The organism is Paenibacillus sp. YIM B09110 (assembly GCF_037167145.1).
Classification (GTDB): Bacteria; Bacillota; Bacilli; order Paenibacillales; family Paenibacillaceae; genus Pristimantibacillus.
Genome location: NZ_JBANSP010000001.1, coordinates 1 through 57,671, shown reverse-complemented (window position 1 = coordinate 57,671; position 57,671 = coordinate 1). Strand labels below are relative to the sequence as shown.

Genomic DNA, 57,671 nt, shown 5'->3' with positions numbered 1-57,671 from the left:
TTGTATGATTATCAATGTAAGTAATAATCACATGACAAGACAGGTGAACTATCATGGTAGATCCGATTATTCATACGGCCTATAGCCGCACGTCACATCATTATAAAGCGGGCGAAGTATTTCCGTTTATTGACGCTTTCGTAGCGAAGAAGGAACAGGAAATTACGGAAATCGAACAAATGGTCGAGCGTTACGAGAAGCGCCGCTTACTGGAGGATCGCGCCTACCAATCCATGTCTACGCTCAAGAGGCTGCTTTCCGGCAAGAAACCGGATCATCACTTGGCTGTCGAATACATTCATTTCGTGAAGAAGCCGATGGAGAAGGTACGTGCCCTAAGGCTGGAGATTGAGAATGCAAGATCGATTCAGAGCCGCGCTTCAGCGAATGACATTGTATCGGTATCGGATGAGCTTGCAGTTGAGATGATCGATTAATTCACATCATATAGAAAAAGAACCGTCGGATCGTATATGCGATCCGACGGTTCTTTTTTTCAATTGTTGCTTTTCAGTTTATCAAGATCAAGGAAATCATGCTCTTGGCTGTAAGCAGGAACGCCGTGAATGCCGACATCGAGTCCGACCAATTCTTCGTCCTTCGATACACGAACGGGAATGATTTTGCGAATAAGCCATAACACACCCCATGTGATAACGAAGCCCCACACTGAAACGATTATAAGTCCAAGCACCTGTACGCCTAGCAGACTCCAGCCGCCGCCATAGAACAGGCCGTAATAGCCTTTGCCTATTCCCTCAGTCAGCTCCGGCATTGCGAACAAGCCGACGGCGATTGTGCCAAGACTTCCGCTAATGCCATGAACCGCGAACGCGCCGACGGGATCATCGATTTGTTTCTTCTCCAGCCATTCCGTTACGAGCACCATTGCGATGCCGCATACAGCGCCAATGCCGATTGCCGCGCCATCGGATACGAATGCGCAGCCGGCTGTAATGCCGACGAGCCCTGCAAGAGAACCGTTAATGACCATCGGCGGATCAGCCTTCTTATAGCGGAACATCGTGAACAGGATGCAAGTAGCCCCGCCTGCGGCAGCCGACAGCATCGTCGTTACGGCGATATGCCCGATTGCAGTATTGGTTGCGCTAAGCGTACTGCCTGCATTGAAGCCGAACCAGCCGAACCAAAGAATGAACGCTCCAACCGAGGCGAGCGGCAGATTGGAAGGCGGTACGATATTGACTTTACCGTCAGCCATGAACTTGCCGATACGCGGGCCGATGAAGAGCGCCGCGGCAAGCGCCGAGAAGCCTCCGAGTGCGTGAATAACGGCAGAGCCTGCGAAGTCGATCATGCCTAGTTTGCCGATAAATCCGTTGCCTGACCAGACCCAATGCCCCGCAAGCGGGTAGATAAGGCCAGTCATCGCGATTGTCAGCAAAATATAAGCTCTAAAGTTGATTCTCTCTGCGACTGCGCCGGATACGATGGAAATAACTGCGATTACAAAGGCGCACTGGAACAACCAGTACGTTTCATTGGAAATGTTCAATTGGATGTGCGATAGATCGCCATTCATTAGAAAGCCTGTCGTACCGATAAGGCCGCCGGCGTCCTTGCCATACATAAATGCAAAGCCGATAAAGTAAAAGACGAGTGCGCCGAATGCAATATCCACGAATACTTTCATAATAATACTGACAGCGTTCTTCTGCCTTACGAAGCCTGCTTCCAGTAGAGCGAAGCCGCCCTCCATAAGTAAAATCATCGCCGCCGTCAAAACGACCCATATCGTATCCAGTCCCTTTGACAGTTCTATAATGTCCATTGTTGTCATCCCCGATCGTCATGTCATGTATAGTTCGCGAATATGCAGCTATTGCCGGCCAGGATGGCATTCACCGATAACGCTTATCTCTTTCTCCTAATCCGTTCATCATTATAAATAGTAGGAGTTAGCTATGTCAACGTCCATACGTTATGTTTTGTAACGCATGTTAGCTATTTTTGGCGTGATAGGTAGAAAAAAGCCGTTTTTACTCGACAAGTCGTAAGTAATCTCAGTCTCTAGACCGATTCACATTTCAATCGGCCGTCCCTTTTTATAATGCCATGTCGTCCGTTATACTAGAGCTATCACATTCAAAGGCGCAGTCTTGAAGGAGTTGGATAGGGATGAACGGAAATTTTTTCGGGCGATTGTTAACCGGGGTCGTCATCATAGCGATAGGCATCATGTTTTTGTTGCGACAGATGGGACATGTAAGCTTTGATTTCGGTGAAGTGTTCTCAACGTATTGGCCGGTTATCATTATTTATACTGGCTTACACGGATTAATCAGAGGGTCTGGCTGGTGGAACGGCATTGTGCTCATCGTCGGATTCGTCTTCTTGGGACGCAACCTCGAATGGTTCGACTGGTCGCTTGGAGATATTATTCCTTATTTATGGCCGATTATTATTATCGTAGTAGGCTTTAAGATGCTTTGGAGGCCGAGACGCAATTATGATCCGCCTTCAGACGATTGGGAGCAATATCCTTTCTTAAGTGATGAAGACGTGCCGCCGGCGCCGCCACTTCATCCGGACCCATTAAAAGGTCCGAACTTAAAGAAGGAAGCTACTCCGGAGCAAGTGAAGCATGACGATCGTTCAGAAAGCTGGACGTTCTCTCAGGGCGCAGAATACGGGGGAGAGGATCCGCCAGTCAAAAAGCATAGTAAGCACTGGACTCACCATCAGCACCATCGTGCCCACAAAGAATGGAAACATCACATGAAGCATGGCCACCATATGGAGCATGTGGAATGGTGGAATCATGGCGATAAAGGCGTGCAGAGCAGATCCGGTTTTATCGGCGATATTCATATTGGGCAAGACTATTGGGAGCTTAAGCCGCTTAACGTGTCGCACTTCATCGGAGATACAATTCTCGATCTGACGAAGGCGCAAGTGGCGGTCGGAGAAACGAGAATCCATATTTCCTCGTTCATCGGAGATGTGAAGGTGTTCGTGCCGAACGACTACGAGATTGGCGTACAGGTTCTGACAAGCTCGTTCATCGGTGACGTAAAGATATTGGATCGGAAAGAGGGCGGCATGTTCAAGCACATTAACATTCAATCCCCTTCTTACAACGATTCGGACAAAAAAATCAAGCTGATCGTCAGCACCTTTATCGGCGATGTGCGTGTTACGAAGGTGGGGTAAGCGGGCATGATGGTACGTTTCCTTCGAAGCGGCAAGTGGGAGCTGATCGCGATGTTCGTGGCAGCTTCCGTCGTTTCGTTCGTACTCGCCGCTGTTACATGGAGCGGATTGAAGAATGAGACACCAATGACGGAAGTTCGCCTCGGGGCGGCCTCCGTCTTCCTGCTTGTCAGCGTCGTCTTCGGTTACTGGGCGGCACAGCGAATTCAGAGGCGGATCGATACGCTTCATCTGTCGTTCAAGCAGGCGGCTAACGGCAATTACAGTGTTCGAATTACGGAGTTCGGCCACGTCTCTTTCAATGAGCTGTATCGCGAATTCAATGCGCTTGCGGAACAGATGGAAGAGAAGATGAAATGGATTCAGATGGTAGGCGAAGAGCAGATCATGGAGGGGGCGCTTTCGAATGAGGCCGCTGTTCTCGAAGAGCGGAAGCGGCTTGCGAGAGACTTGCATGATACGGTTAGCCAACAGCTGTTCGCTATTCATATGTGCGCCTCGTCGCTGCCTAAGCTGCAGCAGGTTGACCGTGAGCGTGCTGATTCGGTTATGGAGCAGCTTGTCCAGATGTCGAACACGGCACAGAAGCAGATGCGCAACTTCATTGCCCAGCTAAGGCCGATGGAGCTGGAAGGCCAAACACTGCATGAGGCGCTTAACAAATGGTTTCCCGATTATTGCAGGCAAAACAATTTGCAAGGTGTGCTGGAATGGCGGTTGATGGGCGAGCTGTCCGAAGCAAAGGAGCATCAGCTATTCCTTATTATTCAGGAAGCGATTGCGAATGTTGTGAAGCATGCGAGAGCAAGTCAATGTACGCTAACGCTTGCGGATACGGAACGGCAAGTCGTCATGAGCTTGCAGGATGACGGGGAAGGCTTCAAGGTTAGCGAAGTAAAACGCGGTTCCTACGGCCTAACGACGATGCAGGAGCGGGCGCAGAAGCTTGGCGGCAAGACGGAAATACTGAGTAAGCCTGGCAGCGGCACGAGAGTGAAAGTGACAATACCAACGATATGGCGGGGAGAGAACAGGAAATGAGCGCAACGGATACGATTAAGATGATGATCGTTGACGATCACGATATGGTTAGGACAGGGCTGCGGACTTATCTGATGCTTGAGCCGAAGTTTGAAGTTATCGCCGAAGCGGGAAGCGGACAAGAAGCGCTGAATGTGCTTGGCAACAGAACGCAGGAGACGTTGCCTGACATGATCCTGATGGATTTAATGATGCCTGGAATGGACGGGATCGAGACGACGAGAGCTGTATTGGCTAAGTATCCGAATATTAAGATCGTTATGCTCACGAGTTTCCTGGAGGATGACAAAGTCTATGGGGCAATCGAGGCGGGAGCGACCAGCTATGTGTTGAAGACGGTATCGTCCGAAGAGCTGATCTATGCGCTCGGCGCCGCATTCAAAGGAATGCCGGTCATGACGGCGGACGTCTCGCAGGCGCTGACGAGAGGCTTGCGTCAACGGACGGCGCAATCTGGCGATGAAGGTCTTACGGAGCGTGAGAAAGAAGTGCTGCTGCTCATTTCAGACGGTCAATCCAATAAGGAGATAGCCGAGGAGCTTCATATTAGCATCAAAACGGTCAAGACGCATGTCAGCAATCTATTGATGAAATGCGAGCTAGAGGATCGTACGCAGCTTGCTGTGCTTGCGCATCGCAAAGGCTGGGCGAAGCGCACATAATATGGGACGAGGCGGTTATACTACCTTTTAACGTACGTTCAGTAAGCAGTAAATGCGAATACGGGCGTAAGCGCAAGCGAAAAGGAGTAGACTGCCATGAAATTTATTTCATCATCGCTAGAGTCCGTCGAACAGAACTTCAATGAAGCCAGAGCCGTGCTTGAGCAGCATCAATTTACTTTGGGAGGCAACTGGGAGTATAGCAACGGCTCCTTCGACCGAGCGCTGGATGAATCCCATAAAGTATGGCTTCGTATTCCGTTCGATGTCGTAACCGGCTATATCGATAGCGAGACAACGGAGAACGATGCAACGATCAGGCTGGGCAAGCCTTACGTGCTTAAGCATATTTATCAAGAGGGTAATGATCCCGAAGCATCAATAAGAACTTTCGGCGCGATGTTCGATCAATTCCAATCGCCTTCCGACCCTGATGCACCGGTTGAGGACCGCTGGATTACACGCGCCAAGCAGGCGATAACCGAGGTTGAGGGTTTATTTTAAATGTTAACATGAGATGAACCTAATAACTGGAATTTCTCCTGTTAATTTGGCTCGCCCTTTCTGCTTTTACGGATTAGATGGAATTTCTCCCGTTAATATCTCAGCTTATCCGTCGGGTGTTAGAAATCGGCAGGATTTAACAGGAGGAATTCCAGTTATATCGAACAGAGATGATTTATTTGTTTTGAAGAGACCTTAGTCTCGAAATAACTCCGATGGGAGTTTTTTTTATTTCTGTTTAAATTCCTTTTAAGATTGTTTTAAGGTAGAATGTGCATGATAGAACTAATAAAACGAGCTCGCCTCTTATGGAATACGAGAGTAGAGGCATGAACGATATCCTTCAAGGAGGCTTAACACGATGGACGATCAAAACAACAAAAAAGGCTATGATGAGTTTTTTCGAGATCATAATGATGAACAGCAAGACGCAAGCGGAACAAATGAGCAGGAGCAGTATGAAGCGGAGCCGATAACTTCGGACCTTCCTGAACAGACAGCCAAGCCTTCCTACTATTATTCATATGGGCCATTCAAAGCCGGCGCTCAATCCGATTCCTCGCAGCCGAATCGTTATCAATCGGCGGGATCACAGCCGCAGCCGGAACAGTTACAGGCAAATTCAGCGCAGAATGCTAGTGCTAGTGATACGTCTTACGTAACTTCCGATGCAGACGATAATGTTAATGTACAGCAGCCCGTTCAGCAACAAATTCGTCCATTCACGCCGGTTAGCCCAGGGGGCAAAGGCCCTTGGACGGTCAGAGAGCCGAAGCGCACTTCTTTCAAAGCGATGTTCGCCTCGTTCCTTGCTGGTGTCGTTCTCGTAGGCGGACTGATGTGGACGGCAGACACGCGCAACTGGTTCACGGCGGATCAAGTGCAAGCAACTGTGAAAGAATCGACGGGCAGCGGCACGCAAGCCGGAGCGGGCAGCACTGCAGGCGGTTCAGCTTCAACGGCAGTTGCACGGACGGATGATATTGCCGGGCTGTTCGAAACGGCAAGTCCAGCTGTCGTGAAGATCGAGACGTTCACGAACGTATCGACCGGCAACGGCGGCAGCATGCTGGATGATTCCTTCTTCCGACAGTTCTTCGGCAATGACTTCCCTGACTCGCAGCAGCAGCAGGAGCAGGGCAACGAGGATCAAATGCAGCAGACGGGCATCGGAACAGGCTTCTTCTTCGACAAGTCCGGCTACATTCTTACGAATCAGCATGTCGTCGGCGAATCCGACAAAATCGAAGTTATCGTGCAAGGCTACGACAAGCCGTTCACGGCCGAGCTGCTAGGATCAAGCTATGATCTTGACCTTGCCGTGCTTAAAGTGAAGGGCGACAAAGAGTTCCCGACATTGCCGCTCGGAAGTTCGGATACGATCAATATCGGCGACACCGTCGTTGCGATCGGCAATCCGTACGGCTTCGATCATACGGTTACCGTAGGCGTTCTAAGCGCGAAGGAGCGTCCGATCGACATTCAAGATACGCAAGGCGAACGCAATTACGAGCATTTGCTGCAGACTGACGCTTCGATTAATCCCGGCAACTCCGGCGGTCCGCTGCTCAATCTGAACGGCGAAGTCGTAGGCATTAATACGGCTGTCAGCTCTCAAGCTCAAGGCATCGGTTTTGCGATCCCGACAAGCACGATCCAAGAGGTGCTGGAAAGCCTTAAGACCAATGTTGCAATTCCGAAGGACGCTGTCCCGTTCATCGGGGCTGAACTTTCCGACGTGACAGAGGATATTGCCAAGCAGCTTGGACTCAGTAAGGCAGAAGGTTCTATCGTACGCAACGTATACTACAAATCGCCTGCGCATCTGGGCGGAATTCAACAGTATGACGTTATCGTGGGAATTGATGGCAAGAAGTACAGCAACACACAATCGTTAATCGATGCGATTAAAAAGCATAAAGTTGATGACAAGGTGGAACTGAACATTATCCGCCAAGGCAAAGAGCAAAATGTCGAGGTCGTCATCGGCGACAAAAATAAATTCGTGACAGAGTAAGCAAGCATCGCAAATAAGAGCGCAGAGCCATACACACTCTGCGCTTTTTGCTGCAATGAGAAAAAGGAGAATACGTATGAGACAACATATTGTAGTCGTAGATGATGATGACAAAATCATTTCGTTATTGCGCAGAAGCTTAGCATTCGAGGGATACGAGGTCACTACCGCATCCAATGGGGCGGAAGGGTTGAAGGCTCTGCTGGCAGCAGACCCCGATCTGCTTATATTGGATGTCATGATGCCGCAAATCGACGGCTGGGAAGTGTGCAGGAGGGTGCGCGAGGGCGGCAGCACCGTGCCGATTCTCATGCTGACGGCGAAGGACGATATTAATGATCGCGTAAGAGGGCTGGATCTTGGCGCAGACGATTATTTAGTTAAGCCGTTCGCTCTGGAGGAGCTGCTCGCCCGAGTCCGTGCGTTGCTGCGCCGCAAGTCGGACAAGCTAGAGGAACAAACCAGTCAGCTAATCTATGAGGATCTTGCGCTTGATATGGACGCTAGAGAGGCCATTCGTGCTAGCCGCCGAATCGAGCTGACGAGCAAGGAATACGATCTGTTGCTGTTCTTCATGCAGAATCCGCGCCGAGTGCTGACGCGTGACTCCATCATGGAAAAAATATGGGGCTATGATTTCAGCGGTGAATCGAATGTGCTTGAGGTATATATTGCGATGCTCCGCCAGAAAGTTGAAGAGGGCGGAGGAAGCAGACTTATACAGACGGTGCGCGGCACCGGCTATGTGTTGCGAGGAGAGGCGGGTTAAGCGCTATGTCAATTCGTCTTCGACTTACTCTCTGGTATTCATGCTTGCTTGCCGGTACGTTAATTGCAGTAGGGATAGTCGTTTATTTATTCGTAAACTGGAATACGTATGCCGAGGCCAAGGAACAGCTTAAGGCGCAAAACAGTACGATATTCGTACAGCCCACGGTAAACTTTCTGGATGAAAATGAATGGAACTTCCAAATCGCCCGTATTGGCAGAGGACCAGAACAAAAAAATATTTATATGCAGATTGTGAGTTATAAAGACGGTGTTGTAAGACAAGAGGATCAGTTAAGACAATTCGGCACGATTATTCCATATCCAGAGGCTGATAAAAAACCAGAGGAAGGGTTCCGCAAAGTAAAGGTTACCATCAATAACGAGAAATTTGATATGTTAACCTACCAACGTCCACTCCCGCTGGAGGATGGAACCTTAATCGGTATTATGCAGATCGCCGTATTCTCCAATAACGAGGAGAAATTTCTTGCTGGACTCCGTACGATCCTGATCGTATCTTCCCTGTTCGTTGTTCTGATTGCCTTCACGGTTGGCTTGTTTATCGCGCGTCAGGCGCTGCGGCCGATCGAACGCGTCATACGGGCGACGGAGCAAATCGAGAAAGGCTCGGAGCTCAATATGCGAATACCGGCGGCCGATTCCAATGACGAGATTGGAAAGCTCGTTCATACCCTTAATATGATGCTGTCCCGAATCGAGTTTGCCTACAATGAGCTCGACGAATCGTATAAGGCGCAGCGCAGGTTCGTATCGGATGCTTCGCATGAGCTTCGTACGCCGCTCACGACCATTCGCGGCAATATCGATCTGCTGGAGCGAATGTGGACCCGCATTAAAGATATGAACCCGGACAAGGGAAGCGGAGATTGGCTGCCATTCGATATGGAGCATTGGGAGATGTCGCGCGAAGCGATGAGCGATATATCGGCTGAAGCGAAGCGAATGAGCACGTTGGTCAACGATTTGCTTGCGCTTGCGAGAGCGGATGCCGGTTATGTCATGGAAAAGGAGCACCTGGCACTGCTCCCTATCGCGGAAGAAGTTGCTCGCAGAGCTCAGCTGCTTCCTCGGAAAGCGGAGTGGACAATTGGCGATCTATCCGCTTTGAACGGCGTTTATGTCAAGGGCAATCACGATTATTTGCAGCAGCTGTTGTTCATATTTATCGAGAATGCCTTTAAGTATACGGAGCGCGGTCATATCGAGCTTGGAGCATTGCGAGGCAATGGTCAAATCGGCATTACGGTTGAGGATACGGGCATTGGCATGAATCCTGACGAGATACCGCATATTTTCGATCGATTCTATCGCGCTGACGAATCACGCGGCGTGACGGTGGGAACGGGCCTTGGCTTATCGATTGCTAAGTGGATTATCGACGAGCACCAGGGCTCGGTGGAAGTGACGACGCGCGAGGGCGAAGGGACGAAGTTTACGATATGGCTGCCAGTAGTCTTTTCCGGGAACGCTCCTTCGACTATAATAGAGGGAACGGATCATTTAATCGAGTAGTCATAATAGGGCGTATCCGGTAAGAAAGCAGGTGCAATAAATGGAAATTGTCAAAATATCGCCGCGCGGTTACTGCTACGGTGTTGTCGATGCGATGGTGCTTGCCTTGCAAACGGCGAAGAATCTTGAATTACCGCGGCCAATCTATATTCTTGGTATGATTGTTCATAACGCTCATGTAACGGAAGCGTTCGAACAGGAGGGCGTTATTACGCTTGACGGGGCGAATCGTTTGGAAATATTGGATCAGATCGAAGAGGGAACTGTTATTTTCACAGCTCATGGCGTATCTCCTGAGGTGCGCAAGCGTGCCCGCGATAAGGGGTTGTCCGTCGTTGATGCGACCTGTCCCGATGTAACGAAGACGCATGACCTGATCCGCGAGAAGACGGCTGAAGGGTATCATATTATCTATATCGGGAAGAAAGGCCATCCCGAGCCGGAAGGCGCTATAGGCGTTGCGCCAGATATGGTGCATCTGATCGAGAAGGAAGAAGAGATCGAGTTTCTTCAAGTGCCTGAAGAGCGTCTGATCATTACGAATCAAACGACGATGTCCCAGTGGGATATTCGTCATATTATTCAGAAGCTGTCGGAGAAGTTTCCAACCGCTGAGGTTCATAACGAGATTTGCCTTGCTACTCAAGTGCGGCAAGAAGCGGTTGCAGGTCAAGCGGGCACTGCTCAGCTCTGCATCGTCGTTGGCGACCCTCGAAGCAACAATTCGAACCGTCTAGCCCAGGTGTCTGAGGAAATTGCGGGTGTGAAAGCGTACCGGGTAGCTGATGTGTCAGAGATAGAGCGGGAGTGGTTGATCGGTATTGAACGGGTAGCCGTCACTTCCGGCGCTTCTACGCCGACGCCGCTAACGAAAGAGGTTATTGCTTACTTGGAGCAGTACGACGATAACAATTCCGACACTTGGGAGATTAAGCGTACCGTTAACATGAAAAAGCTGCTTCCGAACATTAAGATTAAGAGCGCAAGTACAACCGAGTAATCGGTTCTCTAACGAAGAGGGGAATAGGTCGATGCCGCAGGCTTCAGATTTGAAGCAAAGCGGTGTCGGCCTATTTCTGCTGGAGTCCGCTCTTTGTTAATAGACAGTGTAGAAAAATCCAGCAGCAGAAAAAACGGGTTGACGGATACGGTTATTTCTTGTATATTTACTTTAGTGATTAAAAGCGTAGAAGCTTCACAGCGTATAAGCTTAAAAGCGTATAAGCGTTGCAGTGCGAATGATGAAGATGTGACCAAGGAAAAATCATATAAAATAATAGGAGTGATTCAGGATGATCGTCATTACTAATCCGCAAATTTCAGAAGAACGTATTAACGAAATCGTAGCCCATATTGAGAAAGCCGGCGTACAAGCGCATGTGTCGATAGGAACGGACCGTACAGTAATTGGAATTATCGGCAAGGCGGAGCCGACGCTCGCTGAGCATCTGCGCCAAATGAAAGGTGTAGAGAATGTTATCAAAATTTCAAAGTCGTATAAGCTGGCTAGCCGTGATTTCCATCCGGACGATACGGTCATCGATATTAAAGGCGTAAAGATCGGCGGCAGCAACCTTGTTATTATGGGCGGTCCGTGCGCTGTGGAATCACCAGAGCAGATCGACGAGATTGCTCGCCTCGTTAAAGCGGCAGGAGGCCAAGTGCTTCGCGGTGGGGCGTTCAAGCCGCGTACAGGGCCTTACAGCTTCCAGGGCGTAGGCGTAGAAGGTTTGGTTATGATGGCTGAGGCAGGCAAGAAACACGGCCTGCTGACGATTACAGAGGTAATGACGCCGGAGTACGTCGATGTATGCGCGGAGTACGCCGACATTCTCCAAGTCGGCACAAGGAATATGCAGAACTTCGACCTGCTTCGCAAGCTTGGCACAATCCAGACTCCGGTGCTGCTGAAGAGAGGCTTCAGTTCTACTTATGACGAGTTCCTGAATGCAGCAGAATACATTTTAGCCGGCGGCAATCCGAATGTTATGCTGTGCGAACGAGGAATCCGAACGTTCGAAACTTACACGCGGAACACGCTTGACCTATCTGCCATTCCGGTGCTGCAATCTCTCAGCCACTTGCCTGTTATATCAGATCCAAGTCACGGAACGGGCCGTCGCGAATTGGTAGAGCCGATGTCGAAGGCATCAGTAGCTGCCGGGGCCAATGGACTTATCGTAGAGATGCATACGGATCCTGATAATTCGATGACTGGCGACGGCGTACAATCCTTATTCCCGGATCAATTCGCCAACTTGCTGAGGCAATTGGAACAGCTCGCTCCTCTAGTAGGCAAACAGTTCGATACGCCGAAAGCGCCTGCTGAAGCATTCACGGAATGGAAAATTTAACATAGTCTAAATAACCGCGCCACCCTTGCTACAGTAAGGGTGGCGCGGTTTTTGCCATGGTGGGTTAAGGAGGAATTGTGAACATCTGTTCAAACTTGTAAGTATACCTAACATCGCAATAAAAAATACCTTACATAGCTATTGACGGAGGTGAAACCGTAGTTTTATAATAACGTCATGGTTTGGAGCAATTATTGAACAATACTTGTTCAACACAACGCTAATGTTCGGAAATGGAGGAAATTATTCATGTCAGTTCAAAATGTTTTGGACAATATTAAAGAAAACAGCATTCAGTTTGTCGATTTCCGCTTCGCAGATCTTCTGGGTCGCGCTCACCACATCACTCTTCCTGCAACTGAGGTAGACGCTGATACTTTCGTTAACGGTGTAGCATTTGACGGTTCTTCGATCCACGGTTTCCGCGGTATTGAAAATTCCGATATGGTAATGATGCCAGATACGGAATCCGTATTTATCGATCCTTTCACAGATCACCCTACATTAAACGTTATGTGTAACATCTATACGCCAGAGGGCGAGCGCTATGACCGCGATCCGCGCAGCATCGCTCAAAAGGCTGAAGAATATCTTCAAACGACTGGTATTGGTACGACTGCATTCTTCGCGCCAGAACCTGAATTTTTCATTTTTGACGAAGTTCGCTATGAAAGCACAATGAATTCGTCTTCGTATATGGTTGAATCCGAGGAAGCTGGCTGGAATACGAACCGCAAAGAAGACGGCGGCAACCTTGGCTCGAAAATTCCAGTAAAAGGCGGCTATGTTCCAGTAGCTCCAGTTGACTCCCAACAAGACATCCGTAGCGAAATGGTCCGTTTGTTGCAAGAATCCGGCCTTCGCGTTGAGCGTCATCACCATGAAGTTGCTACAGCTGGTCAAGCGGAAATCAACTTCCGTTTCGACACACTTACAAAAACAGCTGACAACCTGATGAAATTCAAATACATCATTCACAACACAGCTCGCCAATACGGCAAAACGGTTACTTTCATGCCGAAGCCATTGTTCGGCGACAACGGTAGCGGTATGCACGTTCATACGTCGATCTTCAACGGTGATTCCCCGTTGTTCTACGACAAAGGCGCTTACGCTAACCTGAGTGAGCTTGCTATGCACTACATCGGCGGCGTACTTTACCACGCTCCGGCTCTTATCGCAATCACGAACCCAAGCACGAACTCGTTCAAACGTCTTGTGCCTGGTTACGAAGCACCGGTTAACCTTGTATTCTCGAAAGGCAACCGTTCCGCAGCGATCCGTATTCCTATCGCAGCTGTAACGCCTAAAGGTTGTCGCATCGAGTTCCGTACACCGGATAACACAGCTAACCCTTACCTTGCATTCGCTGCTATGCTGCTTGCTGGTCTGGACGGCATTAAGCGTAAGCTTGATCCTGTTGCTCTTGGCTACGGTCCATTCGACAAAAACATCTATGAATTGCCAGAAGAAGAGAAGAAAGAAATCCGCAGTGTTCCTGGAACGCTTGACGAAGCGCTTAACGCACTTGAAGCGGATTCCGCATTCTTGACTGAAAGCGGCGTATTCACGCAAGAATTCATCGATAACTACGTTGCAATCAAGCGCGCTGAAGCGAAAGCTGTTGCAATCCGTATTCACCCGCACGAATTCAGCCTTTACTACGATTGCTAATTCCTTAGCATCACCATACGAACGAGTCCCGCAAGGGACTCGTTTTTATATTGTCCAACTGTGGCAATATAAACAAGGGCTCGTCGTAATTCGTATTTAGCATAAAACGCAAAATCCGAATGTTTTCGACAATTTAATGTCAATACGTTCGACTTTTGTAGTGCAAATACGCGGAAAGCACTTGATGCGAACGTTCAAAATTGCTATCATGTCCTTATGATGATAAAGAATCAAAGGTGGGCTATCGGAAATGACAAGAGCATTTAATTTTAACGCAGGACCAGCCGCTATACCTCTTGAAGTGCTTCAACAAGCACAAGAGCAGTTCGTCGATTATCAAGGAGCGGGTATGTCCATTATGGAGATGTCGCACCGAAGCGCGCTTTATGAGCAAGTGAACAACGAGGCGCAATCGCTTCTTCGCGAGCTGTACGGCGTTCCTGACAACTACCGTATTTTATTCGTACAAGGCGGAGCAAGCACGCAGTTCGCTATGATCCCGCTTAATCTCGTTCGTCCTGGACGTCCTGGCGCATATGTGAAGACTGGCGCATGGGCTGACAAAGCGATCAAGGAAGCGAAGCTTGTCGGTGAGACGGTTATCGCCGCATCGACAGAAGCTGATAAATATATGCGTGTGCCGACGGCAGATGAAATTATTGTTCCGGACAATGCGGCGTATCTTCATGTAACGTCGAATGAAACAATCGGCGGAACGCAGTTCTTCGATTTCCCGTCGACAGGCAATGTGCCTCTTATCGCCGATATGTCCAGTGATATTCTAAGTCGTCCGGTGGACGTCAGCAAGTTCGGTCTTATTTATGCCGGTGCTCAGAAAAACCTTGGTCCTTCAGGCGTGACAGTCGTTATTGCGCGCGATGATTTGATTGCAGAAAGCCCTGCTACTATCCCGACGATGTTCCGATACAGCACGCATGCATCGAACAACTCGCTATACAATACACCGCCATCATTTGCCGTATACATGGTAAGCCTCGTGCTTAACTGGATCAAAGGCAAAGGCGGCATCGCGCAGATGGATCAGTTCAACCGCGACAAAACAAAGCTGATTTACGATAAGATCGACCAAAGCGGCGGCTTCTACATCGGCTGTGCGCAGCCGCAAAGCCGTTCGCTTATGAATATTACGTTCCGTATTCATAGTGAAGAGCTGGAGAAGCAATTCATCAAGGAATCGGAGAAGGAAGGCTTCGTTGGTCTCAAGGGACATCGCGACGTTGGCGGTCTACGCGCATCGACGTACAACGCCGTTCCGCTTGAGAGCTGCCAAGCGCTTGCTCAGTTCATGGCTGATTTCCAACAGCGCAACGGTTAAGCTTTTGTTAGCCAAGCAGTAAATAACGAAAGCGCCATCCCTTCCCAAACAGGAGGAGATGGCGCTTCTTCTTTGCTATGACGAAGGCTAAGGCTTAAGCGAACGACGATTCGGGTACTGCGGGCTCTAGCAGCTTGTAGCCGACATTGCGAACGGTCATAATGTATTCCGGCGTTCGGGCATTCTTCTCGATCTTATCACGCAGATGGCTAATGTGAACATCAACGATACGCGTATCGCCGAGAAAGTGATAGTCCCAGACTCCGTGCAGCAGCTGCTGACGGCTAAGCACCTTGCCTTTGTGCTTGCAAAGGAAGAGCAAAAGCTCAAATTCCTTCGGTGTGAGTTCAATAAGTTTGCCTTCAAAGTAAACCTCGCGTTGCTCTGCGCGGACGTTCAACCTGCCTATATCATAGCTCGTATTATCAGAGGTGCCAGGATTCGATTGGATCCGGCGAAATACGGCTTGGATTCGGGAGACGAGCTCTTGCGGGCTGAACGGCTTCGTCATATAATCATCTGCACCGTTATCGAGACCCGCTATTTTATCTGTAACATCTTGCAGCGCGGTCAACATAATGACAGGCACAGCATTGTTCTGCTTGCGAAGCTCTCTGCACACTTGGATGCCGTCCATCTTAGGCAGCATCAAATCAAGGACAATCAGGTCTGGACGGAATGGCCGGAGCATGTCGAATACGGCTTCGCCATCGCTTACGCAACGGACATCGTAGCCCGAGAGCTTTAGATTAAATTCGATTAACATGGCGATAGAAGGTTCGTCATCGACGACCAATATTTTTTTTCGCATCGTTACATTTCTCCTTTGCCTCCTAATAATAAGTTAATTATAACGGCGGAAATTTCGCGGAAGATTACCTGTACGTAAAATGGATGTAAAAATGGAAAGAAATTTGGTGTATAATAAGCGTTTAGAGAGGTGGGATTTACAGAAATGCCGTTTCATATCGTATTGGTAGAGCCGGAGATTCCGGCAAACACAGGCAATATTTCGCGCACTTGCGCGGCCACGGGTACGCATTTGCATCTTGTCAGGCCGCTTGGCTTCGATACGGATGACCGTACGCTGAAGCGGGCAGGGCTCGACTATTGGCATTCGGTCCATATCGAATATCATGATTCGTTCGATGAAGTGCTATCCCTTTATCCAGAGGGACGGTTCTTCTATGCCAGCACGCGAGCGTCGAAGCCTTATTCGGATTTCGAATATCGGGATGGAGATTTCTTCGTGTTCGGCAAAGAAACGAAAGGGCTGCCGCAGCAGCTTATCGATGCGAATCTCGACACCTGCATACGAATGCCGATGACGGATAAGGTTCGTTCGCTTAATTTGTCCAATTCTGCCGCTATTGTCGTATACGAAGCGCTTAGGCAGACAGGCTTCGAAGGACTGAATTAAGCTGCTGAATGAAAGAAAAAACGCACATTGAAGCGGCTCCTTGCTATATTTGTTGCAGAATATTAAGAAATAATGAATATAGGAAGGAAATGCTGAATCACCATCGAAACACTATAATGCATAGGTTTCTCAGGTTAGGACTTGCGAATAAAGACACAGAAGAGGTGAAATGATGAAACCAGCAGGAGTGGTAAGGAAAGTGGATCAGCTTGGCCGTATTGTGCTTCCAAAATCGTTACGTAAACGTTATCTGATGAACGAGGGCGATCCTGTAGAGATTTTTGTACAAGGTGACCATATCATATTGGAACGTTATAGGCCAAAATGCGTATTTTGCGGCTCAATGAATGAGGTTAGAGATTTCAAGGATCGTTATTTATGCGGAGCATGCATAGAGGAAATGGCACAGCTTCGTCGTTAATTGACAGCTGCCCAATGAAGACGATAACAAAAAAAGCTTCTCGTGTGAGCATTGCTCATCGAGAAGCTTTTTTGCTTTGGCCGCCATAGGACGGCATTAGCTTACAGGCCTTTGGTTTTGTCGTCATTGTAGGAGCTTGTCAGCATCGCCGTAATGAACAACGCAAACACGGTCATAACAATAAGAAAGTTCATGTGCATTGCACCTCCAATTGGCTTCTCTTATTATAACCAACGATCGGCAAAAAGAAAACTTTAAAAGTTGTGAACACATTGTTAACATAAGAATAGATCATGCGAAAAAAGCTATATCGACAGGGAGAGGGGCTATTGAAATGGAATATCGTTTCTCGTCACAGGTATCACGGCTTAAATCTTCAGCGGTTCGAGATATATTGAAGCTTACGCAAGGGACGGACATGATTTCATTTGCCGGGGGGCTTCCGGCTGAAGAACTGTTTCCGGTAGAAGCTGTTAGTGAAGCGGCTCAGCGAGTATTTCGTTCAGGCGCAGGCGCGCTCCAATACGGCTTGACGGAAGGATATTTGCCGCTTCGCGAGCAGCTATGCCGCAGAATGGCCGATAAAAAGATGTTCGTGAATCCTGATCAAATGTTAGTCACGACGGGATCGCAGCAAGCGATTGACCTGCTAGTCGAAGTGTTGACAGAACCTGGCGATACCGTATTGGTAGAGAAGCCAACCTATCTTGCGTGTCTGCAAGTATTCTCGTTGCATGGACTAAAGGTGGTGTCCGTCGATAGCGATGAGCAGGGCATGATTCCGGAATCGGCAGAGCGGCTTATCAAATTGCATCGTCCGAAGCTGCTGTATGCTGTGCCGACTTTCGGCAATCCGACGGGCAATGTATGGAGTGTGGAGCGCAGGAAGAAGCTGCTCGCCCTCTGTCAATCGAATAACATTCCAATCCTTGAAGACGATCCTTATGGTGATATCGCATTCGACAGCAAAGAGCCGATTCCGACGTTGTTCGCCTTAGAAGGCAAAGCCCAGAAAGGAACGGTCATATATACGAGCACGTTCTCGAAGACGGTCGCTCCGGCGTTACGAACGGGATGGGCAATAGGGGACGGCAAGGTTATTCGGATGATGGCGGTTGCGAAGCAAGCGGCGGACATTCAGTCTAGCTCGCTTGATCAGCAAATCTTGAGCCAACTACTCGGCTTCTTCGATCTTGATGCGCATATTAAGCTTATTTCCGATTCATACGGAGAGCGGATGTTGGAAATGAATCGGCTGCTGGAACGTGCGGCAATTCCTGGTGTGACATGGGTGAAGCCAAAAGGCGGCATGTTCTTATGGATGAAGCTGCCCGAAGGACTTGATGCGGAAGCGCTGCTCAAAGCTGCTGTCCGCAAAGGGGTTGCGTTCGTGCCGGGCAGCTCGTTCTATGCGGACAATCCGCAGCGCAATACGGCCCGGCTTAACTTCACGCATAATAAAGGGGCGCGCACTGAGCAAGGCGTGGCACGTTTAGTGGAAGCGATCGGTGAGTTCACGGCACGCAGCTAGCTAACGCTTAGAGCTTGCGGCCGTCTGACGAAGCGGCTTCGGCTGCCGCATTGGACCATTCCGCGATAACCTCGCGGTATTGCTCCAATGCGGCGACGCCTACTGGGCGAAGCTTATATTTGCCGCGTCCGACTCGCTCGAACCAGCCATAATAGTTATGCCGCAGCGTGTCGCCGCTGCGGCTATTGCCCGTGATCGCCGCAACCTCGCGCGGCGCCAGCTCTCCCGCCTCGCGCAGCGCCCATGCGCAGCGAAGCGCCTTCTCGCGGTAGGCGGTGACGAGCTTGCGGCCGGTGCTGCCGCCAACGTTGTAGTCGCCGCTGCGCTCGCGGAATTCTTGCAGCAGCTTCGCCTGCTTCCGGCGGCGCATGCCTCGCTGGGGAGGCTCTCCGGGCTCGCATAACAGCTCTATAACGGCCGGCTTCGTCTTATAGAAGGTGACTGTCATTAGCCCGAGGCCCAGCATTCGGCATAGCTCGGTCAAGTCGCCGTAACGCTGGTTATGGGCGCCGCTCTTCTTCCGGTTGCGTTCGACTGCCAGGACAACCTGTCCATTCAATCGCAAACGTTCAACGCCTTGCAGCAACAGCGCGAGGTTGAACGTTTTTTTCATTTCTACAATAATAGGCTCCTCATGCTCGGGGTGGATAGCCACGAGATCGCAATGAAGCACCTCGCTTTTCACCTCATACCCGAGGCGTTCGTAGTATTGTTTAATAGGCTTGTACAGATCTTCCTCCCGTTTAACGGCCATGAAGCTTGTTCCCCTTCCATAATTCCGCACTAATCTTCCTCTCTAGTCCCATTATAACAAAGGATTACTTGAGCTTGTCGTTTTTTGCTGGATGGAGGACGAAAATAGTGGTCAATTTCCTACACAGATAAGCATAGAAATGTAATACTTCAATTTACAAGTTATCCACGAGGAAAGAGCGTCTAGCAACTAATCCCTGGCGGAGAAGGAATAGTGGAATGCGGAAGCGATGGGAGGAGGCATGGAATGGACATTTTCAAACGAATTGCGGAATATCAGGCTGAGAGTGAGAAGCTGGCATGGATGGGACAATTCAAGGACTACATTGAACTGCTGAAGAGCGATAAGTCCCCGGCCATGACCGCACATTCACGCGTTTATGAAATGATCGAATCATACGGGGTCGAAGAGGTGAATGGGCGCAAGAAGTATAAGTTTTTTGAGCAGGAAATATTCGGCCTAGACCGTTCCGTGGAGAAGCTGGTTGAAGAATATTTTCACTCGTCCGCCCGCAGGCTGGACGTTCGCAAACGGATATTGCTGCTCATGGGACCGGTCAGCGGCGGCAAGTCGACGATCGTGACCATGCTGAAGAAAGGGCTCGAGAAGTTTTCGCGCACCGACAAGGGAGCGGTCTACGCAATCAAAGGCTGCCCGATGCATGAGGATCCGCTGCATCTCATTCCACATGAGCTAAGGCCGGAGATCGAGAAAGAGCTTGGCGTTCGTATTGAAGGGAATCTATGCCCTTCTTGCCAGATGAGACTGCAGACTGAGTATGGGGGCAATATCGAAAGCGTGCTTGTCGAGCGTGTATTCATCTCCGAGGATAATCGCGTAGGTATCGGAACTTTCAGTCCCTCCGATCCGAAGTCGCAGGATATTGCCGACTTGACCGGCAGTATCGACTTCTCGACGATAACCGAATTCGGCTCCGAATCGGATCCTCGCGCCTACCGGTTCGACGGTGAGCTCAATAAAGCGAACCGCGGGCTGATGGAGTTCCAGGAAATGCTCAAATGCGACGAGAAGTTTCTGTGGAACCTGCTCTCGCTGACGCAAGAGGGTAATTTCAAGGCTGGCAGGTTCGCGCTAATCAGCGCCGATGAGCTCATTATTGCCCATACGAATGAATCCGAGTATAAGTCGTTTATCAGTAATAAGAAAAACGAGGCGCTGCAGTCAAGGATGATCGTCATGCCGATCCCCTATAACCTCAGGGTGTCGGATGAAGAGAAAATATATACGAAGCTGATCGCGCAAAGCGATATGAGACATATTCATATTGCTCCACATGCGCTGCGTGCGGCGGCGATTTTCTCCATACTTACAAGATTGAAGGAAACGAAGAAGCAGGGCATGGACCTCGTCAAGAAAATGCGCATGTACGACGGCGAGGAGGTAGAAGGCTTCAAGGAAGCGGATTTGAAGGAAATGCAAAGCGAGTATGTCGAAGAGGGCATGACGGGCATTGATCCTCGTTATGTCATCAACCGCATCTCCAGCGCCCTCATTAAGCAGGATATGCAGTGCATTAATGCGCTTGATGTGCTGCGGGCTCTCAAGGACGGACTCGACCAGCATCCTTCGATTACGAAGGATGAGCGCGAGCGCTACCTCAACTTCATATCCGTGGCGCGCAAGGAGTATGATCTGCTGGCTAAGAAGGAGATCCAGAAGGCGTTCGTCTACTCGTTCGAGGAGTCGGCGCGCACTTTATTCGAGAACTACTTGGATAATATCGAATCGTATTGCAACTGGGCGAAAATCAAGGATCCGCTGACCGGCGAGGAGATGGATCCGGATGAAAGGCTCATGCGTTCGATCGAGGAGCAGATCGGCGTATCGGAAAATGCGAAAAAAGCGTTCCGCGAAGAAATTCTGATTCGTATTTCCTCTTATTCGCGCAAAGGGAAAAAGTTCGACTTCACAAGCCACGAGCGGCTGCGCGAAGCGGTTGAGAAGAAGCTGTTCGCCGACCTGAAGGATATCGTGAAGATTACGACCTCGACGAAGACGCCGGACGAACTGCAGCTAAAGCGTATCAATGAAGTAACGAAGCGTCTCATGGACGAACACGGCTATTGCCCGGTATGCTCGAACGAGTTGCTTCGTTATGTAGGAAGCCTGCTTAACCGCTAGATCTGCCGCTTAAATGGAATGCGGATTGCGTGCATGGACTGGAGAAGCTGACGGATTTATGGCCCGTCGGCTTCTTTGCTCGGTTAGGAGAGAAGCTAGCCTGTCAACGTCCGCAAAACCCTCAATAAAAAAAGCTGAAATTTTATAATATAGCGTATCTTTTCCGATATAATAGGAGATAGTGAAAGACTATACGCCGAAGGGGTCTTGCCAAGTGATTAAAGTATCAGCAGAGCGTAAGCAGCAACTGGACTACACCGGTATATCGGAACAAGATTTACAGCTATTAGCAGAATATCGGCCCATCTTTGCCCAAGTTGTGGACGAGGTGGTCGATCGTTTCTACGACAGCGTCGGCAGCCAGCCGGACCTCGTCGAGCTCATTTCCAGAGTAAGCAATATTGAACGGTTGAAGGAAACGCAGCGGGGTTATTGGATGTCTCTCGCCGATGGCGTCATCGACCAGCCGTTTATTGATAATAGAATACGGATTGGAGCGGTTCATTCCCGAATCGGACTTACGACGGATTGGTATTTGGGGACGTATATGACGTATCTGGACATCGCGACGCTTGTATTTAAGCGCGTTCTTCCCGAGCAGTGGCAGCATGTCGTCTATTCGCTTACGAAGATGTTTAATCTGGATTCGCAATTCGTGCTTGAAGCGTATCATGGCTTTGAGCAGCAGAAAGTACAGGAGCTTGCCGACTCGCGTGCTACGATGCTGAGCACCGTTACGGGAGCTGTGCAGGAACTGGCTTCGCTTATGGTCGAATTGGACGAGGGTGCGCAATCAATTGCCGCTACGGCCGTTTCGACTTCGCAATCTCAGGATAAGACGCATACACTGTTAGGAGAACTGCGCGAAGAGCTCGATGGCATTGGCGAGATGGGCACGCTCATCCGAGGCTTGTCGGATCAGACGCATCTGCTCGGGCTGAATGCAGCCATCGAAGCAGCTAGAGCCGGCGAACAAGGACGAGGGTTCGAGGTTGTCGCGAACGAGGTCAGGAAGCTGGCTGCATCGTCCCGCAATGCGTTAGAAGGCATTCAAGCGAAGCTGGAAGAAATCGATAAGAAACTCTCTGCCGTTCGTTCCGAGTCGGAGCTGACGTCGGTGGAAGCGCGCAATCAAGCAGCCCGTTCGCAGGAGCTTGCATCCTTCGTTCATATGGTTGATAAAGTTACAAAAGACTTGCAGCAGTTGAATTCTTAATTAGGAATAAATAACTCGAACTAATACTTATATCCGCAGCCTAGAAAAAGCAGGAATTCTCTCACATGGAGGGTTCCTGCTTTTATGTTAAGTAAGTTGACACAATTTTCGGAATTTAGTATGATTATCCTAACATTTATATATGACAGTGAGATAAATGTTAAGTTTTTTGACATATATCTAACTCATATGGACGAAATGTTCATGCTGCAAGCACCAGTTAGGTGCTGCGCTCATCATGGAGGAGGCGGTTGTCATGTCGACGGCCAAACAGTCGCATTCGCATTATTACGATTCGCAAGCATTTTATGATGAAATGTTCGACAAGGACTTTTCGGTACGACCTCACTATGACAATGTTCATCGCTTATTCGGCAGAATGAAGCAGGCGGAGCTTACGGTCCGTCAGAATGCAATCAACCAGCGGATGCTGGAGGAAGGCATTACCTTTACGCTCTATAGCGGCGGGCAGAACGAGCCGCTTGAACGTACAATTCCGTTCGACTATATCCCTCGCGTTATACCGAAGCATGAATGGGAGGCAGTCGACCGCGGAGTTAAGCAGCGTATACGTGCGCTCAACGCATTTTGCCACGACGTATATCATGGGCAACGGATCGTTGCAGACGGCATCATTCCTCGGCGAATGATCGTATCCAACACGTATTTCCGTCCGGAAATGGCTGGTCTACATGTTCCCGGAGGTGTATATATTACAGCATCGGGCATTGATTTGATTCGAGACGAGAAGGGCCGCTACTTTGTCCTTGAGGACAACTTGCGTTCGCCTTCGGGCTTCTCTTACTTATTTAAGGGCAGGACGCTAATGAGCGAATTGTTCCATGACCTGTATTTGTCCTGTTCGGTGCAGAGCATCGACCGAAGCTTGAATTGTTTCTTAAGCTCGCTCCGCGCGCTTTCTCCTAATGGCAAACGTGATCCTTTAATTGTATTGCTCACGCCTGGCGCTTTTAACTCCGCTTACTATGAACATACTTTCCTTGCGCAGCAGATGGGTATTCACCTCGTCGAAGGAAGAGACCTCGTATACAAGGATCACAAAATTTATTTGCGGGATCTGCGGGGACTTCGCCAGGTTGACGTGATCTACCGCCGCATCGATGACGACTTCCTAGATCCGCTTGCCTTCCAGCCTGACTCCTTGCTAGGTGTGCCTGGACTCATGAATGCTTATCGGGCAGGAAATGTTGCCATTGCCAATGCTCCTGGAACAGGCGTTGCGGACGATAAGGCGGTATACGCCTATGTGCCTGATATGATTCGTTATTATTTGGGCGAGGAGCCGCTCCTCCATAACGTGCCGACCTACATTTTATCCCGCAAAGAAGAGAGAGAGTATGTGTTGGATCATTTGGATCAGCTCGTCGTGAAGGAGACATCGCTTTCGGGCGGTTACGGCATGTTGATCGGGCCAACCGCTACGCAGAAGGAAATTCATCAGTTCGCAGAGGCGATAAAGCAAGATCCGGATCGTTATATCGCACAGACGACGATGAAGCTGTCGCGTGCTCCCGTCATGCTTGATGGACAGATGACCCCGCGTCACATTGACCTGCGTGCTTTCGCGCTGATGGGCGATGAGACGCATGTCATTCCAGGAGGGCTTACTCGCGTAGCAATGAAGGAAGGCTCTCTCGTCGTCAACTCCTCGCAGGGCGGCGGCGTGAAAGATACATGGGTGCTTAATCGATAATAGGACGGAGGGAAAGCCATGCTGAATCGGAATGCGGAGGCTTTATTTTGGATCGGGAGATATATGGAGCGGGCGGAAAACCATGCAAGATTAATTGATGTGCATTATCACCTGCAAGTTGAGGATGAGTATGCTGTTGACGCAGAGGAGTCGGGCGGCGGAGCTGCCGAGCCTGTGTCGAAGTGGGCAAGAATCGTTGATGCGTTAGGAAGCCGGGAAGCTTACGAGCAGCAGTATGGCTCCTATACTGAACGCGATGTTCTCTACTATACGACTCTCGATCGCGATAATGCGAACTCGCTGGTGTCTTGCGTCAGTCATGCGCGAGGCAATCTGCGGACGCTTCGCGAGAAGGTGCCTAGCGAGATGTGGGATGCGACGAACGGATTCTATCTATGGCTAAGAGAGAAGCAGCCAGATGATTTGCTGCGCGAATCGCCGCATCTGTTCTTCGGCAAGATTAAAGAGTGGACGGCTCTGTTCCAAGGCGTAGGACAGTCGGTCATGCCGCGCGAGAACGAATGGCATTTCATTGAATGCGGCCGTTATCTTGAGCGTGCGGAAAATACGCTTCGCATTATTAAGGCGGTAGGCAATGCGGCAAACGGTGATGGGTGGAATGTGTCAACCGCTTACCCTTATTTGCAGGCAGTGCTGCGTTCGGTGAGCGGCTATCAAGCTTTCCGCCGTTATTATGCGGATGGAATTACGGTAGAATCGATTGTTGAATTCGTCATATTGAATCAAGTATTCCCGCGTTCCGTTCATTTCGCTTTTCATACGCTCGACGATCATATGCGCCGAATCGAGCTGCAGGATAAGCAACTTCGCAGCGCGCATGAGCGGGTCATCCGTCAGGTTGGCAAGGTGAAAGCCGATCTCGCCTGCCTTGAGCATGACGATATGGCGATTGACCGCGGAGGGATGATCGTGACGCATTTGCTTGACTCCTGCCAGCAACTGGGCGGCTTGTTTGCCAAAACCTTTTTTCGAATGGGGGAAGCAAGCGCATGAAGCTGAATATCTCTCATGTTACGCAATACGAATATGCCGATCCGGTTACGGACAGTGTCAATGAAATTAGGCTGACGCCGAGTACGAATGAACGACAATCCTGCTATCAGCAGCAAATTTCGATCGAGCCAAACGCCTCGCTGTTCACCTTCGAGGATTATTTCGGCAATCGCGTTCACGCATTCTCGGTTAATGGACCGCATAGACGATTGACGATAAGGACCTCGATGACGGTCGTGACGAAGCAAGCTCCGACTGCAGAGGAGCGGGCTCTATACCTCAGCAAGCGACCGCCAGGGCAAGCGTGGGAGTGGCTGCGAACCGAGGAAGCGGCTAATCGCTTCACCGAATTTCTGCTGCATACGGAATACACGTCGAATACGGAAGAAGTGGAGCGGTTCGCATCTGCGCTCATCCCATCCGAAGACGGCCAAGTAATTAGCGTACTGGACTGGCTTGCCGCGTTATCCTCGCAGATTCGGACGGAGTTTATCTATGATCCCGAAGCGACGAACGTCAAGACGAAAACAAGCGATATGTTCGAGCACAAGCGCGGCGTATGCCAAGATTTCGCGCATCTGATGATTGCTTGCAGCAGAGCTCTTGGCGTACCGGCGCGTTATGTCAGCGGCTATCATTTCGTAGGCGATCTGCAGGGCGGAAGCGCAGACTTCGAGCAAGCATCGCATGCATGGGTCGAGGCATTCGTGCCGGGTCTTGGCTGGTGCAGCTTCGATCCGACGAATACGGACCCTGTTGGCGAACGGTATGTGAAGCTTGGTCATGGCCGCGATTACAAGGATATTGTGCCTGTTAAGGGTGTCTACCGGGGAACCGGGGAGCAGTTGCTGCAGGTGACGGTTGATGTGCGCAAGATGGAAGAGTAACGGACTTATCTGAATAGCGGACTGGAAGAACAGTTGCGAGGCCGTATAGAGGCCAAGTGGCTGTTTTTTTGTTATTCCTATGAATAAATAGCCGCTTGCGGCAAATGTTATATACAGGTAAATAGGAGGTGAACAACATGAGTAAGCCATGGAAACGTATCTTAATGTCCATGTGCGTTCTATCGATTGGGATATCGCTGATCGGCTGTTCCAATGCCAATAAGGTGAAGCAGCAGGCGCAGGAAGGCGCGCATCGCTTGGAAGTGCAGATGACGAACGATGATCATCGCAATCTGCCGGGCAAGCAGGCGAATATGAATGACGCGGCTGCGAAAGCGTCCCAGCTGGCGGATCGAGCACAGCTTGTCAATGGCGTGAAGTCGGCGAATGTTCAGCTATACGGCAATGATGCCTTGGTCGGTATCGAGGTCGAGAATTCCGGTAAGCGCGGCATTATTGAGAAGCAGGTGTATTCAGCCCTTAGAATTCAATATCCAGCCTACCGGCTGCATGTTACATCTGATCAAAGCTTGAGTGACCGAATAAAGGTGCAAAAAGCTGGAGCGGAGTCTAACGATAGCGGGATGAGGTCGATGTCGAACGATATGTCGGCTTTGATTAAAGCGATTGACAAGAGCTTTCACAGTCGAAAATAAAATGAAAGAAACCATGAGCACGGCTCTCGAAGCTGCATTCATGGTTTTTTTCATTTGTTTAAGCTTGCTTGGAAACCCAGCTTTGAACGACGTTTGGCACACCGTCTAGCGCCGTTGGGTAACGATAGGTGAAGCCGAGCTCCTTCAGCTTGCGATTCGTAAAGTAGGTGTGAGCTGTTGCGTATTCGGTCAGAACCGGCCCTAATATGAGCTTGCATAGCCACCGTGGAATGGAGCGAACTTTGCCTGAGAGCTGCAGTTCCTTCTCGATCAGCTTCATGAACGCATTCGAGGTCATGGGCTCGTTGTCGCAGAGGATGTATCGATCGCCTATCTTGCCGTTCTCGCACAAGAACAAGCAAGCGCGGGCGGTATCTTCGACATGGATGGGCGAGAAATACGGTTCGTAGCCCTTCAAGGAATAAACGGGCTTCTTGTTGTAGATTGGTTCGATGAACAGCTGAGGCATCCAGGAATCGGGTCCGTAGATTTGGGCGGGAAAAGCTGTCGTGATAGGCATCCCTTTCTGAATATAGCGATCCAATACGTTAACGGAGTTCGCGATATAAGGGCCCCAGCCTTTCGGTTCGCTTGTAAAGTCGGCATCTCTTGGACGCTCGGCGCCGGTATCCCCGTAATAGCTTGTACCTGCTATGTATACGATATTTTTGATCGTATGTACATCGATGTGGTCAAGGAGGCGAAGCGTCATGTCGTAGTGGCCTTTGGCGAATTGTTCTGCGATTTTGGCGGTTACCTTCTTCCCCCAGGTTGGGGGCGAGGCTAGATGAATGACATACTCGCATTCGGCGAGCTTCTGCTGCCATGGACCGTCTTCCATCAAGTCGCCTACGACAGCTTCGAGGCCTCGAGCTCTTAGCGCATCTGCCTTCTGCGAGGAGCGGGTCAATACGACAGCTTGAAGCTCTGTGTCGATAATTTCTTGGACCAGTGCGCTGCCGACATAGCCGGTACCGCCGGTGATGAATATTTTGGTCATCACAATACCTCTTTCGGATGAGTGGGATAAGGGGAATCATCTTTATGAATACGCTGTAATTATATCATTTTATTTATATTTATGGGTATTTCTGATTGAATTAAATCGATGCTTGCCACATCTAGTCGCGGTAGTTTCTTGAATGCTATAATCGGTTTACGTAAGAAGGGGGAGTAGTGTGAAAGTATCACTTAGAAGCCAATCAACGAAGGTTTTATTAGTAATCATCCTATTGCTTACCTGCACGATCGGGGTAACGTATTACCAAATGATGGAGATGAAACGAACGATCAACGTGGTAAAGTCGAACTGGATGCCGAGTATTGAACAAATATCGCATTTGAATAGTTCGTTTATGCGTGTCAGGGTGGTTCTTGTGAAAATTCTCCTTGCGGATAATGAGGCGGAAATTCAAAAATATATTGATGTCTATAACGATACGAAAACGAGTTTTGAGAACAGTTTCGACGAATATGAGGCCTTCCTGATATCTGACGAGGAACGAAACATGTATATGGAAATGAAAAAGATTTCGATTGAATATTTCCTTAACGGTCAGTTTCTAGTAGATACTGCACTCAAGGGAGATCACTCATCGGGCATTGATCTGTTAGAAACAATGACGCCTATCGGCCAACGCGGCGAAGTGGTCTGGGAAAAGTGGATCAAATTCAATCTGGAAGGAACGCAGAGAGATGTAGACCGTTCGGCTGTTCAGCAAAAATGGGCCCAAAGAATGGGTTTGATATTCGGTGCGATGGCTATCCTAATCGGCATTGCTTTGGCGAAGCAGACGAGCTCGGTACGCCGAAAGGGCGAGCAGAAGCTTAGTCTGGAGAAAGCGAAGGCGCGAACTTATCTGGATCTAGTCGATATTATGATCGTTGTGCTCGATCGTGAAGGGCGAATCGAGTTGATAAACCGGAAGGGCAGTCAACTGACCGGCTATGAGGATCTTGAGGTTATCGGTCGGAAGTGGATTGATACCTGTGTTCCCGAAAGATTCTTCGAAGAGCGCACAGAAATATTCCGAGAAATCGTGGAGGATAGACCGCGTAAGGAACATTACGAAGCGATTATAGTGACGAAGAGCGGCGCTGAGCGGCTTATCGGTTGGACGTTTAATGTTGTTCGTAACGAAGCTGGTCTCGTGAGCAGCGTTATATTGGCGGGCAACGATATTACCGAGCGGAAAAATGCGGAGCAGGCACTGCTCGACTATAAGCAAAGCTTGGAGCATCTCGTTGAGGATCGTACGCGTGAGCTGGAGAGCAATAATACGATGCTGGAGGAAGCAAAGCGAGTGGCTGAATCGGCAAATCGGGCGAAGAGCGAGTTTCTGGCGAATATGAGTCATGAGATTCGAACGCCAATGAACGCGATTATCGGATTCAACTATTTGATGCAGAAGACAAGTCTTACAGAACAGCAGAAAGATTATGTGGATAAGACGGTGCTTTCCGCGAAAAACTTGCTCACCATCATTAGCGATATATTGGATTTCTCGAAAATCGAAGCGAAAAAAATCGTGCTAGAGCGAATCGACTTCGATCTGTACGAAATTATGAGCAATATTTCCAATACGATCGGCTTATCGGTATACGAGAAAGGGCTTAAGCTTCATTTCACGATTCATCATGAAGTGCCGCAAATGCTCACCGGAGATCCGTTCCGACTCAATCAGGTGCTGCTCAATCTAGTGAACAACGCGCTTAAATTCACCGAGCAAGGGGAGATCGTGTTCGGGATAGAGGTCGTGTCGACCGACGAGAACGGAGTTGTACTTCGATTCACGGTTAGAGATACGGGAATCGGTATGACGGAAGAACAGCAGCAACTGTTATTCCGAGAATTCACGCAAGCTGACATGTCTACGACTCGCAAATACGGCGGTACGGGGCTTGGTCTTGTTATTAGCAAAAGCTTGGTAGAATTGATGAATGGTGAAATTGGGGTTGAAAGCGAGTTCGGTAAAGGAAGTTGCTTCTCGTTCACCGCACAATTCGGCAAGGGCTCTTTCGATTCGCTGAGCGAGTACGAGCCTGTGGCGCCGCACTTGAAGTTTCTGCGCGTGCTGCTCGTATGCGATGATCTCGAGATGAGGCTTATTTTGACGAGCCAGCTTGAGCAATTCCAATTCATTGTAAGCGCAGCAGAATCTGCGGCAGACGCCGAAGCGATCATTCGCAGCAGCGGCCGATATGACTTGGTTATCGTCGACTGGAAACTGAAGGATGAAGCTACGGCACATTTTGCAGAGAAAATTAAGCTTGAATATGGCACGCCGATCCAGGTTATTGTCCTTATTAGCGCCTACCACGAATCTCAGCTGCAGGTAGATTCGAATTCGCCATCGGTGAAGAAGGTGTTGTATTACCCGATTAGCCAGTCTCAGCTTTATAACGAAATCGTCGAGCTGTTCAAGAAGCAGATGATTGGGAAACATGCCGTTGATTCCAGGTTCAGTGAGACGGAAAAGTTTACGAATCTGCGCAATGCTCGAGTGCTGCTTGTCGAGGATAACGAGATTAATCAACAGGTGGCGCAAGCGATGCTGCAGGAGCTTGGCGTTCTAGTCGATGTTGCTGAGAATGGCTATGAAGCGCTGCAACGAACGAGCGGGAAGCGGTATGATGCTATACTGATGGACTTGCAAATGCCGATAATGGATGGCTTCGAGACGACGAGCAAGTTCAGGGCGCGTGATCAGAATACGCCGATTATTGCGATTACGGCTGATGCGATGCAGGGTGTTAAGGAGCAGGTTCTGGCAGCGGGGATGAACGCCTATATTTCCAAGCCGTTCGAGCCCGTACAGTTGTTCAGCGTTCTGCAGAGAACGCTTCAGAGTCATAACGGAGAAGTGCGCGAGGGGCAATTACAAGCTGCTGCCGCTTCCGGCTTGAACGAATCGGAAGCTGAGAACGGCTTGAACGTGGAAGCTGCTGTGAAGCGTCTTGCGAACAATAAGCAGCTTTATAAGCAAATATTGAACATGTTCATCACAGATCATGCTAATGCGATGGTCGAGATCCGTGAGGCTTTACGGGTGAGTGATGTCCAAAGTGCAATCTTCTGCGTCCACACATTGAAGGGGGTTGCCTCTAACATCGGTGCGATTGCTTTGAGTGAAACGAGCGCCGAGCTGCAATATGTTTTGCAAAATAAGTCGGATATGCAGTTGGATGAGCTTCTCTTGCTTATGGACGAGCAAATCGAGGCGGTGAGGGTGGAGATCGAACGATTCATACGAAACAATCCGATATAAATAGTTATAAAAAGAAACAACCGACGAGTGATGGACCTCGTCGGTTGTTTCTTTTTCACATAACGTTCTCAAGGTCGGCCATGGCGATAGTCTTATCCGGTTTCGTGAACCGTTTGGCTGCGTAGTAGACGAGTCCGAGAGCGAGCCAGCTAGACCCAAGCAGCAGTGAAGCTGAATCTAGCAACGTGATGAGATAGAAGACGAACGCTGCGCCAATCAGCGGGAACACCAGCCGGAGAATGATGTCTCTTGCACCCCGTTGCTTGCCTCTGATGATGTAGTGGAAGATGACGGACAAGTTAACGAACAGGAATGCGGTTAAAGCGCCGAAGCTTACGAACTTGATCGCAATTTCCAGGCTAATGAACAACGAGCCGAGCGTAATGATGCTGACAAGAATGATGTTGAATACAGGCGTGCGGTATTTCGAATGAACGGATCCGAAGCTGCCTTTTGGAAGCAAAGACGTTCTGCCCATAACGAAAAGCAAGCGGGATACGGTCGTCATCGATGACATCCCTTGAGAGAGAATGGAGAAGATGATGACGAAAGTAAAGATAGCTGCGAGCGTGCTGCCGCCTATCGCCCTCATAAGCTCGAAGCCAGCGGCGTCTACATTGCTGAACGAGAAGTTAGGGTACATTTGCTGAATGAGGTAGGCGGTTGCGAAATACATGATGCCGGCGGCTATGACGATGATCATAATAGCACGCGGTATCGTTTTCTTAGGGTCCTTCGTCTCCTCGGCCATTGTTGTAATGGAATCGAATCCGAGGAAGGAGAAGCATACGAGAGAGGCGCCAGCAAGCAAGGTAGAGAGGGAAACGCCATTGTTTGCCGGAAGCGGATTGAAGCCTGCGGTAATGCCGTTCTTCATTGCTTGATAGACGAGCAACGCGCAGAAGCCGGCGATGAACACCGCTTGAAGAGCTACGAACACTTTATTGACATTGGCCGACGTCTTAATGCCGATGATGTTGATAACCATCACAACGAAGGTCAGTAGAATGATCCAAATGAAGGTTGGGACGGAAGGGAATTGTGCATTTAGATTAATGCCGAACATGAGTGCCGCGATAATACAGGAGAATAAATAATCGAGCAAGATGGCCCACCCAACAACAAATCCTAAGAAAGGACTCATCGACTTCGCTACGTACGTGTACGCCGAACCGGATACGGGAAATGCCTTCGCCATTTGGCCGTAACTGGCAGCGGTGAACAGGATAGCGATGAACGCAAGCACGTATGCGCCTAGCAGCATGCCTCCGGAGCCTTCGTGCAGGACACCGAAGCTGGTGAAGAAAATCATCGGCGACATCCAGGCTAGTCCCATCGTGACGACGTGGGATAAAGATAAGTTCCGTTTTAACTCTGCAGGTTGTTGCATCGGTTTCATCCTCCTTAAACTTCAAGCCATTCGATACTTTTTCGATTGCGTCATGTTTCCTCACATTGTTGCAGGTAATTTTCAAAAAAACAAGAGGCTAATTTCCGAACATTTTGGTGCAGATATTCCGAAAAGTACGTTAAACGCCATATGTATCAACGGTTTGGGCACCATTTTGAGAGAAGTAAAAATATTTTTTTTCAAAAAGCGATTGCCACTTCGAAAAACTCATGTTAGAATACGTAACATAAGATTTGAAATTGCATATGGAAAGTTTTCTAGGGTTCCGAATCGCTTCTGCGATTGCCTGGTCCGAGAGAAGACGCATCGATCTTCAGTATCGATGTACACGGCGGGAAAAAAGCCCGGGAGAATGAATCAAAAGAGCTTCTTTTGATATTCTCCTGGGCTTTTTTCCTTTTTTTTATCCAACGATAGGGGGAAATAACATGACAGCAATCTTTACGACAAAAATTGAGGCGGGCGGCAAATGGTCTGCTTATGTAAGCAAAGGCAAGACCATTTCAATAACTGCAGCGGGTGAAAGAGCGAATCTAGCTTGTCTGCTCTTCCATGCGCAGCAGCCGTCCGAACGATACAATATGCCCGATACGCTTAAAGCGCAGCACACGGCGTTATTGACTGCAGGCCATGTGCTCATGAGCGACCAAGGAAAGGTTCTCGCTTCGATAACGGAAGATACGGTCGGCTGGCATGATACTTTGTCCGGCTATACGACCCGAGAGAGCATAGATGCAAAGTACGGTGTGACGAGTTACCAAAGCAAGAGAAACGATTGGCTGAGGAACGCCGAGCAAAACTTTAAGGTGGAGCTGTTCCGGCATAACTTGACGTCTAGAGATTTCACAACGCCGATTAACTTCTTCTCGAAGATCGTTTGCGAGCTGGACGGCACGATGAGATACGAAGAGCAAGCGACAGCCGGGCGATCGTTGACGCTGAGGACAGAGATGGATCTGCTTGTTGTATTGTCCAATACGCCGAACCCGATGGACCCTGGCAGCCAGTATCCTGATACAGCGGTGGAGATTGTCATCACGGATGCGGTTCCCATTGGCGAAAATGACCTTTGCTTGAATCACTGCGGCGAGAACAGACGCGCTTTCGAAAATACTTGGAACGCTTATGCGTTGATGAGAGGGGTTAACTAATATGAGCACAAGCATAAGCACAAGCAATCACTTGATTGGCAGTGAGCTGAACCGGGTTCATGCGATATATGAGACGACCATTCCTGCAGGCGAAGGCTGGATGTACGATCTCCTTGAAGGCCAAGTGCTGCGTATCGTCGATGTGGAAGGCAACCAAGCAGTCGATACGCTGTTTTATTCGACGGAAGATCCGGCTGACCGCTATAGCGCGATTCGGACCGTGACGAAGCAGCAAAATCTGTACCTGACCACAGGATCGGTGCTCGTAGCTGAATCGGGTCGCGAGCTGCTTAAGATAACGGCCGACACATGCGGACGGCATGACACAATCGGAGGGGCTTGCTCGGCGCAAAGCAACACCGTTCGTTACTCGCACGAGACACTTCCGATGCACAACTGCCGCGATACGTTCATGCTCATGCTGTCAGGACGAAGTGAATATACGAAGCAGGATCTTGCGCCGAACGTGAACTTCTTCATGAACGTGCCGGTAACGCCGGAAGGCAAGCTGACTTTCGCTGACGGCGTGTCCGGTCCAGGAAGATATGTTGAGCTTACAGCGCTGGCACCGGTAACCGTATTGATCAGCAACTGCCCGCAGCTCAATAACCCATGCAATGCCTACAATCCAACACCGGCACAAGTCATCATATGGGATGCAGAAGGAGGCGAAGGCCATGTTTAAAAAAGTACTCATTGCCAATCGCGGCGCTATCGCCGTTCGGATTATTCGCACGCTGCGGAGTCTTGGCATCGAATCCGTAGCCGTGTATACAACAGCTGATCGTGACAGCTTGCATGTCGAGCAAGCGGACGAGGCGGTATTGATCGGAGAAGGACCTGCGAAGGAAAGCTACGTGAATGCCGAGCTTATCTTGAAGACGGCGCTGGCGACCGGAGCGGACGCGATTCATCCCGGTTATGGTTTCTTAAGCGAAAACGCGTCGTTCGCCAGAGCTTGCGCGGAACGCGGCATTACATTCATCGGCCCAGCGCCTGAGCATATTGAGCTGTTCGGACTTAAGCATACGGCCCGTTCCATTGCTCAGAAAGCCGGCGTACCGATGCTGCCAGGCACGGAGCTCATTTCTACCCTTGAGGAAGCAGTTGAGAGTGCGGGGGTTATCGGCTACCCGGTCATGCTGAAAAGTACGGCGGGCGGCGGCGGTATCGGCATGCGGATATGCGGCGACGAGATGTCGCTGCGTGAGGCGTTCCACTCAGTCACGCGCCTAGCGCTTGCTAACTTTAATGACGGCGGTGTGTTTCTAGAGAAATATATTGCCCGCGCTCGTCACGTCGAGGTGCAAATCTTCGGGAATGGTTATGGCGAGGCGGTTGCGCTTGGCGAACGGGATTGCTCGGTGCAACGCCGCAACCAGAAGATTATTGAAGAGACGCCTGCGCCGCTGCTTCCGGCTGCGATTCGCAGCGATATGCAAGCAAGCGCGCAGCAGCTTGCGCTGGCGGCCGGGTATCGCAGTGCCGGCACCGTTGAATATTTGTATGATCCAGAGGCAGAACGCTATTACTTCCTCGAAGTGAATACCCGCTTGCAGGTTGAGCATGGCGTGACCGAGGAAGTGTTCGGCGTCGATCTTGTGGAGTGGATGGTGAAGGAAGCGGCTGGCAATCTTACGAATCTATCGGGGCTTATTGATCAGCCTAAAGGACATAGCTTGCAGGTCCGACTTTACGCTGAGGATTGCATGCGTGACTTCCGTCCAAGCGACGGCATGATTGATCAAGTCATTTGGCCGCAAGGTGCGCGTATTGAGACGTGGATTCAGAAAGGTGTTAACGTAACGACGCTGTACGATCCGATGCTTGCGAAAATTATCGTTCACGCCGAAACGCGTGAGGGTGCTATCAACAGCATGCTGGCAGCGCTAAAGGAATTGCGCGTATACGGACTAACGACGAACCAATCGTATATCGAAGCTTTCCTGGATACAGCTCCATTCCGAGATGGGCATGTATATACGAATATGCTGCGAGCATTCAGCCCAAGCGAGCATGCAATCGAGGTACTCGACGGCGGCGTGCAGACGACAGTGCAGGATTATCCAGGCCGCGTAGGCTACTGGGATATCGGCGTTCCGCCGTCCGGTCCGATGGATCGACTCTCATTCCGGATCGGTAATCGTCTGCTAGGCAACGAAGAGCAGGCGGCAGGTCTTGAAATGACTCTTCGCGGCGGCTCCTATCAATTCCGCAATGCGATGACATTCTGCCTGACAGGCGCTGATATGGGGGCTACGCTGAATGATGCTGCTGTTCCGTTGTATACGCCAGTGAACGCGGAAGCGGGATCGATCCTTACGTTAGGCGAAGCAGCGGCGGGCATGCGATCGTACTTGCTCGTTGCAGGCGGCTTCGATATGGCGATGACGCTTGGCAGCGCGGCAACGTTCACGCTTGGCGGCTTTGGCGGCCATTCGGGCAATGCGGTTCGACCGGGTGCCGTACTTAGAGTGCGCCAAGGAGCAGAAGTCCAGCCGCTTCCGGCACTCGCCGCAAGCTCGCGCCCAGCGCTTGGCAAGGAATGGACGATCGGCGTTATACCGGGTCCGCATTGCACGGAGGAATATTTGCTTCCAGCCTATTTGGAGCAATTAACGGAGACGGCATGGGAGGTTCATTTCAACAGCTCAAGAACGGGCGTCCGCTTAATCGGTCCTGCACCGCTATGGGCTCGCGAAGACGGCGGCGACGCTGGACTTCATCCGTCGAATATTCATGATAATGCCTACGCGGTAGGAGCGCTCGACTTGACTGGCGATATGCCGATACTGCTTGGACCTGACGGTCCGAGTCTCGGCGGCTTCGTCTGTCCGGTAACGACTGCATCCGCAGAGCTATGGAAGATCGGCCAGCTGCACCCGGGCGATACGGTTCGATTCGTGCTCATTACGGTCGAGGAAGCCGAGCAGCTTCGCTTCGAGCAAGAACAATATTTGAATGAGCTTGCCAGCAGCCCTGCACTGCCGGCTGTACCGGCGCAGTCAAGCGGCGATTATATGCCGCTTATCGCCTATGAAGAGGAAGGACGCCGATTCCCGGTAGCTGTTCGCTGCTCCGGCGACGAGAATTTACTTATCGAATATGGCGACCGTGAATTGGATCTGTTATATCGTTTCCAAGTGTATGTTCTGATGCAAGCGATAAAGGACAGCGGAGCAATTCCTTTCGTTGAGCTGACGCCAGGTATTCGTTCGTTGCAAATTCACCTTGATCCATCCCGCATGAAGGTGAAGGAAGCGGCAGCTATCGTACTGCAGCTTGATCTTAGCCTGCCGGCACTGGATTCGATCGAAGTGCCTTCACGCATCGTGAAGCTGCCGTTATCTTGGGATGATCCGGCGACGCAGCTTGCGATTGAGCGTTATCAGCAAAATGTCCGTCCTGACGCGCCTTGGTGCCCGAGCAACCTCGAATTCATCCGCCGGATGAACGGTCTTGGCTCGCTGGAGGAAGTGGCTGAGGTTGTATTCAACGCCTCGTATCTTGTAATGGGTCTCGGCGATGTTTACTTAGGTGCGCCGGTTGCCGTTCCGCTCGATCCGCGTCATCGACTCGTAACGACGAAGTATAATCCTGCCCGTACATGGACGCCTGAAAATGCGGTCGGCATCGGAGGCGCATACTTATGCGTCTACGGCATGGAAGGTCCTGGCGGCTATCAGTTCGTCGGACGTACGGTGCAAATGTGGAATAAGCATCGCTCGACGGCCAACTTCGAGCAAGGCAAGCCGTGGCTGCTTCGTTTCTTCGATCAAATTCAGTTCTATCCGGTATCGAAGGAGGAGCTGCTGCAGATGAGGGAGGATTTCCCGCGCGGGGAGTTCGTCGTCCAAGTGGAGGAGTCGACGTTCAAGCTTGGTGATTATCTCGCTTGGCTGGATACGATTCAAGAAGGTTCGACGGAGTTCCGTCATAAGCAGCAATCCGCTTTCCAGCAGGAGCGTGCTTATTGGAAGGAACTCGGAATCGCCGAGCATGTATCCGAGCCGGATACCGCCGCTTCGAGCGAGAGAGAAGCTTTGCCTGAGGGCAGCAAAGGCATTAATTGCTTAATGTCCGGCAGCGTATGGAAAGTGATTGTAGAGACGGGTCAGACGGTACGCAAAGGCGACGTTATATTAATAGAAGAAAGTATGAAAATGGAGTTCCCGCAATGTGCTCCTTCGGACGGCGTTATCGCATCGATTTTCGTGAAATCTGGAGACCAAGTACGCGCAGGCGATTGCATTGCTGCAATCTATCCGCAAGAGGAGGCTATTCTCGTATGACGATAGAAGCGGTCCCATTTGAGCTAACGATAGACGCCCTGCAGCAAGGCTACAGACGGAACTACTTTACGCCGGAGGAAGTAATCGGAGCGATTATTCGGCGCTGCGAACGAGACAAAGCGATGAATATATGGATTACGCCGCCATCGATGGAGCTTATTGCGCCGTATATCGAGAAGCTTAAGCAGCTCGATCCGGCGACAAGTCCGCTATGGGGAGTGCCGTTCGCGGTGAAGGACAACATCGACGCAGCAGGTTGGCCGACAACGGCAGCTTGCAAGGCGTTTGCCTATACGCCGGTTGAGCATGCAGCTGTTGTGGAGCGGCTGATCGCCGCGGGAGCGATCCCGGTTGGGAAAGCGAACCTCGACCAGTTCGCGACTGGGCTCGTCGGGACGCGAAGCCCATACGGCGACACGCATAATGCGCTGCGGCCGGAGCTCATCAGCGGCGGCTCGAGCTCCGGCTCGGCCGTATCGGTAGCGCGCGGGCAAGCCGCCTTCGCGCTCGGCACGGACACGGCCGGCTCGGGGCGCGTGCCGGCCGCGCTTAACAGGCTTGTCGGCTACAAGCCTGCAGTAGGGGCATGGCCGTCACGCGGTGTCGTTCCGGCATGCCGAAGCATCGATTGCGTGACCGTGTTCACACGCAATCTCGCTGACGCGGAGGCGGTAGACGCCGTCGTCCGCGGCAAGCTTGCGAGCGATCCGTATTCCGCGGATCGCCCGCTTACGCGCTCGGCGCAGCCGAAGACATGGCTGCTGCCGCAAGAGCCGCTTGCTTTCTACGGGCCATACGCCGCTGATTACGAGCAGGCGTGGCAGCGTGCCAAGCAAGCGATCACGCAGTCGGGCGTCGCCGTGCAGCAAGTCGACGTATCGCTGTTGCAAGAGGCAGCGGCGCTGCTCTATGAAGGGCCTCTCGTTGCCGAGCGATGGTCCGATCTGAGCGAATTCGTAGAAGGTCATCCTGGCGAGACGTTCCCGGTGACCGAGAAGATCCTTCGTTCCGGCGCGAGGCAAGACTTCGATGCAGCTTCGTTATTCCGCGCTCAGCACCGATTGCAAGAAATCAAGGCGCTGACGCGCCGGATTCTTCAGGACGCTGTGCTTGTGTTGCCGACTTGCGGAGGCACATGGACGAGTGAACAGGTGAACGCCGATCCAATCGTCACCAACAGCCAAATGGGCTTGTATACTAATCATTGTAATTTGCTTGATCTTAGCGCGATTGCCATTCCAGCAGGCGATGCTGCGCAGCAGCTGCCGTTCGGCATCACTTTGTTCAGCTTGCCGGAGGAGGAAGCTAACCTGACGGCGGCGGCAGCGCGATTCATGCAACAGCAAGAGAGGATCACGGTAGCCGTATGCGGTCTTCATATGCGAGGCTTCGCGCTTGAGCCGCAAATGACTGGGCTTGGCGCCGTATTCATGAAGGAGGCGGCAACCGCCGCAAAGTATGAGCTCTACAAGCTGCCGACTACACCGGTTAAGCCGGGACTCGTACGCGTGGAGGAAGACAGCAGCGGCGCGTCGATAGCGGTTGAGCTATGGTCGATGTCACCGGCTTCGTTCGGCCTATTCACTGCCGCGATCCCATCGCCGCTTGGCATCGGCAAGGTTGAACTGAGCGACGGCTCAGTCGTATCAGGTTTCCTATGCGAAGCATATGCAGCAGAAGCGGCAGGGGCAGTGAACGTCACGGCAGCAGGCGGCTGGCGGGCGGCTATGTCGGATAAAGCGTATCAAATGTAACTGCATATAAAGTACGTAGCTTAATGAAAGAAGAGCCAACAGAGTCGACAAGGGACTGACCCCCGTTTCTGAGACAGGGATCAAAACACCTTATTTAATTAAGCAGCCAGTTGCCGATATTCAATCGGTGACTGGTTGTTTAGTTTCGCTTGAATACGAATTGCGTTATAGTAGTAAATGTACTCTTGTACCGTTTGTACAACGATTGCCGTCGTGGTACAAGTGAGATTCTCAAGGTAGAACGTTTCAGACTTTAGTGTGGAATGAAACGATTCGATCAGGGCATTATCAGCGGGCGTTCCTTTGCGGGACATGCTCATGGTAATGCCCTTTTCCTTTACAGCATGCTGGTACCCATGTGAGGTGTACACGGAGCCCTGGTCGCTATGCAGCATGGCTCCACTCACGTCAGGGAGCTGCTGCAGTGTATCCAGTACAAAATGTACATCCTGCTTATCTCCAATACTGTAGGCCACAACCTCGCCATTGTATAGATCCAAAATGCTCGACAGATACATCATGCTGTGACCATAGGGGAGATAAGTAATGTCGGTGACCAGTTTTTGCAAGGGACGTTCAGCTGCGAATTCCCGCTGTAGTAATTGCTCTGCTACATGTGCAGGTTGCCCTGTTTGTTTGCGCTTCTTCACCTTAACCCGGCACTGCCATCCGTTCTGTTGCATAATTCGTTGTACACGTTTGTGATTAACCTTCTCTTGACGCCGTAACTGAGCAGTAATCTTCCGATAGCCGTAACGGAAACGGTGCCTTTGACACATTTCTCGAATGCGTAAGACAAGCTCGTCTGATTTTGCAATTAAGCCTCGCTTCTTCCAACGATAGTAGGTGGAACGGGGGAGCCCGATCCATTCGCAGGCTTGCTGTACGGTGACTATGCTCTTGATGCTCTCCATCCATGGGATTACGACTTCTGGCGACAGCTCCTCTCCAACTCCTTGAACTTTTTTAGTACTTCGACCTGCTGCTTTAAAAACCGATTCTCTGCACGTAGTTTCTCCGTCTCGGTTGCGTATTCCGGACCTTTGCCATAGCTGTACTGTTTACCGACAGGCTGTTCTAAACGGTTCAGTTCACCTGCATGGTACCAACGTAACCACGTCTGTACTTGTGACTTATTTCGAATGTTAAGCTGCTCCATGACCTCTCGTTTCGTAACACCAGCCAGTCTTAATTCAATAGCTTTCATTTTGATTTCAAGTGGGTAGCTGACTCTTGTTGCCAACGCAAAAACACCTCCAAAGTTGTCCTCTACATCTTACGATGTTAAGGAATTCTCTTGAAGGTGTTTTGATTTGTCTCACGCTATGGGGTCAGTCCCACAACGACTCCGAAGGCTCTTCTTTCTGTTTCAATAAATAGTTTCAATAAATAGGAAAATGATATAATAGGAAGCAGATTAAGGTTATCAACTTTTATTTGAAGAAGGGGGCGTAACGGAACTTGTGAAAACAAGAGTCGCTATAGTTACAGCAGTAATCTTCTTGGTCGTTGCCTTTTTATTCGGTATCCAATTCATAACGACACCAGAACAGGAATCGTTAGCGCATGAGCAAGTAGCTATCGAGCAACTGGACCCGCAATTTCAAAGCGCGATCAAGCAGCTAGCTGAACCAAATGTCTATTTCATTGAAAAAGATTCTTCTATTATATTGTTCTCCAACTTAAGCAAGTCCGGCATGTATACGTATCCGCTCGCCGATATTAAGCTATCAGGCGAGAAGCTCATCGTTACCATTACTTCTCACAGCAATCCCGACGAGCATACGAGTAAAGAAGGCTTATTTGTGAAGCTTGCGCTTGAGCAATTGCCGGATGACATCGAAGTAACCTTTTTGGATCAACAAGTATCTAATTATGAGGTCATTAAGCTTTAAGCTGAAGTCTTAAGCCGAACAGGAGATGAAGCGCTTGCGCACTCAAGCGGTTGTTTTTGACTTATTCGAAACATTGATTACCGAGTTCGATAACGGCAAGCGGGCATCGAAACGAAATTATAATTACATGGAGCTTCTAGGGATCTCTAACGAGCAGTTTAAGAAAGAGTGGGGCAGCAGGCAACAGAGGAGGATGACTGGTGAGCTCCCTCATTACCATTCGGTAATAGAAGATATGATGAAGCAATGCGAGCTGGAATACGACAAAAAAGTCGTCGATGATTTGTATGAGGAACGGGTCATGGAGAAGAAGAGCCCATTTGAACAAATTCGTCCTGATATTGTGGAGGTATTGAAGCAACTGCGGGCTAACGGCATCAAGCTTGGACTGATCAGCAATTGTACGGAAGAGGAGATCCACTACTGGCGTTCGAGCGAATTGGCCGCTTACTTCGACGACGTTATATTCTCCTACGAGGTTGGATTAGCGAAGCCGGATGAGAGGATCTATCGATTAAGCAGCCAGCGGCTGGAAGTAAAGTCCGAACATACGATTTTTATCGGCGACGGCGGGTCGAGCGAACTGGAAGGCGCGAGCAAGGCGGGCATGAAGCCGCTTCATGCTTATTGGTTCAACACTTATATGAAGAGCGAGTATGAGAAGCTGCAAATGCCAAAAGAATTGTTAACGATGCTGTGATTTTACGAGCGTACTGGTATTCCATTTTGAGAGGAGGAAACAGGAATGGAAGAAAGCGCGGTGCTGCATGAGTTGATGTTACGCAAAAGATCGGGAACGCCTATTGTCGTCATGATGTGCGGGGTAGCGGGTTCGGGCAAAACGACCTTTGCTCAGAAGCTTGAGTCTGAAGGGTTCGTTCGTCTATCGATCGATGAAGATATTTGGGCTGCGAAGGGACGATACGGAATCGATTATCCGATTGACAGCTATGAGCAGCTTAAGGCGGAATCGGAGCAAAAGCTGCGAATCATATGGTCTCTTTAATAGAAGGAAAGCAATGTGTCGTCGTGGACTTCAGCTTCTGGCAGAGACAGCGGAGGAACGAGTATAAGAGAGCGATTGAGGCTGCTGGCGGCGAGTGGGAGCTTGTCTATTTGAAGGTTTCACCTGATGAATTACGTGATCGGCTGCGTATCAGAAGCGAGAGATTCGATGCCAACGCGGCTTTCACCATTACCGAGCAAATCTTAACTTCGTTCCTGAATGGCTTCGAGACTCCGTCGGGCGAAGGGGAATTTGTAATCGAGCAGTTACCGCTGGATGGTCTGCGATACCCGATTGGGAAGTTCGAGCCAATAGATATGTCTAGCGAAGCAAGAGCGGGCTTCATAGCACAAATCCCCGATATAGTCAGAGCCCTAAGACGATTGACGGATTCGCTTACTCCTGAGCAACTTGAGATGTCCTATCGAACGGGAGGCTGGAGCATTAAGCAGATCGTGCATCATATGGCGGATAACGATATGAATGCCTATTTGAGATTCAAGCGGGCGCTAACCGAGGATGAACCGGCGGGAAGCACATACCGCGAAGATTTATTTGCCGAGCTCAGTGATTATAAGGATGTGCCAATCGAGAGATCGCTCTCCTTACTAGAGGCGCTTCATATCCGGTTTCACAGCTTGCTTCTAGGTTTGAAAGAAGAGCATTTCCAAAGGAAGCTTAAGACGCAAGTGTTAGGGACCATCACTCTCGATATTGCACTGCAAAGATTTGTATGGCATAACCGCCATCATACAGCTCAGATCGAGATCGCGACGAAGCAAGGAACAAGCTAGTAATGCTAGTAACGGGCGTACCGGCTTTGGTCATGTACATCAATGAGTCTTCACTTTATCGAAAAACCCGTATTTATCGAGCAGCTTGTAATAGAGGTATACAAGTATTAGCGCCACCGCATAGGAGACGAATGTTAAACCTATATTCCAGCCGTTGCCATACTCCGCTTTGCCAAACATTAAAGCGATGAATTCGAGCACCGTATTGAACAGACTGATGCAAGCAATCTTGAGCCAAGGCCAGCGTTTGCTTCTGACTATCCAATAGATCATGAAGGATGCCATGACCGGATAAAGTCCAAGATCCAATGGAAGCGCGGAAAGCGTCTCATCGTTATCGATCTTCGGGGTAAAATCCCAAAAGCCGAGATGATAACCGACGTCGTTGATTAATGCGGATACGGTTGCGGCAATTGGGACTATCAAGTAAATGATTATGGGCGCTCTCCTATGTAACATCAAACCGAAAATCCACGGAATTACGAACCCGATTATTATGTTAAGGATCATATAGGCCTCACGTTTTCTTTTTATAAAGAAGTATGCCCTTAATGCTTCTAAATCATGTGAAATCCCCCTATCCGCGCTTGGAGAGGGGGATTTTTCATGTGCGCCCAGAATGGGCGCTATCTATATAGACATGAACCGTACTCGATTAAAGCAATATTTCGACCGTTTTATAAATATGATTCCAATTGATGCTCGCGCCAAGAGCCTCGCCGATGAATCGGAATGGCACCATAGTTCTTCCATTCTCAATGCGGATAGGGTCATCCAGCTGTACCGTTTCACCGTCGATGCGAGCAGTTGAAGTCCCTAATTCTAGCTCGACATGGTGCATGCCGTAAGAGATCGTTACTAATTTTCCGTTAATGCCGACTTTCCCGCCTAACGATTCGAACAGCCCGCGCACGGGAATGTATACACGTTTGCCGAATAGTTGCGGTTGAGTAGGCATAACCGATATTGTTCCGTTCACTTTAATGCCTATACCTGTCGTTACCTTTACCGGCTTAATCGGAAATCCGGCCATAGATTTGTGCTGATTAAAACGGTTATTAAAGCTTTGGTTAACTTCGGCTCCGCTCCAAGAAGATACGGTGCCGTCACGGTGCAAAGCCGAACCTCCCCCCATGCCCTTCGCAGATATGGCGGATACATTCGTTAGCGCTGCTATCTGTTGCAGCAGTACGCCCTTGCTAGCGGGGTAGGCATCAATAACCGTCCATACTTTTCCGTTGTTTTGAAGCAAAAATGAAAAATCGGAACGACCTTCGACATAGGCGCCAGATACAGCCGACGTCGTTGCCGATATAGTACGCAGATCGACGTTGATCTTATGTTCGGGGCTAGTCGTCCCCCCCTCCAGCAATGTTCGATGCATTTCGGTCATGGTCCAATCGTTCCCGATAGCCAGTCCGCCTGTAATCGCCCGAACGCCGCTTAATACTTTTTTTGGAGCTACAGAAGTATCAGCTTGGGTCAAGCCCCATATCCACAAATCACCATGGTTGTCGAGCGCGCTGTTGTATGTATGAACATCCAAGGCGACGATGTTCTTCAAGCCTTCGACCTGCTTGGCAGTGTGACTAACGCCGTTGATCTCCCATACGTTCCCCTTCGTATCGATAGCGAACTTACGCCAGTACGTGCCGATGACCTGCTGGATAGCGGGAAGATCTTTAATCTGAGCGGGCTGCTGGAACGAAGAGCCGAGTCCGCTGAAATGACCTTGATCATCGACCCAATTATATATTTGCAGCCCCCATACCCATACAGACCCGTCTTTTTTTAACGCGATGTCACCGGATGCAGCTTGCTTGACATTTGTTAGGATTGGAACTGCCGAATAATGGGTTTCATCCCAAGACCATAGTATATCGTCTTTATCAATCGCATGGTTGCCGACAACTTGTACGATTCCTGCTAGCGATTTTCCTGGCGCCCCTTCGGCAGCTTGCAGCCTGACGCCAAACGTTAGAGCTAATGCAAGGCTGACCAATAGAAACCATTTTGCCGATAATAAACACCGCATTATTTTTTCTGAACCTGAATGATCTTCTGTCATACTCTGTTCGCTCATCCGCTTACCTTCTTTCGCATTCAAGTTAAAAAGCGCCGATTTAAGAGGCGATTTATTATACGAACATAAAGACGTTTATTGGATTAATTTAGTTGCATTTCAAATCACATCCATCCATTCTCGCGGTGACGGGCAATACGAACTCAATGGTCAACTGAGCATCAGTCCACCGACCTGAGGGTATACTAACGCCGTCATTTTTTTGATCCAAACGGGAGGGACATGATGAGCACTTCAACTGATGAGCGCAACGATGCGACTATTCATGCGGCGCCTAATGAAAGTAAATTGTCGATATTCGCCCTCGGCGGCGTTAACGAAATCGGCAAAAACATGTATGTTGTTCAATACGGCGATGAGATCGTTGTAATTGATGGCGGCTCCAAGTTTCCAGACGAGAGCTTGCTGGGCATCGATCTCATTATTCCGGATATCACGTATTTACTGCAAAATAAAGAGAAGGTCGTCGGCATGATTGTTACGCACGGACACGAGGACCATATCGGCGGTATTCCTTATTTGTTGAAGCAATTGAATATGCGCATCTACGGCACAGCTCTCACGCTTGGATTGATCAAAGGAAAGCTGAGCGAGAACGGTTTACTGGATCAAAGCGAGCTGATCATAATCGACGGTGATTCGAGAATCTCATTAGGAGCGATGACCGCGACCTTCTTTCGAACGAATCACAGCATTCCCGATTGTCTTGGCATTGCCTTTGACACGCCTGAAGGAACGGTTGTTCATACGGGCGACTTCAAGTTCGACCTTACTCCTGTCGGTGGGCAATATCCAGATATTCATAAAATGGCTGCGTTAGGCCAAAGTGGAGTGCTTGCGCTGCTATCAGAAAGCACGAATGCCGAACGGCCGGGCTTCACGCCTTCAGAGCGGGTCGTCGGTAAACATATTGAGGAAGCGATTGTCTCGGCGACAAATCGCGTGTTCATCTCGACCTTCGCATCGAACGTCCATCGGCTGCAGCAAATCATCGATGCAGCCCATCTGACTGGGCGCAAGGTAGCGTTGCTTGGACGCAGTATGGTCAATGTCGTTGCGGTTGCTACGGAGCTCGGGCATCTGAACATTCCGGAAGGAATGCTCGTAGATGCTGCTGCTATCGGCCAACTGGAACGTAGCCGTGTAGCCGTATTATGCACCGGCAGTCAAGGCGAGTCGATGGCGGCATTGGCTAGGCTGGCGAGCGCGAGCTACCGCGGAGCAGAGATACTGCCAGGGGATACGGTTATTCTTGCGTCGTCTCCAATACCTGGCAACGAGCGAGCCGTTTCATCGGTCGTCGATAATTTGTTCCAGCTAGGTGCTCATGTAATCTACGGGTCAGGGGCATCCACGGGCCTTCATGTGTCAGGCCACGCGAGTCAAGAAGAGCTTAAGCTGATGCTGACGCTCATGAAACCAACTTACTTCATTCCGATACACGGAGAGTACCGGATGCTGCTTCAGCATAAGAAGCTGGCTGAATCGGTCGGCGTTCATTCGGAAAATGTTTTCATCGTCAGCAATGGCGATGTTGTCGATATACAGCAGCAAGTCGCAGTCAAAACACGCAAAGTGCCAGTGGGCAATACACTCGTTGACGGTTTCGGCATCGGCGATGTCGGTAATATCGTGCTGCGTGATCGCAAGCATTTGGCAGAGGACGGTATCGTCGTAATCGTCCTTACGCTTAGCAAGGCGGACGGCTCGATATTGTCTGGCCCCGACATTATTTCACGAGGCTTCGTCTACATGCGGGAATCCGAAGGATTGCTTGAAGCTGCCAGCAAGCTTGCGCTTACGGCTATCGAGAACTTGCATGAGGACGGCAAACCGGTGAAATGGACGATGATGAAGCAGAGGGTGAAGGAAGCGGTCGGTAAGTTCGTTTACGCCCAAACGAAAAGAAGACCGATGATATTGCCCATCGTTATTGAGGTATAAGAGCGAGTGGCTTGAATCTGTGAATAATCGTCTGCATCGTGACAGAAAATAATCAAGCTTGTACATCAACAAGAAGAGGGGTAATAAAATGAAGAAGTGGCTGGCTGTTTTTAGCGTAGTTGCATGCTTGATGATCTTCTCTGCTGTACCCGCATTTGCGGACAATATGAATCGGATGGATGATACGCCAGCGGACGAGATCCGACATGGCGTCAATAAAGGCATTAACTCAACAAATCGTGCACTTGGCACGGACATCCATCGTATCGATAACGGGAATACGGTGCGCACGAATAACTACAGAACGAATGCTGTTGATACCGACGATGGATTTGATTGGGGCTGGCTTGGTCTTCTCGGTTTGATAGGTCTTGCCGGCATGAGAAACCGCGGCCGCGAACGCGATCACGCGTAAAATAAAGTCACTCGTTCGTTCATGTTTAGTCTTCATAACCAAGGAACTCCGCTCTGATGAGGGAGTTCCTTGGTTATTTGTTTGATCACTATTCAATAGGATTTGGTTCGTAGCGATAATACGAAACATAAAGCTAAAATGACGGAGGCTGCGAAATAGGGGAAATTGATGTTTAGATCGAATAAAACTCCTGCGACGATCGGACCGGAAATGTTGCCTAAGCTCGTAAAAGCGGAGTTAAGGCCTGCTACATAGCCTTGCTGACCGAGTGCCATCTTGGACATCTGCGTACTGATTGCCGGGCGAAGGATATCCGTGGCCAAAAATACGATGAAGGTCACAACGACTACGAGCCAATATTTATGTACGAAGAGGGTTAGCAATACGAATACAGCCGCGATGATCAAACAAATCGAGATCACTTTTTTCTCGCCAAAATGGTCCAATATCCATCCGAAAATCGTTAATTGCACGACTGCGCCGGCAATTGAGCCGAATGTAATAATAAAGGCAATGTCCTTGGCAGTGAACTGGAACTTATGGTCGACGAACAAGCTGAATACCGTTTCATAATTAGCGAGTCCGAACGAGGTGACGAATACAAGGATCAAGCTCATAAAGTAGGGCTCTTTGTACGAGCGGAAAAGCTGACTCAGCAGCCGTTGTTTGGCGGTATTGGTCTGTTGAGCAGCTTCTGTGCGGTTCTGCTTCGAATGAGCAGACTCCGGCAAGACAAGCGCTGTAATGAAGGCGGCGACAAGCCCGGCAACGGCAGCAGCATAGAACGGGACTCGCAGCCCGAATTCGGCCAAATAGCCGCCAATACCAGGACCGATAATGAACCCGGTTGTAATGGCTGCATTAATATAGCCCATGCCGGCTGCTCTTTCCTCATTGGATGTAACATCCGCCGTATAAGCCATAACGGCTGGCATAATAAGCGCTGCGCCAACGCCTCCGAGCATTCTGGATACGAACAGAAACAGCGGTCCGTTCGAAATGCCGAACAGCCACTCGGAAACAGCGAATACGATCATGCCGGCAATAATCAGTTTTTTGCGACCGAGTGAATCCGACAGTCTACCTGCCAGCGGCGAGAACAGCAGTTGCGTTAACGAAAAAGCGGCAACAAGCAAACCAACGATGCTGCCGCTAATATGCAGCTCGTTCATGTACGTCGGCATGATTGGAATGATAAGTCCAATACCGGTGAACACCAAGAAAATGTTAAGCATGAGCAAAAGGATGGTGGCTCTATTTCTAAGCAGTAATGACATGATGGGAGAACCTCCGAGTATTGATACTATAATTTGCTTTAATTACCTTGGATCTATACCCATTATAGCTTTCTTTGGACTATTCCGTTGCGAATTAATCGACTACGATTCGGAACACGACCGGATGAGTGCTTCGGACTGTTGTTGTCTTGATTATGAGCGCTTCATTTGTCCGTTCCCAGACTGGCTTTTCCTCGAAGCCGATTACCGTAATATCCTTAATCAGCGCCTGGAAATGATGTGAATGTTTTTTAAGTGAGCGAATGTTCACGACTCCGTTCTCCGGATATACCAGAATGGTCGCATAGAGACTGCTCCCCTTGACGGTGAAGCGGATATCCTCGCTAGTGAATATTTTCCCTTTACCGTCGGTGAATTGGCCTTCCTCTACTTCGGTCGGGCCTTCTCCGAAAACTCGCCAATAGGTGGAATCGTAAATTGCCTCACCATTGACATGAAGCCAGCCGCCGATATCAAGCAGTACTTGGCGGTCTTCTTCCGAGATTGATCCGTCGGCTTTCGGTCCGACGTTGAGCAGCAGATTGCCGTTCTTGCTTACGATATCGACCAAGTCGCGAATAATCTCGACAGCCGGCTTGTAATCGTTATTAACGGAATGTGACCAAGAGTTTCTGGCGATGGCTGTATCCGTCTGCCAAAAATACGGCTTCAGCTCCGCGAACTGTCCGCGCTCGACGTCAGGGACTGCAGTGCCAAGCATGAAGGCGTCATGCTTGTAATTAATTGCTGCCGGATAACCGAGTTCAGCCGCTCTGTTATAGTAATACGCGGCGAACTTCTTTAAATAAGGCTTGAAGGCTGAGGTTTGGATCCACCAGTCGAAATAAAATACGCGGGGCTGGTAATTGTCGACAAGCTCGCAGCAGCGAATGAGCCAGTCCTCCAAGTATTGCTCGTTCGGCGGCGATCCGAGTAGGTCATGATGGTCAGGCTCGGGCATGGCCGGCCAGTAGAAGTCGCCGCAAGCAAGCGGCTCCTTAATATCGGAGTCGAATGTTTTGCCGTGCGACATGAAGAACCAATGCTCCGCACGATGGGAAGAGGCGCAGAATACGAGATCATTACGCTCGAAGGATGTTTTCATCTCTCCTAGCAGATCACGCCTCGGCCCCATGTCGTATGCGTTATATGGAGAGACGGCGCTGCGGTATATCTGGAAGCCGTCATGATGCTCTGCAACCGGCATGACGTACCGGGCTCCCGATTGCTTGAACAGCTGTGCCCATTCATCGGCATTGAAGTTAGCCGCCGTGAACATAGGAATGAAGTCTTTGTAGCCGAAATCCTTATGTTCGCCGTAAGTGGCGAGATGATGCTTGTACTCGTCGGAGCCTTGAATATACATATTTCTTGAATACCATTCGCTATAATGCGCTTGAATGGAATATAGCCCCCAATGGATGAAGATGCCGAACTTCGCACGGCTGTACCAGTCAGGCACCTCGAATGCCGATAGCGAATCCCAATTATCTTTGAATCTCCCCGTTGCGATCGTACGGTCGATCGTTTGCAAATATTCGCTTTTGTCTATCGTATTGGACACACCCATTCGTCATGCTCCTCCTCAACAACGATTTCAATCCTCTTCATTGTAGTATGAGGGCGAATTGTACCCTAGGTAGAACATTAACATTCTGTTGTACAAAACTAACATTGGATAATAGATCAGTATGATCCTATCATACATCATTTTAGTTTGCTCTTCGTTTTTGTATATTTTAGAGGATAGCTTTAACTAATCCAACAATACGATATACGTCAGGAGAGCGAATGAATGGATGCTTATTTATTTGTACATTTTAAGGAAAAGAAGACGCCGGACGGCGAGCAGGTTTATTTTGCGCTGAGCAAGGACGGATTCAACTGGGAGCCGGTTAATGACGGGTTGCCTGTCCTATGGAGCAAGCTAGGGGACGAAGGAGTCAGGGATCATACGATTGTACGGACTAGGTCAGGCAAGTTTTATATTTTAGCAACGGATCTTGGTCTTGCTAACGGCTTCGATACCAAATACAGAGGCAACTGGGAGAACATAGGGAGAGAGGGGAGCAAATGTCTCTCGCTGTGGGAGTCGGACGATCTCGTGAACTGGTCCGAGCAGCGGATGATTCCGTTAGGCGATGAAGATTTCGGATGTCTGTGGGCGCCGGATGTTATTTATGATCATCGGAATGAGGATTACGTCATTCATTGGTCTTCTGCCCACGCCTCCAACAACTACGGGCATAAAGCGATCTACTATACCCGAACGAAAGACTTTGAAAGCTTCACTGCTCCGCAGATGTTATGCCGGAAGGACGGCAGCGGCATTATTGATTCCGCAATCTACGAGGAGAACGGTTTATTTTATCGTTTTCTTAAGAGCGAAGCGGATCCTGCCAGCATTATTTTGCAAAAAGGAAAAACGCTCACTGGCGAATATACGAGAATTGAAGCGTTCGAAGCGGAGATGGCGAAGCTTGAGAGCACAGCGTATGAAGCGCCGACGGCGTTCAAGCTTGCCGATGGCAGATGGTGTTTAATGCTTGACTTCTACGGCGTACAGGGTGAAGGTCAAGGTTATGTTCCATTCATTGCTGATGACATCGACAGCGGATTATTCATTCGTTCCGATGCAAGCTTCAACTTCCCGTACCGCTTCAAACACGGAACTGTTCTATCCATCACGTCGGAAGAATACGAACGCATTCTCAGAATCAAAGCTTAATCGCATCCATGCAGATACCGGCGAAAGCGCCTATAAGGACTACGAGCCAAGGCGGTAGTTTCCAATAAACCAACAACGCGAATAAAACTGCCGCCAAAGCAAAGTCGACAGGTTCCATGATCGAGCTTGTCCATATCGGATGATAGAACGCTCCCAGTATCAAGCCGACAACACATGCATTTATTCCCGTTAGGGCGCTCTGCACCTTCGCTATTCTTCTAAGCGAGTCCCAGAAAGGGAGAGCGCCTGCTATAAGCAGGAAAGCAGGCAGAAAAATGGCAATCGTTGCAATTATTGCGCCGAGCCACCCGTTAAGCATTGCGCCTAGATAGGAAGAGAACGTGAACAAAGGTCCCGGTACAGCTTGCGCTGCGCCGTATCCGGCAATAAACGCTTCTTTTCCTATCCCGTGAGCGCCTGCCAGTTCTGTCTCGAGCAGCGGCAATACGACATGGCCGCCGCCGAACACGAGAGAGCCCGCGCGATAGAAGCTGTCAAAGAGGGCAACCTCAGACATCGGCGCCATTATTCTTAGGATAGGCAAACCTATTAAGAGCGTTGCAAATGCGATTAATAGAGTAGCTCCAAGCTTTCGGCTGACAGGCACGATAGTGTTAGGAAGTTCAGGCAATCGGTCAGTCTTGAACAGAAATAAGCCTATTATGCCCGCCACAATGATCAGGCTTACTTGACTGAAAGCAGACTGCCACAGCAGGCTGACTGTCGCTGCTAGCACAGCAATCGTAATTCTAGTCTTGTCGGGTGTAAGCTTCTGGCCCATTCCTAGAATAGCTTGGGCGACGATCGCGACCGCCACGATCTTCAATCCGTGAACCCATCCTGCATCTCCAATATCGAAATGCTGCACCAGCATGGCAAATAAAGCTAACGCAAGTGCAGAGGGCAACGTGAATCCAATGAACGCGACAATACCGCCCATCATGCCTGCTCTTAGGATGCCAATGCCGATTCCGACCTGGCTGCTAGCAGGTCCAGGAAGGAATTGGCTTAACGCTACCAAGTCCGCAAAGCTCCGCTCGTCCAGCCAGTTTCTGCGCTTTACGTACTCTTCATGAAAATAACCCAAATGAGCAATAGGTCCGCCAAAGGACGTTAATCCAAGCTTCGTAGAGATCATCAAAACTTCTAGCAGCGCCTTTAGCACCAGCTACGACTCCTTCCATCCTTCACGTTCCTATTATTTTATCATTCGAACGCAGAGTTCTGTTTAAAGAAATGATGTTATTTGTACTCTTGTTTGTCTGCAGTATATCGATTGCGATACTGCTTTGGGGTCAAATTGGCGTGTTTTTTGAATAATTTATTGAAATGGGTTTGATCGTAATAATTGAGCTTCGAAGCAATCGTTGATAAAGGCTCGTCGGTCAGCTCCAGCAGCCTCTTCGCCTCCTCGATTCTTTCCTTCTGAATGTATTGGCTAATGGTCATGCTTGTTTCTTTGCGGAACAAATGCGACAAATAATTACTGTTCAAGCGAGTCAGCTCCGCAAGCTTCCGAAGCGGGATATCCTCATACATATGGTTGAAAATATAAGCCTTGCAGGCTGCAATCGGCCGAGAAGAGCTGCTCATTTTACTAATGCTTACTCGCTCTGTAAAGTCGAGAAAAGCATCCATTAGAGCAATGTCAACCGCTCGCGCATCCTTCAGCTCCTCGATATGCTGGATATGGTGATCGCTTATCGTATAAGCGAGTTCGGTATGCAAGCCTCCATCCATTGCTGCTCGAGTAGCAAGGGTAATTCCGCTTATGGCCAGATTTTTGATATTCCGCAGCTGGCTTCGCTTGGAAAGCACGCCTGCTCCTTCAAAGGGAAGGTTAATCATCATGCTAAGAAGAGCAGCTTTGTCTCCGTTGCTAATCGTTCTTAGCATCCTTGTCTCATGATCCCGATCCGAATGGAAAAGGGACGACTCCCGGCGATTGGAGAGCGTTAGCTCGGGATTGTCTTCATACAGAAATCGCTGCTCATGGCGAAAGTTGTACTCCAGCACATCGGCAATGTCTAATGCCACGCCGTTCGCAAGTAAATAAGTCATCACACTAATGTGATACAATCGCGATCGATTCACGAAAGGCAGACAACATAAATATTGAAGCCAAGTCGCTTGCTGTTTATATGGCACATTATTGTCATTAAGGATATTGCCGACAACCATCTCGGACAATGCTTGAGTCGTGACGGGACCAATTATGATTGTACCGATGCGATCTTTATTTCGATGAACGGGTATCAATATAAACTGATCCCAATAGGGGGTCGTATGCACAATGGGGAGGGTGAATTCCTGAGCGTTCGGTTGGAGTGAGCAGATATGCTCAAGCTGCTCGCGATAAAGAGAACGAGACTGGTCATTGATGCTAGTGACGTCGACATACTCGAAATCGCCGCTTTTGCAATAAACCGGCAATTGGATGCTTTCATGAATAAGCTTGCACAAGTAAGTAAGCTCATTATGGGACTTTGCTGAATACATTCGAAATCGCCACCTTACAATAATCCTATTTTTCTAATAAATATACCATAAACGGTAAGCGTCTTCATTTATAATCTTGTTTGAAGATAAGCTAAATCATTGGACGAAGGAGGAAATACAAAATGAAACGCGATATTCAAAAACTAATCTCTCAAATGACTTTGGAGGAAAAGGCGGGGATGTGCTCCGGACTCGATTTTTGGCATCTGAAAGGTGTGGAACGGCTCGGTATTCCTTCCATCATGGTGACGGACGGTCCGCATGGGTTGCGCAAGCAAAAAGGAGACTCCGATCACTTAGGTGTTTTTAATAGCGTTCCCGCCACTTGTTTTCCTTCTGCGGCAGGGCTTGCCGGCTCTTGGGATCGGGAGCTAATCAAGCAAGTCGGCGTTGCCTTAGGCGAAGAATGTCAGGCAGAGGATGTTGCCGTTCTGCTCGGACCTGGCGCCAATATAAAACGTTCTCCGCTTAATGGACGCAATTTTGAATATTTCTCGGAGGATCCGTATCTTTCCTCGGAAATGGCAGCCGCACATATCGGCGGCGTGCAAAGCCAAGGCGTCGGCACCTCTCTTAAGCATTTTGCGGTCAATAACCAGGAGCATCGCCGGATGTCGGTCGATGCGGTAGTAGACGAGCGTACGCTGCGGGAAATTTACTTGGCAAGCTTTGAGGGCGCTGTCAAGAAAGGTCAGCCATGGACCGTGATGAGCTCCTATAACAAAGTGAATGGAACGTATGCTTCAGAGAATGAACGTTTGCTCACTCATATATTGAAGGAAGAATGGGGTCATGAAGGGTTCGTCGTATCCGATTGGGGCGCTGTCGACAAACGCGTGAATGCGCTGGCTTCAGGTCTTGAGCTGGAGATGCCGGCCAACAATGGCTATAGCGATAAGGAAGTTGTCGAAGCCGTAAACAGCGGGAAGCTTTCGGTGGAGGCGCTTGATCATGCGGTCGAAAGACTGCTTCGAATTATTTTCATGAGTGTTGACCATAAGAAAGAGAATGCCTCCTATGACCAAGATGAGCATCACCGGCTGGCTCGTCAAGTGGCGAGTGAAAGTATGGTGCTGCTTAAGAATGAGAGCTCGCTGCTTCCGCTAAGCAAAGGGATGAAGGTCGCTGTCATTGGCCCGTTTGCCGAGAAAGCGAGATATCAAGGCGGAGGAAGCTCGCATATCGTTCCTACAAGAATGGATGTGCCGCTTCAGGAGATCAAGAAGCTCGCCGGCGATTCCGCATCGATCCTGTATTCGAAAGGATTCACTGTCGAAAGTGATTTAGAGGATGATGTGTTGACGGAGGAAGCGAAGAAAGCGGCAAGCGAAGCTGAAGTGGCCATTATTTTCGCCGGGCTTCCGGACCGATATGAATCTGAAGGTTATGACAGAAGCCATATGAGTCTGCCCGCTAATCAGAACCGTTTAATTGAAGCGGTTGCGGGAGTGCAAAGCCGCGTCATCGTTGTTCTGATGAACGGATCTCCCGTTGAGATGCCATGGGAAAACGACGTAACTAGTATTCTTGAAGCCTATTTGGGAGGGCAAGCGGTTGGCGGAGCTATAGCAGACATCCTCTACGGCATCGCCAATCCAAGCGGCAAGCTGGCAGAGACATTCCCAATGAAGGTAAGCGACAATCCGTCTTATTTATTTTTCCCGGGAGCAGGTGATCGGGTGGAATATCGTGAGGGGCTATATGTCGGCTATCGGTACTATGATGCGAAGCAGATGAAGCCATTGTTCCCGTTCGGACACGGTCTTAGCTATACGACATTCGATTATTCGAACCTGACGATTGACTCCAACGAAATTAGCGATACAGAAACGGTAAACGTTCGAGTTATGGTTACAAATACGGGGCTTCGCGCAGGCAAAGAAATTTTGCAGCTCTACGTTAGGGATGTGGCGAGCACGATAGATCGTCCCGAGAAGGAACTGAAGGGCTTTGCCAAGGTAGAGCTTCAGCCAGGCGAGCAGAAGACGGTTACGTTCACGCTTGATAAACGTTCCTTCGCCTATTACAACGTTGAGTTGAAGGATTGGCATGTGGAAAGCGGGCAGTTCGCCGTGTTGATCGGCCGATCATCGCAAGACATTGTGCTTAGCGAAACGCTGACAGTCTCCTCAACCGTCGAATTAAAAGTGGTATACCATCGGAATTCGCTGCTAGGCGATTTGCTGAATAACCCAAGCACAGCACCGAAGATTCAGCCAATGTTGCAGCTGATGCAGAGTATGATGCCTCTAGGCGAAGATGCTGAAGAGCACGGTGCCGAGATGATGAAGGCGATGATGAACTATTTGCCGCTGCGAAATTTGGTTTCGTTCAGCCAAGGAGCCTTTACGGATGTTATGTTGTCTGACCTGATTGATCAATTAAATCGATCATAGATCGCCTTTGTTCATAAAACCGATTCCTGCTGGAGTCGGTTTTGTGTTGTGGTATGATTCTATCGTAAGAGATACATAGAACTAGATTACTCAAATCAGGAGGATTGAATATGAGGAAATGCGATGTGGATCTGCCGGAGCCGAATTTATTAAAGGAATGTATGCGCCGGCTAGCAGCGCTTGATTTGATATTATGCGAGGAGGAGTGGCTGTGCGTTCATCAATACATGCCTGACTGGGCAGAAGGCGTAGAGGTTGGGAAGATCGACAATGGGGCCGGCGACGATTTGTTTGTTGTTTTTGCACAGGGAGGTATCATTGTGAAGGGCTTTGATCATGAATCTCCCTATAGTCCACATGCGCAGGATGAGTATGGAGTATGGCCAGGCATTTACGAGCAGGTTCCTGAAGCTTTGCTTCAATATGTGCAGGACGAAGCGCTAAGCACGGAGGACGTAACGTTTTGCTATTGGCGCAATCAAGGAGACGAGCACTGGTATAGCGGCGAATACGAGCGACCCGAAGGATTGGACGACGGTTCGAATTTTTTGCTTGGCTACTTGAACGATACAGTGGATAGCTATGCCGAGTGGGCGAATAGTTATTTTGAGGTTGAGGTAGATTTGCCAGCGGTGCGGCAACTAATCGAGGATGGAAGGACCTCAGCGGCAAACATAGCGAAGCTTAACCCGGAGCGGAAAATCGAGGATGTGTTGGGACAACTGATTGAATTAGGCGTGACCATTGAATAGGAAGGTGCCTAATCGCTTAAATACGATTAGGCACCTTTTATAATTTATAAAAACTTCCGACTCGTTTTCTTCCCGTCGCAGCTGAACACAATCTTTTTATCCTCCACGAACGTCTCCAGATGAACGTTCTTGCCCCAAAGCTGCACGACATAAGGCAGCGTGCGTTCCACGTACTTCAGATCCAG

Annotated in this window: 48 protein-coding genes, 1 pseudogene and 1 riboswitch; of the genes and pseudogenes, 36 read left to right on the top strand and 13 right to left on the bottom strand. The window is 49.7% G+C overall.

The features are described 5' to 3' along the window. Positions 1-53: 53 nt before the first annotated feature. On the top strand, positions 54-437 hold the full coding sequence (locus V8F51_RS00245; protein ID WP_337098027.1) for a hypothetical protein: 384 nt from the start codon (positions 54-56) through the stop codon (positions 435-437). A gap of 59 nt (positions 438-496) precedes the next feature. Here the strand turns inward: V8F51_RS00245 and V8F51_RS00240 are convergent, their stop codons facing one another. Then, positions 497-1,792 (bottom strand): ammonium transporter, encoded by a 1,296-nt coding sequence (locus V8F51_RS00240; RefSeq protein ID WP_337098026.1) that lies wholly within the window; start codon positions 1,790-1,792, stop codon positions 497-499. A gap of 347 nt (positions 1,793-2,139) precedes the next feature. On the opposite strand from V8F51_RS00240, the gene liaF reads away from it, so the two are divergent. The 12 genes from liaF (at position 2,140) to serC (ending at position 15,066) form a co-directional block, all read left to right on the top strand. Continuing rightward, a complete protein-coding gene (gene liaF / locus V8F51_RS00235; RefSeq protein WP_337098025.1) occupies positions 2,140-3,174 on the top strand; it encodes a cell wall-active antibiotics response protein LiaF in 1,035 nt (344 codons plus the stop codon). A gap of 6 nt (positions 3,175-3,180) precedes the next feature. Then, positions 3,181-4,215, top strand: a complete 1,035-nt coding sequence (locus V8F51_RS00230) for a sensor histidine kinase (RefSeq protein ID WP_337098024.1) — start codon at positions 3,181-3,183, stop codon at positions 4,213-4,215. Beyond that, the gene (locus tag V8F51_RS00225; RefSeq protein ID WP_337098023.1) at positions 4,212-4,877 is read left to right on the top strand and encodes a response regulator transcription factor; all 666 of its coding nucleotides are present in this window, start codon (positions 4,212-4,214) and stop codon (positions 4,875-4,877) included. Before V8F51_RS00230 ends, V8F51_RS00225 begins: the two co-directional genes overlap by 4 nt. Before the next feature lie 96 nt (positions 4,878-4,973). Further along, positions 4,974-5,381 (top strand): YugN family protein, encoded by a 408-nt coding sequence (locus V8F51_RS00220; RefSeq protein ID WP_337098022.1) that lies wholly within the window; start codon positions 4,974-4,976, stop codon positions 5,379-5,381. Positions 5,382-5,742: 361 nt separating this feature from the next. After that, entirely contained in the window at positions 5,743-7,398 is a 1,656-nt protein-coding gene (locus V8F51_RS00215) for a S1C family serine protease (RefSeq protein WP_337098021.1), read from the top strand. A 76-nt stretch (positions 7,399-7,474) separates the two neighbouring features. After that, a complete protein-coding gene (locus V8F51_RS00210) occupies positions 7,475-8,167 on the top strand; it encodes a response regulator transcription factor (RefSeq protein WP_337098020.1) in 693 nt (230 codons plus the stop codon). A 5-nt stretch (positions 8,168-8,172) separates the two neighbouring features. After that, complete coding sequence (locus V8F51_RS00205) at positions 8,173-9,702, top strand: sensor histidine kinase (RefSeq protein WP_337098019.1); 1,530 nt, start codon at positions 8,173-8,175, stop codon at positions 9,700-9,702. Between the two features lie 40 nt (positions 9,703-9,742). Next, a complete protein-coding gene (locus V8F51_RS00200) occupies positions 9,743-10,702 on the top strand; it encodes a 4-hydroxy-3-methylbut-2-enyl diphosphate reductase (protein WP_337098018.1) in 960 nt (319 codons plus the stop codon). A 93-nt stretch (positions 10,703-10,795) separates the two neighbouring features. Further along, complete coding sequence (locus V8F51_RS00195; protein ID WP_337098017.1) at positions 10,796-11,011, top strand: hypothetical protein; 216 nt, start codon at positions 10,796-10,798, stop codon at positions 11,009-11,011. Next, entirely contained in the window at positions 10,995-12,056 is a 1,062-nt protein-coding gene (gene aroF / locus V8F51_RS00190; RefSeq protein ID WP_337098016.1) for a 3-deoxy-7-phosphoheptulonate synthase, read from the top strand. Before V8F51_RS00195 ends, aroF begins: the two co-directional genes overlap by 17 nt. Before the next feature lie 249 nt (positions 12,057-12,305). Then, the gene (gene glnA / locus V8F51_RS00185) at positions 12,306-13,730 is read left to right on the top strand and encodes a type I glutamate--ammonia ligase (RefSeq protein ID WP_337098015.1); all 1,425 of its coding nucleotides are present in this window, start codon (positions 12,306-12,308) and stop codon (positions 13,728-13,730) included. A 250-nt stretch (positions 13,731-13,980) separates the two neighbouring features. Continuing rightward, positions 13,981-15,066, top strand: a complete 1,086-nt coding sequence (serC, locus tag V8F51_RS00180) for a 3-phosphoserine/phosphohydroxythreonine transaminase (RefSeq protein WP_337098014.1) — start codon at positions 13,981-13,983, stop codon at positions 15,064-15,066. A gap of 94 nt (positions 15,067-15,160) precedes the next feature. Here the strand turns inward: serC and V8F51_RS00175 are convergent, their stop codons facing one another. Continuing rightward, a complete protein-coding gene (locus tag V8F51_RS00175; protein ID WP_337098013.1) occupies positions 15,161-15,877 on the bottom strand; it encodes a response regulator transcription factor in 717 nt (238 codons plus the stop codon). A 144-nt stretch (positions 15,878-16,021) separates the two neighbouring features. Here V8F51_RS00175 and trmL point away from each other — a divergent pair, with 144 nt between their 5' ends. From trmL to V8F51_RS00160, 3 genes are all read left to right on the top strand, one after another. After that, positions 16,022-16,486, top strand: a complete 465-nt coding sequence (gene trmL, locus V8F51_RS00170; protein WP_337098424.1) for a tRNA (uridine(34)/cytosine(34)/5-carboxymethylaminomethyluridine(34)-2'-O)-methyltransferase TrmL — start codon at positions 16,022-16,024, stop codon at positions 16,484-16,486. Positions 16,487-16,658: 172 nt separating this feature from the next. Next, complete coding sequence (locus V8F51_RS00165; protein ID WP_337098012.1) at positions 16,659-16,907, top strand: AbrB/MazE/SpoVT family DNA-binding domain-containing protein; 249 nt, start codon at positions 16,659-16,661, stop codon at positions 16,905-16,907. Between the two features lie 334 nt (positions 16,908-17,241). Next, on the top strand, positions 17,242-18,438 hold the full coding sequence (locus tag V8F51_RS00160; protein ID WP_337098011.1) for an aminotransferase-like domain-containing protein: 1,197 nt from the start codon (positions 17,242-17,244) through the stop codon (positions 18,436-18,438). Positions 18,439-18,445: 7 nt separating this feature from the next. On the opposite strand, the gene V8F51_RS00155 is transcribed toward V8F51_RS00160, so the two are convergent. Beyond that, positions 18,446-19,192, bottom strand: coding sequence for a DUF2161 family putative PD-(D/E)XK-type phosphodiesterase (locus V8F51_RS00155; RefSeq protein ID WP_337098010.1), 747 nt, complete (start codon positions 19,190-19,192; stop codon positions 18,446-18,448). 246 nt (positions 19,193-19,438) lie between these two features. Here V8F51_RS00155 and V8F51_RS00150 point away from each other — a divergent pair, with 246 nt between their 5' ends. The 6 genes from V8F51_RS00150 (at position 19,439) to V8F51_RS00125 (ending at position 26,821) form a co-directional block, all read left to right on the top strand. Beyond that, positions 19,439-21,334 carry a PrkA family serine protein kinase gene (locus V8F51_RS00150; protein WP_337098009.1) on the top strand — a complete coding sequence of 632 codons (1,896 nt, stop codon included), beginning with the start codon at positions 19,439-19,441 and terminating at the stop codon, positions 21,332-21,334. 214 nt (positions 21,335-21,548) lie between these two features. Beyond that, positions 21,549-22,550: a globin-coupled sensor protein gene (locus V8F51_RS00145; RefSeq protein WP_337098008.1), complete on the top strand. Its 1,002-nt coding sequence runs from the start codon at positions 21,549-21,551 to the stop codon at positions 22,548-22,550. Between the two features lie 256 nt (positions 22,551-22,806). Next, entirely contained in the window at positions 22,807-24,264 is a 1,458-nt protein-coding gene (locus tag V8F51_RS00140; protein WP_337098007.1) for a circularly permuted type 2 ATP-grasp protein, read from the top strand. Positions 24,265-24,282: 18 nt separating this feature from the next. Continuing rightward, positions 24,283-25,278 (top strand): alpha-E domain-containing protein, encoded by a 996-nt coding sequence (locus V8F51_RS00135; RefSeq protein ID WP_337098006.1) that lies wholly within the window; start codon positions 24,283-24,285, stop codon positions 25,276-25,278. Beyond that, on the top strand, positions 25,275-26,165 hold the full coding sequence (locus V8F51_RS00130; protein WP_337098005.1) for a transglutaminase family protein: 891 nt from the start codon (positions 25,275-25,277) through the stop codon (positions 26,163-26,165). Before V8F51_RS00135 ends, V8F51_RS00130 begins: the two co-directional genes overlap by 4 nt. 137 nt (positions 26,166-26,302) lie before the next feature. Next, positions 26,303-26,821 carry a YhcN/YlaJ family sporulation lipoprotein gene (locus tag V8F51_RS00125; protein ID WP_337098004.1) on the top strand — a complete coding sequence of 173 codons (519 nt, stop codon included), beginning with the start codon at positions 26,303-26,305 and terminating at the stop codon, positions 26,819-26,821. Positions 26,822-26,879: 58 nt separating this feature from the next. Here V8F51_RS00125 and V8F51_RS00120 read toward each other — a convergent pair whose 3' ends face one another. Then, entirely contained in the window at positions 26,880-27,821 is a 942-nt protein-coding gene (locus V8F51_RS00120; RefSeq protein WP_337098003.1) for an NAD-dependent epimerase/dehydratase family protein, read from the bottom strand. Between the two features lie 178 nt (positions 27,822-27,999). Between V8F51_RS00120 and V8F51_RS00115 the strand changes: the two genes are divergently transcribed. Continuing rightward, positions 28,000-31,089 (top strand): response regulator, encoded by a 3,090-nt coding sequence (locus tag V8F51_RS00115; protein WP_337098002.1) that lies wholly within the window; start codon positions 28,000-28,002, stop codon positions 31,087-31,089. A gap of 55 nt (positions 31,090-31,144) precedes the next feature. Here V8F51_RS00115 and V8F51_RS00110 read toward each other — a convergent pair whose 3' ends face one another. Then, positions 31,145-32,479, bottom strand: coding sequence for an APC family permease (locus tag V8F51_RS00110; protein ID WP_337098001.1), 1,335 nt, complete (start codon positions 32,477-32,479; stop codon positions 31,145-31,147). Positions 32,480-32,746: 267 nt separating this feature from the next. Beyond that, positions 32,747-32,853: riboswitch (guanidine-I (ykkC/yxkD leader) on the top strand. A gap of 75 nt (positions 32,854-32,928) precedes the next feature. On the opposite strand from V8F51_RS00110, the gene V8F51_RS00105 reads away from it, so the two are divergent. Genes V8F51_RS00105 through V8F51_RS00090 form a run of 4 tightly spaced genes read left to right on the top strand, consistent with a single transcriptional unit; the run spans position 32,929 to position 39,697 of the window. Beyond that, complete coding sequence (locus V8F51_RS00105; RefSeq protein WP_337098000.1) at positions 32,929-33,651, top strand: urea amidolyase associated protein UAAP1; 723 nt, start codon at positions 32,929-32,931, stop codon at positions 33,649-33,651. A gap of 1 nt (position 33,652) precedes the next feature. After that, positions 33,653-34,336 (top strand): urea amidolyase associated protein UAAP2, encoded by a 684-nt coding sequence (locus V8F51_RS00100; protein ID WP_337097999.1) that lies wholly within the window; start codon positions 33,653-33,655, stop codon positions 34,334-34,336. After that, a complete protein-coding gene (gene uca / locus V8F51_RS00095; protein ID WP_337097998.1) occupies positions 34,329-37,943 on the top strand; it encodes an urea carboxylase in 3,615 nt (1,204 codons plus the stop codon). The genes V8F51_RS00100 and uca overlap by 8 nt, the downstream gene beginning before the upstream one ends. Beyond that, positions 37,940-39,697, top strand: coding sequence for an allophanate hydrolase (locus tag V8F51_RS00090; RefSeq protein WP_337097997.1), 1,758 nt, complete (start codon positions 37,940-37,942; stop codon positions 39,695-39,697). Before uca ends, V8F51_RS00090 begins: the two co-directional genes overlap by 4 nt. A gap of 98 nt (positions 39,698-39,795) precedes the next feature. Here V8F51_RS00090 and V8F51_RS00085 read toward each other — a convergent pair. Beyond that, positions 39,796-40,940 (bottom strand): IS3 family transposase gene (locus V8F51_RS00085; protein WP_337097996.1). Its coding sequence is split into 2 segments (ribosomal slippage): positions 39,796-40,667 and positions 40,667-40,940, totalling 1,146 coding nucleotides; the frame shifts between segments, so codons are not numbered across the junction. 220 nt (positions 40,941-41,160) lie between these two features. Here V8F51_RS00085 and V8F51_RS00080 point away from each other — a divergent pair. From V8F51_RS00080 to V8F51_RS00065, 4 genes are read left to right on the top strand one after another with little or no spacing between them, the layout of a single operon-like run. After that, complete coding sequence (locus tag V8F51_RS00080; RefSeq protein ID WP_337097995.1) at positions 41,161-41,592, top strand: hypothetical protein; 432 nt, start codon at positions 41,161-41,163, stop codon at positions 41,590-41,592. Positions 41,593-41,617: 25 nt separating this feature from the next. Beyond that, entirely contained in the window at positions 41,618-42,292 is a 675-nt protein-coding gene (locus tag V8F51_RS00075) for an HAD family hydrolase (protein WP_337097994.1), read from the top strand. A 45-nt stretch (positions 42,293-42,337) separates the two neighbouring features. Beyond that, positions 42,338-42,598: an AAA family ATPase gene (locus V8F51_RS00070; RefSeq protein ID WP_337097993.1), complete on the top strand. Its 261-nt coding sequence runs from the start codon at positions 42,338-42,340 to the stop codon at positions 42,596-42,598. After that, positions 42,586-43,392: a YfiT family bacillithiol transferase gene (locus tag V8F51_RS00065; protein ID WP_337097992.1), complete on the top strand. Its 807-nt coding sequence runs from the start codon at positions 42,586-42,588 to the stop codon at positions 43,390-43,392. The genes V8F51_RS00070 and V8F51_RS00065 overlap by 13 nt, the downstream gene beginning before the upstream one ends. A 39-nt stretch (positions 43,393-43,431) precedes the next feature. Here the strand turns inward: V8F51_RS00065 and V8F51_RS00060 are convergent, their stop codons facing one another. Both V8F51_RS00060 and V8F51_RS00055 read right to left on the bottom strand, forming a co-directional pair. Further along, on the bottom strand, positions 43,432-43,818 hold the full coding sequence (locus V8F51_RS00060) for a CBO0543 family protein (protein ID WP_337097991.1): 387 nt from the start codon (positions 43,816-43,818) through the stop codon (positions 43,432-43,434). A 229-nt stretch (positions 43,819-44,047) separates the two neighbouring features. Continuing rightward, positions 44,048-45,475, bottom strand: a complete 1,428-nt coding sequence (locus V8F51_RS00055) for a copper amine oxidase N-terminal domain-containing protein (RefSeq protein ID WP_337097990.1) — start codon at positions 45,473-45,475, stop codon at positions 44,048-44,050. A gap of 225 nt (positions 45,476-45,700) precedes the next feature. Between V8F51_RS00055 and V8F51_RS00050 the strand changes: the two genes are divergently transcribed. Together V8F51_RS00050 and V8F51_RS00045 are read left to right on the top strand one after the other, a co-directional pair. Beyond that, positions 45,701-47,419 (top strand): ribonuclease J, encoded by a 1,719-nt coding sequence (locus V8F51_RS00050; RefSeq protein ID WP_337097989.1) that lies wholly within the window; start codon positions 45,701-45,703, stop codon positions 47,417-47,419. An 88-nt stretch (positions 47,420-47,507) separates the two neighbouring features. Further along, positions 47,508-47,834, top strand: coding sequence for a WGxxGxxG family protein (locus V8F51_RS00045; RefSeq protein ID WP_337097988.1), 327 nt, complete (start codon positions 47,508-47,510; stop codon positions 47,832-47,834). Positions 47,835-47,926: 92 nt separating this feature from the next. On the opposite strand, the gene V8F51_RS00040 is transcribed toward V8F51_RS00045, so the two are convergent. Further along, complete coding sequence (locus tag V8F51_RS00040; RefSeq protein WP_337097987.1) at positions 47,927-49,111, bottom strand: MFS transporter; 1,185 nt, start codon at positions 49,109-49,111, stop codon at positions 47,927-47,929. Positions 49,112-49,205: 94 nt separating this feature from the next. Then, positions 49,206-50,681, bottom strand: coding sequence for an alpha-L-fucosidase (locus V8F51_RS00035; protein ID WP_337097986.1), 1,476 nt, complete (start codon positions 50,679-50,681; stop codon positions 49,206-49,208). A 225-nt stretch (positions 50,682-50,906) separates the two neighbouring features. On the opposite strand from V8F51_RS00035, the gene V8F51_RS00030 reads away from it, so the two are divergent. Then, positions 50,907-51,839, top strand: coding sequence for a glycoside hydrolase family 43 protein (locus V8F51_RS00030; RefSeq protein WP_337097985.1), 933 nt, complete (start codon positions 50,907-50,909; stop codon positions 51,837-51,839). Here the strand turns inward: V8F51_RS00030 and V8F51_RS00025 are convergent. Together V8F51_RS00025 and V8F51_RS00020 are read right to left on the bottom strand one after the other, a co-directional pair. Continuing rightward, on the bottom strand, positions 51,829-52,977 hold the full coding sequence (locus V8F51_RS00025) for a chromate transporter (protein WP_337098423.1): 1,149 nt from the start codon (positions 52,975-52,977) through the stop codon (positions 51,829-51,831). The two genes, V8F51_RS00030 and V8F51_RS00025, sit on opposite strands and share 11 nt — an antisense overlap. Before the next feature lie 104 nt (positions 52,978-53,081). Continuing rightward, a complete protein-coding gene (locus tag V8F51_RS00020) occupies positions 53,082-54,338 on the bottom strand; it encodes a helix-turn-helix domain-containing protein (protein ID WP_337097984.1) in 1,257 nt (418 codons plus the stop codon). Between the two features lie 122 nt (positions 54,339-54,460). Here V8F51_RS00020 and V8F51_RS00015 point away from each other — a divergent pair, with 122 nt between their 5' ends. After that, complete coding sequence (locus V8F51_RS00015) at positions 54,461-56,734, top strand: glycoside hydrolase family 3 C-terminal domain-containing protein (protein WP_337097983.1); 2,274 nt, start codon at positions 54,461-54,463, stop codon at positions 56,732-56,734. Positions 56,735-56,844: 110 nt separating this feature from the next. After that, complete coding sequence (locus V8F51_RS00010) at positions 56,845-57,486, top strand: hypothetical protein (protein WP_337097982.1); 642 nt, start codon at positions 56,845-56,847, stop codon at positions 57,484-57,486. 44 nt (positions 57,487-57,530) lie between these two features. Here V8F51_RS00010 and V8F51_RS00005 read toward each other — a convergent pair. Continuing rightward, a pseudogene (locus V8F51_RS00005) lies at positions 57,531-57,671 on the bottom strand (stage V sporulation protein R); the annotation flags it as partial.

What these genes read in the sequence shown, in the direction of transcription:
- V8F51_RS00110 (WP_337098001.1), bottom strand. Translation starts at nt 32,479, where the DNA reads ATGCAACAACCTGCAGAGTTAAAACGGAACTTATCTTTATCCCACGTC.
- V8F51_RS00165 (WP_337098012.1), top strand. Translation starts at nt 16,659, where the DNA reads ATGAAACCAGCAGGAGTGGTAAGGAAAGTGGATCAGCTTGGCCGTATT.
- V8F51_RS00030 (WP_337097985.1), top strand. Translation starts at nt 50,907, where the DNA reads ATGGATGCTTATTTATTTGTACATTTTAAGGAAAAGAAGACGCCGGAC.
- glnA (WP_337098015.1), top strand. Translation starts at nt 12,306, where the DNA reads ATGTCAGTTCAAAATGTTTTGGACAATATTAAAGAAAACAGCATTCAG.
- V8F51_RS00025 (WP_337098423.1), bottom strand. Translation starts at nt 52,977, where the DNA reads ATGATCTCTACGAAGCTTGGATTAACGTCCTTTGGCGGACCTATTGCT.
- V8F51_RS00200 (WP_337098018.1), top strand. Translation starts at nt 9,743, where the DNA reads ATGGAAATTGTCAAAATATCGCCGCGCGGTTACTGCTACGGTGTTGTC.
- V8F51_RS00245 (WP_337098027.1), top strand. Translation starts at nt 54, where the DNA reads ATGGTAGATCCGATTATTCATACGGCCTATAGCCGCACGTCACATCAT.
- V8F51_RS00105 (WP_337098000.1), top strand. Translation starts at nt 32,929, where the DNA reads ATGACAGCAATCTTTACGACAAAAATTGAGGCGGGCGGCAAATGGTCT.
- V8F51_RS00020 (WP_337097984.1), bottom strand. Translation starts at nt 54,338, where the DNA reads ATGTATTCAGCAAAGTCCCATAATGAGCTTACTTACTTGTGCAAGCTT.
- V8F51_RS00240 (WP_337098026.1), bottom strand. Translation starts at nt 1,792, where the DNA reads ATGGACATTATAGAACTGTCAAAGGGACTGGATACGATATGGGTCGTT.
- V8F51_RS00150 (WP_337098009.1), top strand. Translation starts at nt 19,439, where the DNA reads ATGGACATTTTCAAACGAATTGCGGAATATCAGGCTGAGAGTGAGAAG.
- V8F51_RS00120 (WP_337098003.1), bottom strand. Translation starts at nt 27,821, where the DNA reads ATGACCAAAATATTCATCACCGGCGGTACCGGCTATGTCGGCAGCGCA.
- V8F51_RS00055 (WP_337097990.1), bottom strand. Translation starts at nt 45,475, where the DNA reads ATGAGCGAACAGAGTATGACAGAAGATCATTCAGGTTCAGAAAAAATA.
- serC (WP_337098014.1), top strand. Translation starts at nt 13,981, where the DNA reads ATGACAAGAGCATTTAATTTTAACGCAGGACCAGCCGCTATACCTCTT.
- V8F51_RS00010 (WP_337097982.1), top strand. Translation starts at nt 56,845, where the DNA reads ATGAGGAAATGCGATGTGGATCTGCCGGAGCCGAATTTATTAAAGGAA.
- V8F51_RS00160 (WP_337098011.1), top strand. Translation starts at nt 17,242, where the DNA reads ATGGAATATCGTTTCTCGTCACAGGTATCACGGCTTAAATCTTCAGCG.
- V8F51_RS00070 (WP_337097993.1), top strand. Translation starts at nt 42,338, where the DNA reads ATGGAAGAAAGCGCGGTGCTGCATGAGTTGATGTTACGCAAAAGATCG.
- aroF (WP_337098016.1), top strand. Translation starts at nt 10,995, where the DNA reads ATGATCGTCATTACTAATCCGCAAATTTCAGAAGAACGTATTAACGAA.
- V8F51_RS00140 (WP_337098007.1), top strand. Translation starts at nt 22,807, where the DNA reads ATGTCGACGGCCAAACAGTCGCATTCGCATTATTACGATTCGCAAGCA.
- V8F51_RS00050 (WP_337097989.1), top strand. Translation starts at nt 45,701, where the DNA reads ATGAGCACTTCAACTGATGAGCGCAACGATGCGACTATTCATGCGGCG.
- V8F51_RS00205 (WP_337098019.1), top strand. Translation starts at nt 8,173, where the DNA reads ATGTCAATTCGTCTTCGACTTACTCTCTGGTATTCATGCTTGCTTGCC.
- V8F51_RS00090 (WP_337097997.1), top strand. Translation starts at nt 37,940, where the DNA reads ATGACGATAGAAGCGGTCCCATTTGAGCTAACGATAGACGCCCTGCAG.
- V8F51_RS00210 (WP_337098020.1), top strand. Translation starts at nt 7,475, where the DNA reads ATGAGACAACATATTGTAGTCGTAGATGATGATGACAAAATCATTTCG.
- V8F51_RS00215 (WP_337098021.1), top strand. Translation starts at nt 5,743, where the DNA reads ATGGACGATCAAAACAACAAAAAAGGCTATGATGAGTTTTTTCGAGAT.
- V8F51_RS00125 (WP_337098004.1), top strand. Translation starts at nt 26,303, where the DNA reads ATGAGTAAGCCATGGAAACGTATCTTAATGTCCATGTGCGTTCTATCG.
- V8F51_RS00035 (WP_337097986.1), bottom strand. Translation starts at nt 50,681, where the DNA reads ATGGGTGTGTCCAATACGATAGACAAAAGCGAATATTTGCAAACGATC.
- V8F51_RS00230 (WP_337098024.1), top strand. Translation starts at nt 3,181, where the DNA reads ATGATGGTACGTTTCCTTCGAAGCGGCAAGTGGGAGCTGATCGCGATG.
- trmL (WP_337098424.1), top strand. Translation starts at nt 16,022, where the DNA reads ATGCCGTTTCATATCGTATTGGTAGAGCCGGAGATTCCGGCAAACACA.
- V8F51_RS00045 (WP_337097988.1), top strand. Translation starts at nt 47,508, where the DNA reads ATGAAGAAGTGGCTGGCTGTTTTTAGCGTAGTTGCATGCTTGATGATC.
- V8F51_RS00155 (WP_337098010.1), bottom strand. Translation starts at nt 19,192, where the DNA reads ATGGCCGTTAAACGGGAGGAAGATCTGTACAAGCCTATTAAACAATAC.
- uca (WP_337097998.1), top strand. Translation starts at nt 34,329, where the DNA reads ATGTTTAAAAAAGTACTCATTGCCAATCGCGGCGCTATCGCCGTTCGG.
- V8F51_RS00175 (WP_337098013.1), bottom strand. Translation starts at nt 15,877, where the DNA reads ATGCGAAAAAAAATATTGGTCGTCGATGACGAACCTTCTATCGCCATG.
- V8F51_RS00225 (WP_337098023.1), top strand. Translation starts at nt 4,212, where the DNA reads ATGAGCGCAACGGATACGATTAAGATGATGATCGTTGACGATCACGAT.
- V8F51_RS00040 (WP_337097987.1), bottom strand. Translation starts at nt 49,111, where the DNA reads ATGTCATTACTGCTTAGAAATAGAGCCACCATCCTTTTGCTCATGCTT.
- V8F51_RS00015 (WP_337097983.1), top strand. Translation starts at nt 54,461, where the DNA reads ATGAAACGCGATATTCAAAAACTAATCTCTCAAATGACTTTGGAGGAA.
- V8F51_RS00130 (WP_337098005.1), top strand. Translation starts at nt 25,275, where the DNA reads ATGAAGCTGAATATCTCTCATGTTACGCAATACGAATATGCCGATCCG.
- liaF (WP_337098025.1), top strand. Translation starts at nt 2,140, where the DNA reads ATGAACGGAAATTTTTTCGGGCGATTGTTAACCGGGGTCGTCATCATA.
- V8F51_RS00065 (WP_337097992.1), top strand. Translation starts at nt 42,586, where the DNA reads ATGGTCTCTTTAATAGAAGGAAAGCAATGTGTCGTCGTGGACTTCAGC.
- V8F51_RS00135 (WP_337098006.1), top strand. Translation starts at nt 24,283, where the DNA reads ATGCTGAATCGGAATGCGGAGGCTTTATTTTGGATCGGGAGATATATG.
- V8F51_RS00100 (WP_337097999.1), top strand. Translation starts at nt 33,653, where the DNA reads ATGAGCACAAGCATAAGCACAAGCAATCACTTGATTGGCAGTGAGCTG.
- V8F51_RS00075 (WP_337097994.1), top strand. Translation starts at nt 41,618, where the DNA reads ATGAAGCGCTTGCGCACTCAAGCGGTTGTTTTTGACTTATTCGAAACA.
- V8F51_RS00220 (WP_337098022.1), top strand. Translation starts at nt 4,974, where the DNA reads ATGAAATTTATTTCATCATCGCTAGAGTCCGTCGAACAGAACTTCAAT.